Here is a 55489-nt window from a genome sequence, read left to right on the forward strand (position 1 = left end):
GGCGCGAGGGTCTCGGCGGCTTGGCGGAGCGCCAGTTGTCGACCGCCGACGACCGCGACCGTCACGCCGGTTCGCGCGTTGTGCGCCTGCCTGGCGGTGAACCGGAGCGGGCCGCCGGGCTGGGTGTCCGGCCTGTCCAGGGGCGCGAGGGTCTCGGCGGCTTGGCGGAGCGCCAGTTGTCGTCCACCGACGACTGCGACCGGGGTGCGGTGTCGCGCGTTCCCGGCCTGCTTGGCGGGGAACGGGATCGGGTCGCTGTGCCGGGTGTTCGGTCCGGGGCGGTGGCCGACCACCTCGAAAGCATGGCCGAGCGCGACCTGCCGCCCGCGGGTGACTACCACGGCCGTGGGGTGCGACGCGTTCCTGGCCTGCCGGTCGGCGAACGGGGCCGGGTCGCCGTGCCAGGCGTGCGGCCCGCGGTGACCGCCGAGGACCTCGACGGGCCGGCTGAGCGCCATCCGCCGCGCAGTGACGACCGCGGCCGTCGTGGGGCGGCGCGTGTCACCCGGCCGCCTGGCGCCGAATCGGGCCGGGCCGCAGGGCCGGCCATGCGACCCGCCGAGCCCGGCGACCACCTCGAAACCGTGACCGAGCGCGATGTGCCGACCGCCGGTGACTGCCATGGCCGTGGGGTGGCGCGCGTTCCCATCCTGCCTGGCGGCGAACGGGACTGGGCCGCCGTGCCGGGTGCCAGGCCCGCTGAGGCCCGCGAAAGTCTCGACGACTTGGCCGAGCGCCATCTGCCGACCACCGCCGTCCGCGACCGCCGTGGGGTGCCGCGTGCTCCCGACCTGCCTGGCGTCGGACAGGATCGGGCCGCCGCGCCGGGCCTCAGGCCCGCAACCCCCGCCGAACGCCTCGCAACCCCCGCCGAGCGTCACTCCGTGCCGCGCTCCGCCTGCCCCGACCTCGCGCGTCGCCCCGGCACCGAACCCGACCGGATTGCCCTGCGCCGTGCCCTCGAGGCCGTCCTGGCGCTCGCCGAGCGGGTGCTTTCCGGGTCGGACCAGGGATTCACGCCGGCCGGGCCGCCGGTCAGGCCGCCGGACGTGGGGGCGGCGCGTGCCGCGACCACGGATCCCGCGGGCTGGCGGCAGCGGGAGACGGAGCTGGTCGCCACGGCCGCGCGGCTCGCGGGCCGCGGGCAGTGGCACGCGCTCGCCGCCCGGTTGTCCGACGCGTGTGCGGCGCTGGCGGGCACGCCGTGGCTCGGCCGGTCCGCGCGGGCCGTCTCGATCGTCGGGCTCGCGGCGGCTCGGCGGCTCGGTGACGGTCCGGCCGAGGCGGGCAAGCTGTTCACCCTCGCGTCGGTGCACTGGCAAGCCGGGCGCGCCCGGCGGGCCCGCACGTACTTCGCCTTGGCCGGCACGCGGTTCGAGGAGCTCGGCGACCCGCGGGGCCGCGGTGCGGCGCTGGTGGCGCTGGCCGACCTCGACGCCGACGCCGGCCAGGCCGAGCTCGCCGTGGCGGAGCTGCGGGAGGCGCTGGCCCTGCTGCGCGCGTGCGGCGACGTGCGGGGCCAGGCGATCGCGGCCGCACAGTTCGGTGGCCTCTCGGAAGACCTCGGTGACGTACGCCGGGCCGTGGAGAGCTTCGAGGCCGCGCTGCTGCTGGTCAGCGACTGCGCGGGCCGCTGGCACGACCAGGTCGCCAAGCGCTACGCCGACGTCCTGCGCCGCCACGGGCGCACCGACCGCGCGGCCGACCTGCTGGCCGGCGCGCTCGGTGGCGCCGTCCGCACGCGTGAGCGGCACTGGGAGGCCCACGTGCTGCGCAGCCTCGGCGACCTGCACACCGACGCCGGCGAGGTCGCCGAGGGCGAGCGCTGCCTGACCCGGTCGCTGGACCTGTTCGAGCAGATCGGCCACCGGCACGCGGCCGCCTACACCCACCGCAGCCTCGCCGAAGCCCGCCTGAAAGCCGCGGACCCGGCCGGGGCGCGGCGCCACCTGCGCAGCGCGCTGACCGTGTTCCACGAGCTGAACGACCGCCGCGGCACCGGATACGCGCTGCTCAGCCTGGGCAAGGCGGACACCGGGGCCGGGGCGCGCCGCGCGCTCACCGGTGCCGCGGACGTGTTCCGCGACCTCGGGTTCCCGCTGTGGGAGCTGCGCGCCCTGCGGGAGCTGGACGCAGCTTCGAGTGATTCACCCGTCGGCGACCGGGCTCGTGAAGTCTTGACGAAGATCAGGTTCTGACACCCGTCCTCGCTGGGGCCGGCGTGGACGCGTTTGGCGAAGTTATGGACCCGCGCGCTGTGCTGCCCCCGTCATTGGTCCCCACGAGGAGGCAAGTCATGCGCGTTCCTCCGATGCTGCCCCGCGCGGCCGTCGGACTGGCCGCCGCCGCGGCCGTGGCGGCGCTCGGCACCGCCACGGCGTCGGCCGCGCCCGCCGTCACGAAGCTGACGCAGGCCCAGGCGGCTTCGCAGCTGTCGGCGGCGGGTGTCACACACTCGTCGAGCGGCGGGTGCACGACCCGGTCGAACTCCACCTGCACGTCGTACGAACAGATCAACCAGACCACCGTGAGCGGCGTGATCACGCTCAAGCGCGCCAGCGGCTGCGCGATCAACATCACCGGCGGCACCGAAGTCGGCCACGCCTCGGGCACCTACAGCCACTACAACGGCTACAAGGTCGACATCTCGCACAACAGCTGCATCGACAGCTACATCAAGAACAGCTTCTCCTACATCGGCCTGCGCGGCGACGGTTACCCGCAGTGGCGGGCCCCGTCGAGCAACCTCTACTGCGACGAGGGCACCCACTGGGACATCACCTACTACACGAGCGGCGGCTGATCGGACCACTCCTGCGCGAGGCCGGGGACTGCCCACCACTGAGGGCGATGGGCAGTCCCCGGCCCGGCCCATCAGCGCCGATCACAGTTTCTCCGCCCCTCGTCACCCCGGGTGAGCGGTGAGGTCGCCCACCTGCGCCTCGTCCGGGGGTTGACCGTGCCCACCGAGGGCGTACCGTCAATCCAATGCCCCAGCGCAGAGGGGATTCCGGTCTCACCCTCCTGACCACCGTGAGCGACGACGATCTCGTGCTGGTCACCGCCGCGGGCGAGATCGACGCCGCTTCGGTCGGCGACTTCCGCACGGTGCTCGCCGAGGCGTGCGTGGTGGGGGACAAGCTCGTGGTCGACCTTTCGCGCGTCGGCTTCCTCAGCTGCGCCGGCCTGCGCGCGCTCGAGGAGACGAGCCGGACGCGGCCCACCTTGTCCATCGTCGCGACCGGCCGGCTCGTGCTGCGGGTCTTCGACGTCACAGGCGCCGCCCAGGCCTTCGACGTGCGGCCACGGCTCGTCGACGCCTGCGCCGCCGCCCGCGCCTGATCCCGCCGATCGGGTGGAAGATCACCTCGCCCGGGCAAGCCGCACCGATCGTGGGTACTCCACCCGTGAACCCGACCAGGTGAGGTCCGACCAGGGAAAGGTGATCCGGGATGTCCACCACGACAGAACGCACCGGCGCGAACGGGGCCGTCGGCGCCCTCGTCGGCGGCGCCGCGGGGCTGGCCGTGCTGGCCGGTCTGTACTTGATCATCGGGCCGTGGCTGGCGCGCTTCGGCGGCGCGGCCGAGCTCGCGATCAGCAACACGGTGGCCGGTCTGGCCATCATCGTGCTCGCGGCGGTGCGGGCGCGCACCACGCGGCCGCAGGCCCTCACGTGGGTCCTGCCGGTGCTCGGCGTCTGGGCCGGGGTCTCGCCGTTCCTGCTTCGCTACGGCGACGAGACGGCGCCGTCCGCGGGCGGGTTGGTCGGCAACCTCGTCGCCAGTGCCGTGGTGCTGCTGGCCGGCATCGCGCTGTGCCTGCGCCGCCCCGCTACCCGGGCTCGGTGAGCAGCCCGCGCCAGCGCGGCGCGGACTTCGGCCCGTGCACGACCTCCGCGGCGAGCACGGGCCGCACCCAGCGCGCGTCGGGATGGGCCGGCACGTCGGGGAACGGCGCCTGGGGCTGGGCCAGCCGCGCGAGCATCGCGGCCAGCACGCCGAGCTCCGCCCGTGAGAAGCCGACGCCGACGCTGCCCGCGTAACGCAGTCCCTCTCCCTCGGGCACGGCCAGCAGCAGCGAGCCGAACGTGCCCGCCCGGCTGCCCCCGCCGGGACGCCAGCCGGCGATGAGCACCCGCCGCACGTCCGGAGCTGCCACGAACAGCCAGTCCGTGTTGGCGCGCCCGGGCCGGTACGGGCTCACGCGGCGTTTCGCGAGCAGCCCCGGCAGGCCGTGGTCGCGGGCGGCCCGCGCGACCGCGCCGCCGTCGCCGAGGTGGGTCGCGGGGACCTGCCAGTGGTCTCCGGCCAGGCCGAGCCCGTCGAGCAGCGCGCGGCGCTCGTCGTAGGGCAGGTCCAGTCGCGAGCGGCAGTCGAGGTGCAGCACGTCGGACGCGAAGTAGAACGCGGGGTGCCGGTCCACGAGGCGGCGCGCGCCGTCCGGGTCGGCTTCCGCGCGGCGGCGTGACCCCACCGGGTCCGGCCGACCGTCGGCGAACACCACGATGTGCCCGTCCAGCAAGGCTTCCGTGGATCCGAGCTGCGCGCCGAGCCCGCGCAGTTCGGGGTAGCGGGCGGTCACGTCGGCGCCGGTCTCGTCCAGCGCCGTCACCCGCGCGCCGCTCACGCGCAGCAGGGTGCGCCGGCCCGGCCACGCGAACTCGTACGCCCAGTCGGCGTCCTCGGCGGTCGAGGGCATCCGGCCCGGCCGCGCGGGCATCGGCGCGAGGAACCGCGGGGTGTCCTCGTCGCCGGGCTCGGCGTTCTCGAGGCGGCGCAGGCGCCGACCGTCGGTGCCGGAGGTGTCGCGGGTCAGCTCGTAGCGGCCGCACAGGCGCTCGCCGTGCAGCACGAACTCGAAGCGGTGCTCGTCGCGGTGCACGGTCTCGTAGCGGCCGCGATCCCAGATCCCGACCGTTCCCGCGCCGTACTCCCCGGCCGGGATCTCGCCTTCGAAGCTGGCGTAGGCCAGGGGCTGGTCGTCGATCGGGATCGCGAGCCGGGCCTGGCCGGGGAAGCGCGGCACGCCACGCGGCACCGTCCACGACACGAGCACGCCGTCCTGTTCGAGCCGCAGGTCCCAGTGCACCTGGCTCGCGCGGTGTTCGTGGACGACGAAAACACCGCTCGCTGAACCGGCACCGTGCTCGATCGGGCGCTCGGGGGCCGGTTCGGTCGCCTGGCCGAGTGCGCGCCGACGGCGGCGTTCGGCGAGTTCGTCCGCCATCGCAGGCGTGGCCCCCGTCCCCTCAGGATGCGCCCACTCTAGCGCCCGCTCACGCCAGGGCGTGCTCCAACCAGGCCTGCCACGCCTTGGTTTCCTGCTCGACGTCGGCGCCGGCCGCGAAGAGGTGGTGCCCGAGGGCGATCGGCATCCCGAGCGTGGAGCGTTCGTGGAAGCGGTAGAGCGCGTCCTGGGTCCGGATGCCGGCGTAGTGCGGCGTCGAGTAGTCGAGAACGCCTTCGACCGGTCCGATGCCGTCGGCTGTGAACCGCACGGGCTGCCCGGCCTGGGGTGACTCGGGCAGACCCAGTGCCCGAACCAGCTTCGCCCAGGCTTCGGGTTTCGCCGACGACTCGGGGCCACTGGCGATCACGTACCGGGCCCGGCGACCGGGGAAGTGCTCCAGGAGCTGGCCGAGCGTGTGCAGGTACATGTCCCAGCCGCGGCCGAAGCTCTCGTGGTATTCCTCGCCCCAGTCCTGCGCGGTGAACCCGTGGTGGATGAACCGCAGCACCGACGTGCCGCCCTCGGCCGCCTCCACCAGGAACTCGAACGCGTCGAAGCTGCCGTCGGGTGCCGCCGCACCGCGGTAGGCGAAGCGGTGGGGCGGGTCCCACGTGGTGATCTCGGCTTCGCTGGTGAACTCGCCCATGGTGAAGCGGATTCGCTGCGCCCCGGCGTCGACCTCGTGCTTGCCCATGAACCACGAGTCGATGCCCGGCCCCGTCGCCACGGCGTCCCACACGGCCTCCGGCGACGCGGGCAGCTCGACTTGTTTGGCGACCTCGAACTCGTTGCTCATGACCGGTTCCTCCTCACCTGACGGAAAACCCACCGTGTCATTGACAAGAATAGTTGTCAAGGGTGCGGCGATCGCCGCGGCGAGGTGCCAGACTGCGGGGGACCGAGGGAAAGGACCGCTCATGGCGACCGTGGCCGACCAGTTGATCGACGTTCTCGTGCAGTCCGGTGTGCGCCGCATCTACGGCGTGGTGGGCGACAGCCTCAACCCCGTCGTGGACGCCGTGCGCCGCACCGGCGGCTCGGCGCGGGGCGGGATCGACTGGGTGCACGTGCGCAACGAGGAGGCCGGCGCGTTCGCCGCGGCTGCCGAGGCGCAGTTGACCGGCGAGCTCGCCGTGTGCGCGGGCAGCTGCGGCCCCGGCAACCTCCACCTGCTCCAGGGGGTCTACGACGCGCACCGCTCGGGCGCGCCGGTGCTCGCGCTCGCGTCGCACATCCAGTCGACGCAGATCGGCACCGGGTTCTTCCAGGAGACGCACCCGCAGCAGCTGTTCGCCGAGTGCTCGCACTACTGCGAGCTGGTGAGCAGCCCCGAGCAGATGCCGCGGCTGGCGCGGATCGCGGTGCAGAACGCCGTGGGCCGGCGTGGCGCGGCCGTGCTGGTGCTGCCCGGCGACACCATGGCCGAGTCCGCGGCCAACGCGACGGGCGTGTCGGCGCCGCTGGGCACGCCGCCGGCGATCGTGCCCGCCGCGGGTGACGTCGACCGGCTCGTGGACCGGATCAACCGCGCCGACAAGGTGATGATCATGGCCGGCGCGGGCTGCCGCGACGCCCACGAAGACCTGCTGGCCCTGGCCGACACGATCGGCGCGCCCGTCGGGCATTCCATGCGGGGCAAGGAGTTCGTGCAGTACGACAATCCGTTCGACGTCGGTATGAGCGGCCTGCTCGGCTACGGCGCCTGCTACGACGCGATGCACGAGGCCGACCTCGTGCTGCTGCTCGGCACCGACTTCCCGTACGACACGTTCCTGCCGCAGCGCAACACGGTGCAGGTGGACATCGACCCGGCCCGCATCGGCCGCCGCACGGTGCTCGAGTTCGGGGTGCTGGGCGACGTCGGCGCAACGATCCGCGCCGCCCTGCCGCGGCTGCGGAGGCGGGAGGACCGCTCGTTCCTGCACGCCATGCTGCACAAGCACGAACGCGGCCTGCAGCGCGTGGTCGACGCGTACACCAGCGATGTCGCGCAGCGGGTGCCGCTGCACCCCGAGTACGTCGCCGACATCCTCGACGAGGAGGCGGCCGACGACGCGGTGTTCACCGTGGACACCGGCATGGGCAACGTCTGGGCGGCGCGCTACGTCACGCCCAACGGCCGACGCCGGCTGATCGGCTCGTTCGTGCACGGCAGCATGGCCAACGCCCTGCCGCACGCGATCGGCGTGCAGGCGGCCGCGCCGGGGCGCCAGGTCGTGGCGATGTGCGGCGACGGCGGCCTGGCGATGCTGATGGGGGAGCTGCTCACGCTGAAAACCCACGCCCTGCCCGTGAAAGCCGTGGTGTTCAACAACTCCTCGCTCGGCATGGTGAAGCTCGAGATGCTCGTGGACGGCCTGCCCGAGTTCCAGACCGACCACGACTCGGTCGACTTCGCGGCCATCGCCCGCGCGGCCGGGCTGCACTCGCGCCGCGTCGAGAAGCCGGCCGACGTGCGCGACGGCATCCGCGAGATCCTCGACCACAACGGCCCGGCGGTGCTCGACGTCGTGACCGACCCCAACGCCCTGTCGATCCCGCCGAACATCACGGCCGCCCAGGTCCGCGGTTTCGCGCTCGCCGCGAGCCGCACCGTGCTCGGCGGCGGCGTGGGCAAGATGCTGCAGCTCGCGAAGTCCAACCTGCGCAACGTGCCGCGGCCCGGAAGCGTGCCCTGAACCGCGAGTCCTGAAAACGCGTCCGGGGCGGTGCCGCAGGGAAACCCTGCGGCACCGCCCCGGAGCGGGCTCGGTGGATCAGTCCGTCTCGGCCATCGCCTCGGCGAACTGCGCCGCGTACAGCCGGGAGTACGCGCCGCCCGAGTGCAGCAGGGTTTCGTGGTTGCCCTGCTCCACGATGCGGCCCGACTCCATCACGAGGATCACGTCGGCGTCGCGGATCGTGGACAGCCGGTGCGCGATCACGAAGCTCGTGCGGCCCTGGCGCAGCGAGTTCATCGCCCGCTGGATCAGCACCTCCGTGCGGGTGTCCACGGAGGACGTCGCCTCGTCGAGGATGAGGATGTGCGGCCGCGCGAGGAACGCCCGCGCCACCGTGATCAGCTGCTTCTCCCCGGCGCTGACCGAACCGCCCTCGTCGTCGAGCACCGTGGCGTAACCGTCGGGCAGGGTGCGCACGAAGCGGTCGACGTAGGTCGCCGTGGCCGCTTCGACGACCTGCTCGTGGGTCACCTCGTCGGCGCCGTAGGCGATGTTCTCCTCGATGGTGCCGCCGAAGAGCCACGCGTCCTGCAGCACCATGCCGGTCTTGTCGCGCAGTTCCTCGCGGTCCATCTTCGCGATGTCCACGCCGTCGAGCGTGATGCGGCCGCTGTCGATCTCGTAGAACCGCATCAGCAGATTCACGAGCGTGGTCTTGCCGGCGCCGGTCGGCCCGACGATCGCGACCGTCTGACCCGGCTCCACCGTGAGCGAGAGGTGCTCGATCAGCGGCGTGTCCTCGAGGTAGCGGAAGGACACGTCCTGGAACTCGACCTTGCCGTGGACCACGGCCGGGCGCTGCGGGTGCTCCGGTTCGGGCTCCTGCTCCTTCGCGTCCAGCAGCGCGAACACTCGTTCGGCCGACGCGACACCCGACTGCAGCAGGTTCGCCATGCTCGCGATCTGCGTCACCGGCTGGCTGAACTGGCGCGAGTACTGGATGAACGCCTGCACGTCGCCCAGTGTCAGGCTGCCCGAGGCCACGCGCAGCGCGCCGATCACGGCCACCAGCACGTAGTTCAGGTTGCCGATGAACATCATCGCCGGCTGGATCGTGCCGGAGATGAACTGCGCCCGGAAGCTCGCGTTGTACAGCGTGTCGTTCTGTTCGCGGAACATCGCCTCGGCCTCTTCGCGACGGCCGAAGACCTTCACCAGCGAGTGGCCGGTGTACATCTCCTCGATGTGCGCGTTGAGCTTGCCGGTCGTGGCCCACTGCTTGATGAACTGCGGCTGCGCGCGCTTGCCGATCTTCGCCGCGATGAACACCGACGCCGGCACGGTCAGCAGCGCGATGACCGCCAGCAGCGGCGAGATCAGGAACATCATCACCAGCACGCCGACCACCGTGAGCACCGACGTGACGATCTGCGCGAGCGTCTGCTGAAGCGACTGCGCGAGGTTGTCGATGTCGTTGGTGACGCGGCTGAGCACCTCACCGCGCGGCTGGCGGTCGAAGTAGCGCAGCGGCAGCCGGGCGAGCTTGTCCTCCACGTCGCGGCGCAGCGAGAAGACCGCGCTCTGCACCAGGCTCGTCGTGAGCCGGGCCTGGATCAGGCCGAAGAACGACGCGATCACGTACAGCGCCAGCACGATCAGCAGCACCCGGCCCACGGCCGTGAAGTCGATGCCCTGGCCCGGCACGATGTCGGCGCGGGAGAAGATGTCCGCGAGCGTGGTGTTGCCCTGCGCCCGCAGACCCGCGACCACCGCTTCCTTCGTGGTGCCCGCGGGCAGGTTCTTGCCGATCACGCCCGCGAAGATCAGGTCGGTGGCCTGCGCGAGGACCTTCGGCCCGATCACCGTCAGCGCAACGCTGATCGTGCCGAGCACCAGCACGCCGATCAGCGCCGCCCGCTGCGGCCGCAGCAGGCGCAGGAGCCGGGCCAGCGAGCCCTTGAAGTCCATGGCCTTCTCGGGTGGCATGCCGCCGGCCATGAACCGCCCCGGCCCCGCGGCCGGTGCGACGTTCTTGTTGCGAGCCGCCGTCGGCCGCTCGCCGACCTCCGTCGCGACCGATCCGCTGTTCTCGGTTGTCTCGCTCACGCCGCCTCCTGTGTCATGCGGGACACCCGCACGCGATCGGCGTCGTGAGTAAGCGTCCGCCGTTGTGTACTCACGCCGCCTCCTGCTCGGTCAGCTGCGAAAGCACGATCTCGCGGTACGTTTCGTTGCCGTCCATCAGTTCGTGGTGGGTTCCGGTGCCGACGACGGCGCCGTCGTCGAGGACGACGATCCGGTCGGCGCCGCGGATGGTGCTCACGCGCTGCGCGACGATGACCACCGTCGCGTCGCGGGTCTCGTCGGTCAGTGCGCGGCGCAGGGCCGCGTCGGTCGCGTAGTCCAGGGCGCTGAACGAGTCGTCGAACAGGTAGATCTCGGGTTTGTGCACCAGCATCCGCGCGATCGCGAGCCGCTGGCGCTGACCACCCGAGACGTTGGTGCCGCCCTGGGCGATGGGGGCGTCGAGCCCTTCGGGCATGCGCGAGACGAAGTCCTTGCCCTGCGCCACTTCCAGCGCGTGCCAGAGCTCCTCGTCGGTCGCGTCCGGGTTGCCGTAGCGCAGGTTGCTCGCCACCGTGCCCGCGAACAGGTACGGCTTCTGCGGCACCATCCCGACTACCGAGGCCAGCACCGCCGGGTCGAGCTCGCGCACGTCGATGCCGTCGACGCGCACGGTGCCGGCGGTGGCGTCCATGAGCCGGGGGATGAGGTTGAGCAGCGTGGTCTTGCCGCTGCCGGTGCTGCCGATCACTGCGGTGGTCTCACCGGGCCGCGCGATCAGCGAGATGTCGCGCAGCACCGCCTTTTCCGCGCCCGGGTAGCAGAACTCGACGTCGGTCAGCTCCAGCACGCCGTGCACGCGGCCGGGGGAGACGGGGGAGACCGGTGGGCGCACGCTCGACTCGGTGTCGAGGACCTCGGAGATGCGCTCGGCGCTCACCTCGGCGCGCGGCACCATCATGAACATGAAGGTGGCCATCATGACCGACATCAGGATCTGCAGCAGGTAGGCCAGGAACGCGGTCAGGGCGCCGATCTGCATCGAGCCGCTCTCGATGCGCTGCCCGCCGAACCACAGCACGGCGACGCTGGAGACGTTGACCACCAGCATCACCGTGGGGAACATCAGCGCCATCAGCCGGCCGACCCGCAGCGACACGGCGAACAGCTCGTCGTTGGCCTGGCCGAACCGCTCGCGCTCGCGCTTGTCGCGCACGAACGCGCGGATCACGCGGATGCCCATGATCTGCTCGCGCATCACCTGGTTGATCTTGTCGATGCGCACCTGCATGAGCCGGAACGCCGGGCGCATGCGGGCGATGATCAGGCCCACGGCGATCGCCAGCACCGGCACGATCACCAGCAGCAGCGACGAGAGCGGCACGTCCTGGTTCAGCGCCAGGACGATGCCGCCGACGCACATGATCGGCGCCGACACCATCAGCGTGAGCGTCATCAGCACCAGCATCTGGATCTGCTGCACGTCGTTGGTGGTGCGGGTGATGAGCGACGGCGTGCCGAACTGGCCGACCTCGCGGGCGGAGAAGTCCTGCACCCGGTGGAACACCGAGGCACGCACGTCCCGGCCCAGCGACATGGCGGTGCGCGCGCCGAAGTACACTGCGCCGACCGAACCGGCGATCTGCACCAGCGTGACCAGCAGCATCATGCCGCCGATCCGCATGATGTAGCCGGTGTCGCCCTTCACGAGCCCGTTGTCGACGATGTCGGCGTTGAGGGTCGGCAGGTACAGCGCGGCGATCGTCTGCACCAGTTGCAGCACGACGACCAGCCAGATGGCCGTCTTGTAGGGGCGCAGATGACTGCGCAACAGGCGGATCAGCACGGGTCGGTTCTCCCCCAGGGTGGTGTTCTGTGGTGTTGTGTCCGGTTTGGATGGTTCACGGTGTTGTCGTGTTCGGTGGTGCGGTGCTCGGTGCGGTGGTGCTCGGTGCGGTGGTGCTCTCGGCGGACGCGGTCAGGGCGGGCATGCCCGCGGACGCTTCCCTTAGCAGGTCCACGAACGTGGGCACGAGCTCCGCGTCCGGCCCCGACGCCAGCCACGTGTGGAACGAGATGCGGAAAGCGCTCTGTACGATCCCCGCGAGCATCCTCGCGTGCAACGGATTTGCGGTGCTGCCGGCCCGCTCTGCCACGGCTTCGGCCAGGACCCGCTCCACCGTGGCGTGCGCGCGCAGCATCTCCGCGAACAGGCCGGCGTTGCGGAGCATGTCGCGCATGCGCCGCACGTCGTCGCGCCGGGGCGAGCCTTCGCGCGTGGCCTGCTCGACCGCCGCGTTGATCACGGCGTCCCACAGCGGCTCACCGGCGGGCCGGGCGAGCAGTGCCTCCCGGATCCGTTCCTGCTGCGCGACGATGAACGAGCACACCGCCTCCTCCTTGCTGGAGAAGTAGTTGTTGAAGGTGCGCGGTGAGACCCCGACCTCGTTCGCGATGTCCTCCACCCGCAGCTGGTCGAGTCCGCGGTCGAGCGCGAGCCGCAACGCCGCCGAGCCCAGCGCCTGCCGGGCTGCCAGCTTCTTGCGTTCGCGCAGCCCGAGCACGGGCGCCACGGATTCGGGGGGCATGCGCACCAGCGTAGCAAAAGTGCGGGGCACGCAATAATCTGCGTGCCCCGCACTTTTGTGAAACCGGATTCGGCTGTGGCGGCTACCCCTGGTGACCGGCCGGTGCCCGTCGTCGCAGGTCAGGATGGGCCGGTCGGGAGGGGTGCCGAGCTGCGGGACTGTCGTGATCGGACGATCCGGGCTACGGTAGTTACCGAGCGTGAGGTGGAGCACCCGGCGGACGGCGGAGGAGCGCGCATGCGGTCGATGTGGAAGGGCTCGGTGTCGTTCGGGCTGGTCAGCATCCCGATCCAGCTGTACGCGGCCACGGAGAACAAGAACGTGTCACTGCGTCAGGTGCACGAGTCCGACGGTGGCCGCATTCAGTACAAGCGCTTCTGCACGGTCGACGGGCAGGAGGTGCCCTACGCGGAGATCGCCAAGGGTTACGAGCTGCCCGACGGCGAGATGGTCGTGATCACCGACGCCGACCTCGCCGACCTGCCCCTGGCCACCCAGCGCACGATCGACGTGCTGGAGTTCGTGCCGCTCGAGTCGATCGACCCGATCCAGTTCGACAAGACCTACTACCTCGAGCCGCAGAAGAACGCCGTCAAGCCGTACGTGGTGCTGCGCGACGCGCTGAACAAGGCCGGTCACGTGGCCATCGCGAAGGTCGCCGTGCGCCAGCGTGAGAGCCTGGCGCTGCTGCGGGTGGTGTCCGACGTGCTGGTGATGACCACCATGCTCTGGCCCGACGAGGTGCGCACGCCCGATTTCCCGTTCCTGCGCGAGGATCCGCCCCAGGTGCGCCCGCAGGAGGTGACGATGGCGGGCTCGCTGATCGACTCGCTGTCGGAGCCGGTGTTCGAGTCCGAAAAGTACACCGACGGCTACCGTGAGGCGCTCGAATCCGTGATCGAGGCCAAGATCTCGGGCAACGAGACCGCGAAACCCGGTGCCGTGGGGGCGAAGGCCGACGTGGTCGACCTCATGGCGGCGCTGGAGGCGAGTGTGTCCGAAGCCCGCAAGTCGCGCTCGGCCGCGCCCGCCAAGGCCCCGGCGTCGCGTTCGCGCAAGGCCGCGGCCGGCGAGGAGAAGCCGGCCAAGAAGGCCACCCCGCGCGCCCGCCGCCCGAAGAGCGCCTGACCGCGTTTTCCCGCCGCGCCCAGGGAAACCGGTTCCGTCCGGGATCACCGGACCGGGTGCGGCGACACGCCGCTCGTATGCCAGACTCTGGCGCCCACCGGTGGTACCAAGATGGTGTCCGGTCTGATAAGGCGTGTCTGGTTGGGACACGCCGGACTGGACACGCCGGACGAGACACGTCCGAAAGAGCACGAGCGCGGAAGGCGGCCTGAGCATGGAGTGCGCGTTCTGCACCAGCGGGATCGACCACTGTCACGGAACCCTCGTGGTTCACCCCGACGGCGGGTTCGCGGAGTGCACCGACGAGGGCTGCGTGAACCTCGACCGCGTGCGCCACGCCCTGATCATCGACTGCCACACCGTCGACGCCGACTGCTCGTGCACGCTCGTCGTCGAAGTGGAGACGGAGCTCCGGCAGGCTTCCTGAGCCCTCCCGCGGCCCAGTGACCGTGAAGGCCTCGCTCCCCGGCTGCCCGGGGAGCGAGGCCTTCACGGTTTCCGGCCGAGGCTCCCCAGGCCTCGATCCTTACCCGATCGTGTATGCAGCTGTGTACACCGGCTTGGCGATGTGCTAACACTAACGGGGTCCTTCGGCTCTCCCTCCCCCTCGGAGCCGGAGGACCCCTTATTTCCCGCACCCGTTGTTTCCGGACCCGTTGTCTCCCGGACCCGGAGACCGCGGGGGCCTGCCGGGGCTCAGTAGCGGTAGTGCTCGAGCTTGAACGGCCCCGCCACGTCCACGCCGATGTACTCCGCCTGCTCCTTGGTGAGCTTCGTGAGCCGCACGCCGAGGGCGTCGAGGTGCAGCCGCGCCACCTTTTCGTCGAGCAGCTTCGGCAGCCGGTGCACGCCCACCGGGTACTCACCGGGCTTGGTGAACAGCTCGATCTGTGCGATCGCCTGGTTCGCGAACGAGTTCGACATCACGAAGGACGGGTGCCCGGTCGCGTTGCCGAGGTTCATGAGCCGGCCCTCGGACAGCACGATGATCGAGTGCGCCGCGCGCCCGTCGGACGCGGGGAAGGCCCACTCGTGCACCTGCGGCTTGATCTCCAGCTTCCGGATGCCCGCCACCTTGGCGAGGCCGGCCATGTCGATCTCGTTGTCGAAGTGGCCGACGTTGGCGACGATCGCGTTGTGCTTCATCCGCCCCATCTGCGCGGCGGAGATGATGCCGAAGTTGCCGGTCGTGGTGAGGAAGATGTCGGCGCGCTCCACGACGTCGTCGAGCTCGACCACGTCGAGGCCCTCCATGGCCGCCTGCAGCGCGCAGATCGGGTCGATCTCCGTGACCACCACCCGCGCGCCCTGGCCGCGCAGCGCCTCCACGGCCCCCTTGCCGACGTCGCCGTACCCGCACACGACGGCGAGCTTGCCGCCGATCATCACGTCGGTGGCGCGGTTGAGGCCGTCGACCATCGAGTGGCGGATGCCGTACTTGTTGTCGAACTTGGACTTCGTCACCGAGTCGTTCACGTTCATCGCCGGGAACAGCAGCGTGCCCTCGGTCGCGAGCTTGTAGAGCCGCTTGACGCCGTTGGTCGTCTCCTCGGTCACGCCGCGGACCTCGCCGGCGATGTGCGTGAAGCGCTTCGGGTCGGCCGCCAGGCTCTCGGCGAGCGTGCGCAGGATGATCGCGTACTCCTCACCGTCCGCCTCGGTGGCGGCCGGCACGGCGCCCGCGGCCTCGAACTCGACTCCCTTGTGGACGAGCAGGGTCGCGTCCCCGCCGTCGTCGAGGATCATGTTCGGGCCCTGCCCGTCGGCGAACCGGAAGAGCAGGTCGGTGCACCACCAGTACTCGTCGAGGGTCTCGCCCTTCCACGCGAACACGGGCGTGCCTTCGGGCCGCTCGGGTGTCCCGTTCGGACCGACGACGACGGCGGCCGCGGCCTCGTCCTGCGTCGAGAAGATGTTGCACGACACCCAGCGCACGTCGGCGCCGAGCGCCACGAGGGTCTCGATCAGCACGGCGGTCTGCACGGTCATGTGCAGCGAGCCGGCGATGCGGGCGCCCTTGAGCGGCTGCGCGTCGGCGAACTCGCGCCGGATGGCCATCAGACCCGGCATCTCGTGCTCGGCCAGGCGCAGCTGCGTCCGCCCGGCCTCGGCCAGCGCCAGATCGGCCACGGCGAACTCGACGCCGGCGATGTTCTGCAGTTTCGGGCTCATGGAGGTTTCCGTTCCCCTTCGGCGGGTTTTCTGGTTCAGGGCAGGGGGAATCGCGGTACCACCCATTGCGGGGGTACCGGATCACCCGGGGAGATCAGGAGGTGCGGACGCCGTTCGCGCGATCGTTCTCGTCCGCCGAGGCCCGTGCCGACGACGACTCTGCCGACGACGACTGTGCTGACAAGGACTCTGCCGACGACGACTGTGCGGAATACAACTGTGCGGAATACAACTGTGCGGAATACAACAAAGGGCACCTCCTTCGCAGGAGGCGCCCTTGTCCGGAACTCGCGGGCCGAGCGTGGCGGAAACCGGGGTTTCCGTCGCAGCGCCTCTCGGCCCGGAGTGCGCCTGGTGCGGCGCACGGTTCGTTCTACCGCCGACCAATTTGGCAAGGCGGGCCGGAGGCTGTCAAGCGGGCGGCCCGGGCAGGTCGAGCTCGGTGTGACGGGTGGTCAGGGTCTCGGCCAGCACCGCGAGCTTCACGTTGAGGTCCTGGGAGATGCGGCGCAGGAGGTCGAACGCCTCGTCGGCCGAGATGCCGCGCCGCTGCATCAGGATTCCCTTGGCCTGGCCGATCACGTCGCGCGAGTCGATGGCCTTGCGCAGGTGAGCCTTGTCGAGCTCGGCGGCCGTGACGGCGCTCGTGTTCGCGAGCGCCAGCGAACCGTGGGTCGCGAGCAGGAGCGCCAGGTCGCGGTCGGCGGCCGTGAGGGCGCCGGCTTCTCTCGCGTAAACGTTGAGGGCGCCGGCGAGCTGCGGCTCGCGCGCGTCGGGCAGCAGGGCGACGGCGAACATCGAGCCCATCCCGCGCGCGGCCGCGATCGGCCCGAACCGCGGCCACGCGGGCTCGTGGGCGAGGTCCTGGGTCTCGGCGTGCGCGGGGCCGTCCGGGCGGGCCGCGTCGAGGCACGGGCCCTCCCCGGTGTGGTACTGCACCTGGTCGAGTTCGGTGGCGACCGGATCGGTCTCGATGGGGGTGTAGAACAGGCCGTCGGGGGCACGCAGCGTCACGCTCACGACGCTCGCCGCCGGGATCACCCGGACCGCGGTGGCGACCAGGTGCTGCAGGACCCCGCCGATGGTCGTGGCGCGCAGCAGGGCGCGGGTGAGCTCGGCGAACTCGTCACCCAGCCCGGCGGCGAACCGGTCGCCGGCCACGGGGGTGCCGATTTCGGACATGTGGCGCACCTCGATCCTGGGGAGCCGAACTCCTAAACTACCTCGCCGTGCGGTGGGCCAAACGAGCCGCCGGTCACGCGGGCGGAGGCGGGAACTCCGCACGCACGCCGAGCAACCGCACGGGCCGGCCGAGCGTGAACATCCCGAGCACTTCCCGGGCGGCGCGCCCGATCGCTGCGGCGTCCGACGTCGGTTCCGGCAGCGTGATGCTGTGCGTGTGCGTGTGGAACGGCGCGAAACGCACCTTCACCGCCACGCGTGCTGCCGGGCGGCCCTCGGCCACGACATCGCGCACGACCCGCTCGGCGAGACCGTCGATTTCTTCGGCGATCCGCGCGGGGTCGGTGAGGTCCTGCTGGTAGGTCGTCTCGCGGCTGCGGGAGCGCGCGACGTACGGGGTCGCGGTGACCTCCGCGTCGCCGATCCCGCCGGCCAGCACGCGGTACCACGGGCCCAGACGCGGGCCGAAGCGCGCGGCGAGGTCGTCGGCGCGTGCGCCGGCCAGTTGCAGCACGGTCGTGAAGCCTGCTTCGGCGAGCTTTTTGGCCGTCTTGCGCCCGATGCCCCACAGCGCGTCGGGGGGCCGCTCGGCCATCACGGCCCACCAGTTCTCCTGCGTGAGCCGGAAGATCCCGGCGGGTTTGGCGAAGCCCGTGGCGAGCTTGGCGCGCAGCTTGTTGTCACCGATGCCGACCGAGCACGACAGCCCGGTCTCGTCGGCGACGGCGGCGCGGACCTCGGCGGCGAAAGCCTCGGGATCGTCGGAGTCGAGCCCGAGGAACGCCTCGTCCCACCCGAGCACCTCGACCACCACCGGCAGCTCGCGCAGCCGGGCCATGACGCGGTCCGACACCTCCTGGTACACCGGGGCGTCGGTGGGCAGGAACACCGCGTCGGGACAGCGTTTCGCGGCCAGCCGCAGCGGCATGCCGGACTGCACGCCGAACTCGCGGGCCTCGTACGACGCGGTGGCCACCACAGCCCGTTCGGCCGGGTCGCCGTGGCCGCCCACGACCACCGGCCGGCCGCGCAGCTCCGGCCGGCGCGCGACCTCGACCGCGGCGATGAACTGGTCGAGATCGACGTGCAGGACCCAGGCGGACACCGCACCAGTGTGGGGTGCGCACCCGGGTGGGCGCACGTCAGCCGCGTCGGTCCCGGGCCGGTCGGATCAGGAGCGGCCGTGCCCGTGCACGATGTGCAGCGCGACGCCGCCACCGGCGCACAGCAGTGCGCACAGCGTGAGGACGGGGCTCGTGGTGACCAGGCCGGCCACGAGGAACCCCACCGCCGAGAGGTCGAACAGGATCGCGAGGACGCCGACCAGCCGGCGGCTCGACGCCGGCTTGCCCCGGGTGAGCGCCGCCGCCAGCTCCGGATCGCTGAACTCGAACCAGCGCTCGATCTTGTCCAGCTCGCTGCGTTCGTGGTGACTCAGCATTGAGGTCTCCTTAGGCGGCGCGCCTGCCCGTACCGCTCGCCAGATACCCCCGCCCGCGGTGATCCAACCACCTCCCGGAGGAATCACCCGGCCGTACCCGTTCGTATAACGGGCTATACGTCGAATCCCGCCACGGTTCTGACGGTCCGGTGTCCACTGTGGACCCTTGATCGGCCGGACGGGTGACCTCGGCCCTCACGGTGCGGGGTCGCCGGTTCCCTTGGTGGCCAAGGGAACCGGCGCGCCGGCCGGTTCGGGCCCGGCCGCGACGATTTGTCGATTCCGGCCTCGCGGCGGAGTGTCGGGACGTGCCGATCGGGTGGGCGGCGCCACGGGGTTCGTCGGCGTGGATCATCGGCGGGTTCCGGGGCTGATCTCGGTTCGGGCCGCCTCCTGCCACCGGATGTGATGCAGTATCGTCACTGCGAGTTACCTCACAGAGGTCCGACCACGCCGAGGGGAGCGTCGGTGCAGGGTGACCAGCTGATCGCGGAGCGCTATCGTCTGCTCGAGCGGATCGGCACCGGGGGCATGGGCGTGGTGTGGCGCGCGCACGACGAGCACCTCGACCGCGAGGTGGCCGTGAAACAAGCCCGGCTCACCGACGCGGTCAGCGGCCGAACCCTGCGGCGCGAAGCCCGGCTGGCCGCCGGGGTGCAGCACCCGAACGTGGTGACCTTCTTCGACGTCGTCGCGCACGGCGACGAACTGTGGCTCGTGATGGAGTACGTGCCCTCGCGCAGTCTCGCCGAGATCCTCGCCGCCGAGGGACACCTGCCGGTGCGCACGGTCGCGGAGATCGGGGTTCAGGCCGCGGCCGCGCTCGCCGCGGTGCACGCGGGCGGGGTCGTGCACCGCGACGTGAAACCCGGCAACGTGCTCGTCACCGGCGACGGCCGCGCCAAGCTCACCGACTTCGGGATCTCGCGCTCGGTCCGCACCGACGAGACGGTGACCGACTCCCCGCACATCGGCGGCACCCCGGGTTACCTCGCGCCGGAGGTGGCGCAGGGCCACCCGCCGACCGCCGCGTCCGACGTCTTCTCCCTGGGCGCCACCCTGTTCGCCGCGGTCGAGGGCGCGGCGCCGTTCGAGGGCGGCAACGAGTACGCGACCATCCGGCGCGCGGCCGAGGGGCTCGTCCCGCGGCCACGCAACGCGGGTGACCTCGCACCCGTGCTCACCGCGTTGATGCGGCCGGCGCCGGAAGACCGGCCCACGGCGGGCGCGGCGCACGAACTGCTCGCCCGGAGCGTCGACGGTCTTCCGCCCGCACCGGCGTTGCGCGGCCGTGCCCCGCGGCGCCGCAAGCGGATCCTGGTGGCGGGGATGGCCGTCGCGGCCGTGGTGGTCCTCACCGGGGTGGCCTTGCTCGTGCTGCCTGCCCACGACCGGCCGGCGACCTCGGCCGCGGTGTCGCAGACACCCGCCGTGGCCACGAGGCTCGGCATCGGCAAGGACCCGCGGGCAGCCGATCCGTGCGGGCTCGTGGACGCGGCGCCGCTGAAGCCCTTCGGTGACGCCGAGGTGGACCCCGACTACGGCGACTTCGACCGCTGCGACGTGATCGTGCGGCGCGGGGGCGACTTGCAGGCCGACGTGAAGGTGGAGCTGCAGGACCCGCCGCCCGGCGGTGCCGCGCCCGAGGGGCGGCGCTCGCGCTCCGGCCCGTTCGACGTGTTCGGCGACCCCGCGCAGGAGGGCGACTGCGTGCGCCTGATCCAGCTGCAGGACCACTACCTCGTGCGCGTGACCGTGAGCGACGACGAGGGCGACCACCTTGCTGTGTGCTCCGCGGCCGACGTCGCGGTCGCCTCGGCCACGAAGGTGCTCGCCGTGGCGGGCGTGCCCGCCCGGGCCACGCCGGTCCCCGCCGGCTCACTGGCGAAGGTCGACGCGTGCGCGCTGCTCGACTCCGCCACACTCGGCAGCGGCGCCGGCGTCACGGCTCCGGTGCAGGTCGTGCCCGGCTACGGGAACTGGACCTGCGACGGGGACAGCTCGGCGTCCTCCCGCGCGGTGACCGTGATCTTCGACCGCGACCAGCCGCCCGACGGCGACTCCGGTCAGCTCGTGCGGGTTTCGGGCCATGACGCTTATCTCGCGACCGACGACTTCGCCGACGACACGTGCCAGGCTCTGCTGGTGTACCGCCGCTACACCGACGCACAGGGGGAGGCCGCCGTGGAGCAGATCAAGGTCGTCGTGCACGGCGACCCGCCTTCGGAGGGCTTGTGCGCCCCGGCCACGTCGCTCGCCGGCGACGTCGTCTCGAAGCTGCCGCAGGCATGACCGCGATGCGATCCGGCGGGCAGGCCGAGCCGCTCGGCGCCGACCACGGCAGCCTCGCCTACGGCGTGCCGCCCGCGGCGCCGGGCACGATCTTCGCGCTCGCCGTGACCGGCGGCGTGCGGATGCCGCCGCGCGACGGCCGGGAGGTCCTCTTCGGACGCAACCGCGACGACGTGCACGTGTGCGTGGGCGAGGACGACCGGAAAGTCAGCCGCAGGCAGGGTTTCCTCGTGCGCCGGCGCGACGCGTGGTGGATGCACAACACCGGGCGGCTGCCGATCCGCCTGCCCGGTTCGCGGCTGCTGTTCCCCGAAGAGGAACCCGTGCCCCTGGCCGAGGGCTACACGGCGGTGTTCGTGCGCGGTTCGGCGGAGCGCGAGCACCTGCTGGAGCTCTACGTGTCGGGCGCCGACGGGCGACGGCCGGAGTCGCGGCCGCAGGACGTGACCGAGCCCCCGCGGATGTGGCGGCTGAGCCCCGAGGAACGGCTCGTGCTCGTGGCGCTGGCCCAGCGCTACCTGTTGCAGCAGCCCTACCCCCAGCCGATGGCGTGGCGGCAGGTCGCCGAGCAGCTTTCGGAGCTCGTGCCGGAGGGCCGCTGGACGCCCAAGCGCGTGGAGCACCTCGTGGTCGCCGTGCGCACGCGGCTCGCACGCGCCGGTGTCGCGGGCCTCACCCGTGAAGAGGTGGGCGAACCAGTGGGCAACTCCCTCAACGACAACCTCGTGAAGGAGCTCCTGCTGTCCACTTCGCTGGTGCCGCCGGACCTCGCACTGCTCGAACCACCCGGCGAATCCGCCCCGGGAGGGGTCCCGGCACCGCCCGGTTAGCCTCCCGGCGCGCGGTGGGGCAGGCCCCGCGCGGGGAGGGGCGGGGGAAGCCGTGACGGGTGAGGGGATGCGGGCGCTGCCCGCCGGGCATCCGAGCCTGGCGCGGGGCTTCGCGTCGCCGCCCGGCACGCTGGTCGTGCTCGGGCTCGCCGGGGGAGTGCTGGTGCCGCCGACGGCACCCGGCCCGGTGACGTTCGGGCGCAACACCGCGGAGGTGTCCGTGCCGGTCGGGGAGGACGACCGGCGCGTGAGCCGCCGCCACGGTGTGCTGGAGCACCACCGCGACCGCTGGTGGGTGCGGGCGACGGGCAAGGTCCCGTTGCGGCTGCCCGAATCCCGGCTCCTGTTCACCGGTGCGGCGCCGGTACCCCTGCCGGGTGGTTACCTGCCGCTGTTCGTGCACGGCTCACGCGGGCGCGAGCACGTGCTGGAGGTGCACGTCGCCGACGGCCGGCCCGCGCCGCCGGCCCGGCCCCCCGCCGGACTGCTCGACGCGCGCGAACGGCTGGCGCTCGCCGTGGTCGGCCAGAGCTTCCTGCGCTGGGAGGCGCAGCCCCGGCCGGTGCCGCCGGAGCGGGCGGCGGTCCAGCTGGCCGCGCTCGACCCGGGCGGGGCCTGGACCCCACCCGGCGTGCGGGCCGCGCTCGACGGGGTGCGGGCGCGGTTCCGCCCGGCCGGTGATGACGAGCTGCTGCTCGGCCGCCTGCTCGCCGCCGCGGTGCTCGTGCCGCCGGACCTCGCGCTGCTGACCGGCGAACCGGCCCCGCGACCGGCGGTGTCCGACTGGACACAGAGGACAGTCGGGTCGTAGGGCGGCGTGCCGAGTGTCACACGGCGGTCCGGCGCGGCCGATCGGCGCCGAGCAACCGGGCCTCCAGGGTGTCGAGCGCGCTGCCGAAGGCGCCGAACTGCTCCGGCGTGAGCGCGTCGACGAGCAGCTCGCACACCACCGCCGCGTGCCCGGCAGCGGCCTCACGAAGCTGTGACCAGCCGAGATCGGTGAGGTACGCGGTCACCCCACGGTCGTCGGACTCGCACGAGCGGCGGCCGACGAGCCCCGTCTTCTCGAGCTGGCCGACCTGGTAGCTCAGGCCGCTCTTCGACGTGAGAGCGGCGCCGGCCAGCTCGGTCATCCGCAGGGCGCCGCCGGCGGCGGCGAGGCGCGCCAGAACTTCGTACTGTGGGTGCGAGAGCCCCGCGTCGTCGCGCAGCTGCTGTTCGACGCGGCGGTTGAGCTGCGAGCTCACCGCCAGGAAGGCCTGCCAGGTCTGCAGCTGGCGATCCGTGAGCCATCGGGGGTCGGCCATGCACCCATGGTAACGCAGGTTGTTCGAATTTGAACGGTGTTGTAGGGTCGATCAAGTCGTGGTTCGAATTTGAACCATCTGGGTCCACTGGGAGAACGGAGCAGCCGATGGCGAAGGTGGCGCAGGTGCGTACGCGGGTGCGGATCCCGCTGCGGCTGGGCGACGACCTCGCCGTCGACTCGGAGGCCGTGACGTTCCACGGGCTCGCCGACGGGCTGGAGCACCTCGCGTTCGTGCTCGGTGAGCCCGGTCCGGTGCCGCTCGTGCGGATGCACTCCGAGTGCCTGACCGGTGACGTCTTCGGCTCGGCCCGGTGCGACTGCGGCCCGCAGCTGCGCGAGTCGATCGCCCGCATCTCCGAGACCGGGGGATACCTGCTCTACCTGCGCCAGGAAGGCCGGGGCATCGGCCTGTACAACAAGCTCGACGCCTACGCCCTGCAGGACGGCGGCCTCGACACCTACGAGGCGAACGCCGCGCTCGGTCTGCCCGAGGACGCCCGCGACTACACCGCGGCCGCGCAGATGCTCACCGCACTCGGCGTGCGCCGCCTCGACCTGCTGTCGAACAACCCCGACAAGGCCGCGCAGCTGACCGCCCACGGGCTCGAAGTACGAGAGCGCGTGCGCACGGGGGTGTTCGCGACGGAGACCAACGTGCGGTACCTGCGGGCGAAGGTCGAGCACACCGGCCACAACCTCGCGCTGCCCGCCGGCCTCGGCCACGCGGGCATCGCGAGCTGAAGCGTCCACATCGGACCCTGCCGGACCTGCCTCGGATCCATGCCGGGCCGGGCTCAGGGCGCCGACGCGCGCACCACGAGCTCGGTCGGCAGCACGATCGGCCCCGGCCCCGCGGTCTCCCCGGGGTCGCCGGTGAGCCTGGTCAGCAGCTGACGGGCCGCCGTGGCGCCCAGTGCCCGCAGGGGCCGGCGCACGGTCGTGAGCGGCGGCTGCGTGAACGCGGCGAGCGGCAGATCGCCGAACCCCGCCACGAGCACGTCGTCGGGCACGGTCCGGCCGGCCTCGCGCAGTCCGGTGAGGACACCGGCGGCCACCACGTCGTCACCGGCGAACACCGCGTCGAACCCGACTCCCGTCGCGACGAGCCGGCGCACGGCCGAACGGCCGCTGCCGGCGGTGAACGCCGCCTCGGTCACGGCGTGCCCGGGGAGCGGGACGCCGGCTTCGCCGAGCACGGACCGGAACCCCGCCAGCCGGGTCGCGGCGCGACCCCCGGGGCCGGTCACCACGGCGACGCGGCGGCGCCCGCGGGCCAGGAAGTGCCGCGCGACGGCGGCGGCCCCGGCGGCTTCGTCGCCGGTCACGGTCGGGAACGCGGACCCGGGGCCGTCGACCACCAGCACCGGCAGGTCCGAGTCGCGCAGCGCGTCGTTGTCCGTGACGACCGAGGGCGGGTCGAGCAGCAGCAGCCCATCGAAGGCGTGCGCCCGCACTTGGTGCGTGAAGCGCGTGAGCGAGTCGGCACCTTGCGTGAGCGTGCTCAACAGCAGGCCGTGGTCCCGCGCCTCGACGACGTCGGCCACACCCTGCACCACCTCGCCGACCCCCTGCGGTGACAGCGCGGGCACCAGCACCCCGACCAGCCGGGTGCGGCCCTTCGCCAAGCCGACGGCGCCGGCGCTGGGGATGTAACCGGTGGCGGCGATGACCTCCCGCACGCGCACCGCCGTCGCGGCGTCCACGTCGGACTTGTTGTTGAGCACCCGGGACACGGTCGTCTTGCTCACCCGCGCTCGGCGGGCGACCTCGGCGATCGTGACGCGCATCGGTCCTCCAACGGAATCCGAGCACCGGGCTGGCTGCCTCTGTCCTCAACGTACTCGCCTGTCCGACGGTCGCCGGGCGTCCGTTCGGCGGTGTCCGTTCCGCCGGAAGTGACATGTATAACAACCTATACGGCCACTCTGGAACGCCGCGGCGGCCCGTGTTCTGATGGCGGGCGTGATGATCGACGCGGGCGAGCTCGCCCTCCTGGTGCTCGCCGGGGTGGGTGCGGGCCTCGTCGGCGCCACCGCGGGACTGGCCTCGCTCGTGTCGTATCCCGCCCTGCTCGCCGCCGGGATGCCTCCCGTCGTCGCGAACATGACCAACACCGTCGCGATGCTGGGCACCACCGCCGGGGCGGCCGCCGGCGCGCGCCCCGAGCTGAAGGGGCAGTGGCGCCGCTTGCTGCCGTTGTGCCTCATCACCACGGCGGGCGGCGGCTGCGGCGGCCTGGTGCTGCTGCTGACCCCGCCCGGCGCGTTCACGGTCGTGGTGCCGTGGCTGATCGCCGGTGCGTCGCTGCTCCTGCTGGCGGGCCCGCGGTTGCGCCGGCCGGCCGACCCCGGTGAAAATCGCGAGCACCGCGGCATCGGCCCGGTCACCGGGGCGGCCGCGTTCGGCGTCGGCGTGTACGGCGGCTACTTCGGCGCCGCGGCCGGGGTGCTGATGCTCGCGCTGCTCACCACCGTGTGGACGCAGCCGCTGGCCCGCACCAACGCCGCGAAGAACATCGCCACGGGCACGGCGAACCTGATCGCCGCCGGCGTGTTCGCGTTCACGGGCCGAGTTTTGTGGCCCGCGGCGCTCGCGGTGTGCGCCGGCTCGGTGGCCGGTTCCTGGCTCGGTTCGGTTCTGGTGCGGTACTTACCCGCCACACCGCTGCGGATCGTGATCGCGCTCGGCGGGCTGGTCCTCGCCGTGGTGCTCGCCCGCGAGGCCTTCGCCGGCTGATCGCCGCGCAACCGTTGCGGGGCAGGGTGACGTGGCGGCGCTCGAAAGGGCATGATCGGCGGGGTAATCCCGAGCAGGAGGCCAGATGAGCATTGTCGGCACCCGAGTGGTGCGCGTAGAGGACGAGAAGCTGATCACCTCGGGCGGAACGTACGTCGACGACTTGCGGGAGGCCGCGCTGACCGGTGCGGTCCACGCGGTCTTCGTGCGCAGCCCGATCGCCCACGCGCGCATCTCCGGCATCGACACGGAAGAGGCGAAGCAGGCCCCGGGAGTCGTCGGCGTGTTCACAGCGGCAGACCTCGACCTCGCGCCCCAGCAAGCCGGTCCCGTGACCGAACCGTTCCTCGCCACCGACGTCGTGCGCTACGTCGGTGAGCCCGTCGCGCTGGTGCTCACCGAGGAGCGCTACCAGCTGGCCGACGCGGCCGAGCTCGTCGACGTCGACTACGACCCGCTCGACGCCGTCGCGAGCATCGACGCCGCGCTGGCCGGGGAGACCGAGCTGTTCCCCGGTGGCGCCACCGGCAACGTCATGCAGGTGAACGGCGCCGAGGAGTTCGACAACGCGGTGTTCGACGAATGCGACGTCGTCGTCTCGCAGACGATCCTCAACCCGCGCGTGGCCCCGGCCTCGCTCGAGGTGCGTGGCGGATCGGCGGCGTGGGGCGAGGACGGGCGGCTCACGTTGTGGCTGTCCACTCAGAACGCCCAGATCGCCCGGAGCACCGTGGCGGCAGCGCTGGAGCTGGACGAGGAGCGGGTGCGCGTGATCGCCCCGGACGTCGGCGGCGGCTTCGGCGCGAAGATCGGCGCCGACCCCGAGGCGAGCCTGCTCGGCTGGGCCGCGCGCGCCGTCGGGCGGCCGGTGCGCTGGACCGAGTCGCGCAGCGAGAACCTCACGTCGATGACCCACGGCCGGGCACAGCAGAACACCGTGACCATCGGCGGGAAGCGCGACGGCACCGTGCTCGCGTACCGGATCGACGTCGTGCAGGACAGCGGCGCCTACCCGCGCGCGATGTTCCTGCCCACACTGACGGAGATGATGGCGCCGGGCGTCTACCGGTTCCCCGTCGTGCAGACCCGCAGCCGCTGCGTGGTCACCAACACCACGCCCATCGCCGCCTACCGCGGCGCCGGCCGGCCCGAGGCGACGGCCGCGGTCGAACGCGCGATGGACCTGTTCGCCGCCGAGATCGGCCTGGACCCCGCCGAGGTGCGGCGGGTCAACTTCATCCGCCCGGAGGAGTTCCCGTACACCACGCCGACCGGTGGGGACTACGACACGGGCGAGTACGCGGCGGCCCTGGACAAGGTGCTCGAAGCCGCGGGGTACGCCGAACTGCGCGCCGAGCAGGAAACCCGCCGCGCGGCGGGCGACCCGGTGGCGCTCGGGCTGGGCCTCGCGGCCTACGTCGAGATCACCGGTGGCGACGCCAACGGGGAGAGCGGCCGCGTCGTCGTGCACGCCGACGGGACCGTCACCGCCTACACCGGCAGCTCGCCGCACGGGCAGGGGCTGGCGACGTCGCTGGCGATGCTGCTGTCCGACCAGCTGGGCGTGCCGCTGGAGAAGATCACCGTGAAGCACGGCGACACCGACGAGGTGCCGCGCGCTGTCGGCACGTTCGGTTCGCGGTCGCTGCAGCTCGGCGGTTCGGCGATCCGGCAGGCGGCCGACGAGGTGCTCACGCAGGCCCGCGAGCTGGCCGCCGACCTGCTGGAGGCGGCGCCCGAGGACCTGGAGCTCGACACCGAACGCGGGGTCTGGCAGGTGCGCGGCGCGCCGTCGAGCACGCCGCTCGACTGGGCGCGGATCGTGGCGGCGTCCGACGCGGACGCGTTGTCGGCCGACGTGTGGTTCGGCGACGGCAAGCCGACCTTCCCGTTCGGCGCGCACCTCGCCGTGGTCGAGGTCGACACGGAGACCGGCAAGGTCGAGGTGCGGCGGCTCGTCGCGGTCGACGACGCCGGGCCGGTGGTCAACCCGCTGACCTTCCGCGGCCAGCGCCACGGCGGGCTCGGCCAGGGCATCGCGCAGGCGCTGCTGGAAGTCGTGAACTACGACGACGACGGCAACCCGACCACGGCCACGCTCGCGGACTACTCGTTCGTGACCGCGACCGAGCTGCCCGACTTCGAGCTCGTGGACATGGCCACGCCGACGACCCGGAACCTGCTGGGCGTCAAGGGAATCGGCGAGGCGGCGACGATCGGCTCGACCCCGGCGGTGCACAACGCGGTGGTCGACGCGCTCGCCCACCTCGGCGTGCACCACCTGGACATGCCGACCACCCCGATGCGGGTCTGGGCGGCCCTGAACGACGTGAGGAAGGCGAACTGACGTGCGGGTCTCCATCGAGGTCAACGGCCGGACCGCGGCCGGGGAGGTGCCGGACCGGACACTGCTCGTGCACTACCTGCGCGACACCGTCGGCCTCACAGGCACGAACATCGGCTGCGACACCACATCGTGCGGTGCCTGCACGGTGCTGCTCGACGGCGAGTCGGTGAAGTCGTGCACGGTGCTGGCGGCGCAGGCCGACGGCCACGAAGTGACCACAGTGGAGGGTCTGGCCGGCGACGGCGGCGAGCTGCACCCCGTGCAGCGCGCGTTCCGCGAGCAACACGGCCTGCAGTGCGGGTTCTGCACGCCGGGCATGATGATGGCGTCGGTGTCGCTGCTCAAGGAGAACCCGAAGCCGTCGCGGCGCGAGGTGCGCGAGGCGCTCGAAGGGAACCTGTGCCGCTGCACGGGTTACCACAACATCGTGAGCGCCGTGGTCGAGGCCTCCGGGCAGGAGGTGGACCGGTGATCCCCGCCGAGTTCTCCTACCGCCGGGCGTCCACTGTGGACGAGGCGCTGGCGCTGCTGGCCGAGCACGGCGACGACGCGAAGCTGCTCGCGGGCGGGCATTCGCTGCTGCCGCTGATGAAACTGCGGTTCGCGGCACCCGCGGTCGTGGTGGACATCGCGCCGATCGACGAGCTGAAGTTCGTGCGCGTCGAAGGCGGCGAGGTGGTGATCGGCGCGCTGTCGCGCTACCACGACCTGCACACCGATCCGGTGCTGGCCGAGCACTCGCCCCTCGTCGCCCACGCCTCCGGTGCCGTCGGCGACCCGCAGGTGCGCCACCGCGGCACGCTCGGTGGTTCGCTCGTGCACGCGGACTCGGCGGCCGACCTGCCCGCGGTGATCCTCGCGTCCGACGGCGTGCTCGTGGCGCGCGGCCCCGCGGGGGAGCGGCGCATCCCCGCCGCGGAGTTCTTCCTGGGCCCGTTCACCACACCGCTGGAGCCGGACGAGCTGCTCACCGAGATCCGCCTGCCCAGCCAGGCCGGTCTCGGCTGGGGCTTCGAGAAGTTCACGCGCCGAGCCATCGACTGGGCGATCGTGGGTGTCGCGGTGGTCGGCAGGTCCGTGGGGCTGATCAACCTCGGCGGCACGCCGCTGCGGGCGGCGGCCACGGAGAAGGCCCTGGCGGACGGCGCGTCGGCCGCCGAGGCCGCGGCGCTCGCCGCCGAGGACACCTCGCCGCCCGACGAGCCCCACGCGTCGGCGGAGTACCGGCGGCACCTGGCGCGGGTGCTGACCAAGCGCGCACTGCTGTCGGCGGGCATCGCCTGACCCTCGGCCGACGGGGAACGGACGCCGTGATCGCGACGTCCGTTTCCCGCCAGCCGAGCGCCGTCCCGGTGCGCAGACTGGGGTACGTGACCACGACTTTTCCCTTGCACACGGCCATCGAGCCCGGAATCCTGTACTTCGGCACCCCGGTGGTGCTGATCTCCACCACCAATGAGGACGGTTCGGCGAACCTCGCCCCGATGTCCTCGGCGTTCTGGCTCGGCTGGCGCGCCATGCTCGGTCTCAGCGCACGGTCCAAGACGGCCGGGAACGTGCTGCGCACGCGGGAGTGCGTGCTGAACCTGCCCTCGGCCGCGCTCGCCGGCGCCGTCGACCGGCTGGCGCTCACCACGGGTTCCGACCCGGTGCCGCCGCGCAAGGAACAGCGTGGCTACTTCCACGTCGCCGACAAGTTCGGCCGCGCGGGCCTCACCCCGGTCGCGTCCGAGACGGTCGCGCCCCCGCGCGTCGCCGAATGCTCGGTCGCGATGGAGGCCGTGCTCGAGGCCACCCACCCGTTCGCCGACGAAGACGAGGCCCAGCGCGGCGGCGTCCTCGGCCTGGAAGTGCGCGTGCAGCGCGTGTTCGTGCACGACGACATCCGCCTGCCCGGTACCGAGGACCACGTGGACCCCGACGCGTGGCGCCCGCTGATCATGAGCTTCCAGAAGCTCTACGGCCTCGGGCCGCAGGTGCACGAGTCCACGCTGGCGTCGATCCCCGAGCGGCTCTACCGAGGTCCGGACATCGAGCGTGCCCGCGGTGTGACCGCGGTGGCGGGGTCCTGACGATCCGTCCGGAATGGAGGGGCGGCTGCGTGGCCGGCCCGCTCAGTCGGCCGTCCACGCAGCGAGTGCCGGCGCCAGCGCCTTGATCCCCGCCGTCACCGCGGCGCGGCCGTTCGCCGACGACGTGCCGGCCGGCTGCTGCGTCATCAGCACCACGACGTAACGCGAGTCGACGATGCCGGTGGTGTTGAGCACGAGGGCCGAGCGCAGGATCATCCAGCCCTGCTTGATCTCCCACGTCGCGCCGGGCATCCCGTCGGGGATGCCGAAGTACTGCGGGTAACCGTCGTCGGCGGGCTGGCGCGCGGCGGCCATCGCGTCGAGCAGGGGCTGCGCCGTGGCGTCGGGGACGGTGTCGGTGAGGTAGCGGTAGGTGGTGACGACGTCGTCGGGGCTCATCTTCGTCATGCCCCACTGGCCGGGGTCGGTCGGCTCGAGCGTGTGCGAAAGCCCGATGAGGTCGGCCATCCGCCCGATGATCGCCGTTCCGCCGTCGGCTTCCCACAGCTTCGAGGCGATGGCGTCGTCGCTGCCGGCGATCATGTCGGTGAGGCCGCCGGCGGCGCTGCCCTCGGGCACCTGCCAGGTGCCGCCGTCGTACAGCGAGTCGAGCGCGATCAGCAGCTTCACCACGGAAGCCGTGTAGTACGGGGTTTCCGAGTCGGCCAGCGCGAGGGTCTTGCCCGATTTCGTGTCGTACACGGCGAGCCCGACCTGCGTGCCCTTCGACGCGGCGGTGACCGCGTCGATCACGTCGTCGGCCACGCCCACGGGGTCGGGCAGCGGCGTCGCCGGGGTCGTGGAGGTGGGTGTCGTCGGTGCCGTGCTCGGGGGCGGGCTGGTGAGCGGTGGCGGCAGGGGTTGTGCCGCCGACACCGGAGTCACGTGCCGGGTGCTCGCCGTGACCACGACCGCCGTCGTGAGGACCGTCGCGGTGATCCCCGCGGCGACGAGGGTCCATCTCAGCCGGGTTGCCATACCGGGACAACGCCCGGGAACCCCGGTGTTGCAGCGGTTTACACCTGTCTGTTTCCTGTGCGTTGCTGTGTGGTCGCTGTGTTCGGCCGAACGGCCCAGCGGGGCACTACCGCGTGCTACCGTCGATGACGGCTTGCACCGCGCAAGGCAGCGAGGGCCGCTCCTTGGCCGACGGTGGTGCGTGCGGAGAGGAGCGATCATGGCCCGACGCATCCAGTGGGCCGGGCAGGCGTGCCCGATCGCGCGGGCGGTCGACGTGCTCGGCGAACCGTGGACGTTGCTGATCCTGCGCAACGCCACCACCGGCACCACGCGCTTCGACGAGTTCCGCGACGAACTCGGCATCGCCGACAACGTCCTGACCACTCGCCTGGCCAAGCTCACCGAAGCCGGTCTGCTCACCCGCGTGCCCTACCGCGACGGCGGCCGGACCCGACACGAGTACCGGCTGACGAAGGCGGGCGCCGACGCGTTGCCGGTGCTGCTGTCGCTCGCGGCGTGGGGTGACGAGCACACCCGGGCCGACCCGCCGGCCGAGCCGATGCTGATCGTCCACAGCGCCTGCGGCGCGCGCACGCGACCCCGCACGGTGTGCGACGAGTGCGGCGAGCCGCTGCGCCGCGAGGACATGCTCTGGTACCGGCCGTGGCGCTCGCCCGAACCCCTGGAGCTGGCCGAACCGGTGAGCTGAGCCCTCGCGGGAGAGCTGACTTGTGCGGAGCAAGTCAACATTCCGCGGTGCGGGCATGTCTTCACCGCGCCGCGCGCCGGTTTCCGTGTCCGCTTCGCGCGGGGCATTCGTCGCCGGCGCGGCGACGCTCGCCGCGCTCTACGTGGGCAACAACGTGCCGAGCGCGCTGTATGCTCTGCTGCGCACCACTTTCGGCTTCTCGGCGCTGGTCCAGACGCTGCTGTACGCGGTCGCCGTCGCGGTGATCGTGCCGGGGCGCCTGGTGGCCGGGCCGCTGTCGGACACCATCGGGCGCCGGCCGTTGATGCTCTTCGCGCTCGCCGCATTCCTGCTCGGCGACGTCGTCTTCGCGCTCGCCACCGGCACCGGCTGGCTCTTCGTCGCGCGGATCCTGCAGGGGCTCGGCATGGGCGCCGGCGCAGGCGATGCTCAACGACAGCGCGGGCCGCCGGGATGCTCGCGCAGTACGGCCCGCTGCCTCGCCACCTGTCGTTCGTGGTCCACGCGGTGGCCGTCGCCGCGGTGGCGCTGCTCGTGCTGCGCACCCCGCGGCCGGTGCGCACGGGGGACAAGCGGCTGCGCCGGCCGCGGCTCGGCGTGCCGCCGGTGGTGCGGCGGACGTTCGTCATCGCCGGCGCGTCGTCGTTGCTGGCGTGGGCGGTGCTCGGGATGTTCTCCGCCGTGGTGCCCTCGCTCGTGTCGCGGATGCTGGGCTCGGCCGATCTCGCGGTGGCCGCGGCCTCGCTCACGCTCATGATCGCCACGTCAGGGTTCGTGCAGTTCGGCGCCGGCCGGCTCGCGCCCACGGCCGCGCAGGCCGGCGGGCTCCTGGTCCTCGCCGTCGGGCTGGTCCTGCTCGTGGTCGCGAACGAGGCCGGCGTCGCGTGGCTCGTGGTGCCGGCGATGCTCGGCACGGGGGCCGGTCACGGGCTCGTGTTCACCGGCGCGCTGGCCGAGCTCACGACGGTGACGCCGCCGGCCGAGCGCGGCGCCGTGATCGGCAGCTACTGCGTGGTCAGCTACGTCGGGCTCGCGGGCCCGGTGATCTGCGTCGGCCTGCTCTCGCTCGCCCAGGGCCTGTCCGCGGCCACCGTGCTGGTCGCCGCCGTGGTCGGCGTGTGCTGCGTGGTGCTGGCACCGGTGGTGTTCCTCGAGTTCCGCCGGCGCACGACCGCGGAGCAGCTCTAGCCGCGCCGGTAGCCTGAGCGCCACCGAGTGCGGGGACGCGCCGGTGCTGGGGCCCTGGGGGGCGAGGAAAAGCTGTGGGGACGAAGGAGAAGCTGTGGGGACGGAACGGATCGGGCCGCCGGCGGTCGCGGGGGAGCGGGAGATGCTGCGCTCCTTCCTGGACTTCCACCGCGCGACGCTCGCGATGAAGTGCGACGGGCTCACCGACGAGCAGCTGCGCCGGCAGTCGATGCCGCCGTCGACGCTGTCGCTGCTCGGGCTCGTGCGCCACCTGGCCGAGGTCGAGCGGGCCTGGTTCCGCCGGGTGATCAACGCCGAGGACGTGCCGCTCGTGTGGTCGGCCGACGGCGACTACCAGGCCGCCTACGACGCGACCGAGGGCACGCGCGCCGAGGCGTTCGCGGCGTGGGAGGCCGAGGTGGAGCACTCCCGCCGGATCGAGGCGGCGGCCGAGTCGCTCGACGTCGTCGGCCACAGCGCGCGCTGGGGCGAGGAGGTGTCGCTGCGGATGGTGATGCTGCACCTGATCCACGAGTACGCCCGGCACAACGGCCACGCCGACTTCCTGCGCGAAGGGGTCGACGGCGTTGTCGGGGTCTGAGCCGGCCGGCCGGGGAATTTCCGGTGTGAGCGCGCCGACTCCTGACTTGTCGCGGGAAAGCCAGAGGCCTAGCGTCGCGGTGGTGACGAGCACGAAGCGAATCCTGGTGGTGGGCGCCGGCGCGACCGGCGGGTTCTTCGGCGGACGGCTGCACCAGGCCGGCCGCGACGTGACCTTCCTGGTGCGCCCCGGGCGCGCGGCGGCGCTGATGGAACGCGGCCTGCGGATCACCGGGCTCGGCGAGGAGACCGTGCTCACGCCGAAGCTCGTGACCGCCGCCGAGCTCACCGGGCCCTACGACCTCGTGCTGTTCACGGTGAAGGCCGCGGGGCTCGAGCAGGCGATCGAGGACGTCGCGCCGGCGGTCGGGCCGCGCACCCTCGTGCTGCCGGTGCTCAACGGGATGCGCCACATCGACGCCCTGGTGACGCGCTTCGGCAAGGAGCGGGTGCTCGGCGGCGTGGCGATCGTGATGACCACTGTGGACGGTGCGGGCGACATCCGCCGGCTCGTCGACCTCCAGTCGCTGACCTACGGCGCGCGGACCGAACCGGCGCTGGCCGAGCTCGCCGAGGTCCACGAACTGCTTTCCGGGGCGGGCTTCGACACGGCGTTGTCGGCGGACATCTCGACGGCGATGTGGGCGAAATGGGTCTACATCGCGTCGATCGGCGCGGTGACCTCGCTCATGCGCGGCACCGTCGGCGACGTCGCCGGCGAGCCCGGCGGGATCGCCTTCGCCGAGGCCGTGGTCGCCGAGTGCGCGGCCGTCGCCGCCGCGGCCGGGTACCCCGTCGAGCCCGCCTCCCTCGAGCAGACGCGCGCCACGGTGACCGAGGTCGGTTCGCCGCGTGGCCCGTCGCTCTTCCGCGATCTCATGGCCGGGCTGCCCGTGGAAGGCGAGCAGATCTTCGGTGACCTGGTCGACCGGGCGCACTCGCTCGGCGTGTCCGTGCCGCTGCTGGAACTGGTCCGGCTCAACCTCCGCGTGTACCAGTCACGGCTCGGCTGAGTCCCCGTTCGCGCCGCCGCGGGCGAAGATCGAAAAGATTTTCCGACCGGCGTTGAACCGAATCGGTCCCGCGCCCCGTGATGGGTGCGGAAGGGCGCGAAGGACGTGCCCGGGTTGACACGGATGGATGGTCTTTCGGGCACCGGTTCGAGTGGTGATTTGCCGCCACGCCAGGGCTGCTACGCTCCGAACAGTGACATCTGAGCCATTTTCGGCGCAGGTGTCGCCGACCGCGGCTCCGGCCGTGCACGACCCGCCGTGGGGAAGGAAGCTCTCGGGTATGGCGGACAGGTTCGAGTTCGTTCTCGACGTCTTCGAAGCTCTTGTGGTCAGCCAGGCAACCGGCGGTGACATCCGCCAGTACCCGTTGCGGATCGGCACGGTGCCCTCGGATCCGATCCGGTTCGTGCGGGTGGCGACGCAGGTGTACCGGGCGATGGAGGAGAAGCGGCTCTCCACCCACGGTGAGCTCAGCCCCCGCGTGCGGACAGCGTTCGGGTTGCTGACCCGGCCGCGGGTCTCCGTGGCGGTGGCCGGGGTCGACGGCGTCGGCGCCGACATCGCGGTGCTCGCGCTCAGCGACGGCCGGCAGGCGCTCGGGATCACGCAGAACCCGCGCACCGACGAGCTGTTGTTCTCCCTCTTCGCCGACGAGGACCTCGTGGACGTCGTCACCGGTGTGCTGCCCCCGGCGCGCCCCGCGACGACCGGCACCCACGAGGTGAACCGCCGGGCGACGCGGGCCGTGTCCGCGATGACCGCGCGGCGCATCGCCGAGGCGGCCGAGGACGAGGAAGAGACCGACGCGTTCGGGATGATCGAGGTCCGCGGCACCGTGCGGCCCAGCCGCAGCGACCCCCGCGTGACGCCGACGCCCGGCAGCACCGAGGTGCTCGAGCGCGTGATGGCCGCGCCGCGCCTCGGCGGCGGCCACCTCACCGTCACCGGCTGGGGCCGGCACGGGGAGCTGCGCGCGGCCGACCCGCTGAGCTGGCTCGACACCGCGGACGGCCGCTACCTGGTCCACACCACCACCGGCGAGGCCGGTGACCTGAGCGCGAAGTACGTCCCCGCCGGGCGGTCCGAGGTGGCCCGCGCCGTGCAGAACAGCATCGCCGCCGTCTACTGACGCGCGCGCCAAGAGGAGGGAGATCCGGTGGCCGACGACACGACCCCGGCGCAGGTGGGTGCCATGCGCGAGCTGACACCGAGGTTGTCCGGGACCGAGCTGAAGCGGATGGCCGAGACCGGCGGGTTCGCGGTGGACGAGACCACGGGCAACCAGCTGATCGAAGCGCTCGAAGGTGTGATCGACACCCTTCAGACCCGGTGGGACGCTTTGCAGAAGCTCGGTGTGGCCCCGGAGATGTCCGCCACGGCGACCGGTCGCTGGGTGTCGAACCACATGGTCAACACCGCCACCGACGCGCAGGGGCTGCTCACGCAGCTGCAGGCCGCCCGCGACGAGTTCCCGACGTACGTCGAGGCGATCAAGCTGGCGAAGCAGAACTACGACAACACCGAGCAGGGCTCGCGCGACACGCTCAACCGCATTCCCGTCGACGAACTGACCTGAGGAGGATCCCGTGAAGACAACCGACCCGTCCACGACCGCGGCCTCCGACCCGTCGTCACCGGACTACAACCCGCACAGCCCCTACTACGACGCGACGGCGGACTCGTCGTCGAAGTACTACGTCGGCCCGGTCAAACCGGACGACGTGGCTTCCGGTGACCAGATCCGCGCGGAGGCGACCAAGGAGATCGACGACGAGATCGCCAAGGGCTGGCTCGGCCCGGTCGTCGACCCGAAGACGCGCAACGACAAGATCCAGGAGCTCTACGAGCAGCGGCTCGTGGAGGCGAAGACCGGCCTCAACGACGGGATCCAGACGCGGCAGAACGAGGGCGGCGCCCCGTACACCGACTGGTCGCAGGCCACGCACGAGCAGATGATGCAGGCCATCACCCAGCAGGCGAACTCGGGCACCGTGGCCGAGTCGTCGGAGGAGTGGGTGCGCGTCGGCAACGACCTGGCCACGCACCAGCAGAACCTCGCCGACGCGATCACCGCGAGCACGAGCAACTGGCAGGGCGCGGGTGGCGACGCGGTGCGTGAGCACCTCGCGAACGTCGGCAAGTGGCTCGGCACCACCGCCCAGGGCGCGACCCTGGCCGGGCGGCAGCAGGAGATCCACTCGCAGGCGCTCAACGAGACGCAGATCGCGATGAACGCCAACCCGCCGGTGCAGTTCGACGTGCAGCAGGCCAACGCGCAGCTGCAGCAGACGAAGGACCCTGCCGAGTACGCCGCGCAGGCGGCCAAGGCCATGGCGACCTTCACCGAACAGCAGGCCGCGCGCCAGCAGGCGGCGCAGCTGATGACGCAGTTCGACCAGACGATCGGCTCGGCCGTCGTCACGGCGTCGTTCGTCGCGCCGCCGAAGCTGCCGGGCTCGACCGCCGCGAACGGCGGCGGCGCGGGCGGTGCCGGCGGGGGAGCCGGCGGTGCCGGTGGCCCGGGGCTGCCCGTCGGCCCGGACGGGCAGCCGATCGGTCCCGACGGCCGGCCCATCGGCCCGGACGGCCTGCCGATCGGCGGCGCCGGTGGCGGTGCCGCGGGCGGTGGGGCCGCGGGTGGTGGTGCGGCCGGCGGTGGCGGCACGTTCAACCCGCCGCCGTTCGACCCGGGCACGCGCGTGACGACGGGCGGTGCCGGTGGTGGCGCCGGGGGTGGCGCGGCCGGTGGCGGTGGTGGCACGTTCAACCCGCCGCCGTTGGATCCGGGCACGGGTGTCACCGGCGGCAGCGTGGGTGGTGGCGCCGGCGGTGGCGGCGGCTTCAACCCGCCCCCGTTCGACCCGGGCACCGGCATCACCGGTGGCGGCGTCGGCGGTGGTGACGAGACCACGAAGACCTCGGGCACGTTCAACCCGCCGCCGTTGGATCCGGGCACGGGTGTCACCGGCGGCAGCGTGGGTGGTGGCGCCGGTGGTGGCGGCGGCTTCAACCCGCCGCCGCTCAACCCGGGCACTGGTGTCGGCGGTGGCGGCCTGGGCGGTGGCTCGGGCGTCGGCGGCGGCGGGTTCACGCCGCCTCCGCTCAACCCGGGCACGGGTGTCACGGGCGGTTCCCTCGGCGGCGGTTCGGGCATCGGCCGCGCCGGCGGGATCAACGGGGACAGCATCGCCAGCCGTCTCGGCGGTGGTGGCGCCGGCGGGGCCGGCGGCATCAAGGGCGGCGGGATCGGCGGCATCGGCGGTGGCGCCGGCATCAAGGGCGCGGGCCTCGGTGGCGCTGGTGGCGCCTCCGGCGCAGGTGCCGGTTCCGGTGCCGCGCCGACCGAGGAAGAGCTGGCCGCGCGCGGCGGCGCCGGAGCCCAGGCGGGCGCCAGGGGCGCGGCCGGACAGCCCGGCATGGGCGGCATGGGTGCCGCCGGCAAGGGCGGCAAGGGCCCGGAGGACAAGGAACACAAGATCGCCGACTACGTGGAGTCGGACGACCCGAGCTTCTTCGCTCCCGACGAGGTCGTCGCGCCCCCGGTGATCGGTGACTGGAAGAACAAGGACTGGAAGTGAGGCGGGGATGACCAGCGGAGGTTTCGATGTCGAACCCGACGAGCTGACAGCGCACGCGAGCCACCTCGACGGACTCGTGGACCGGCTGAACAACGCCGTGCAGGCGGCGGACTACGCGTTGAGCGACGAGGCCTACGGGCTGCTCTGTGCGTTCCTCCCGCCGATCGTGAACCCGACGGGGCAGCAGGCCAAGGACGCGGTGAGCGCCGCGGCCGAGGGCATGCAGACCACGGCGGACAACGTCCGCACCACGGCGCAGGCCTATGTGGACGGTGACAAGGAAGAGGCGCAGCCCTTCCTGAACCAGCTGGCCAACAGCGACGAAGCCGCGGGCATGGGCGGCAGCGGCGGCTCGACCTACGCGTCGTCGCCGTCCGGCGGCGAACCGCTGTCGCCGCGCTACGGCACGACCATGTCGAGCCAGGCCCAGGACGCGCTGGACCCCGTGGACGCGACGCCGGTGACACCGCGGATCGGCACGACGATTCCGCAGGAGTCCTCCGAGCCGCTGCGGCCGTTCTCCCCGCGCATCGGGACGACGGTGCCCGACGAGCCGGTGGTGGATCCGTCGACGTTCCGCATCGGCACGACACAGCCGCAGTACGAGGGCACGCCGATCGTCGACCCGTCGAAGTTCCGCATCGGCACGACGCAGCAGCCGGAGTAGCCCGGCGCGGCGCCGGCCGGCTCACCGCCCGGCGCCGCACTTTCACTTGCAGGAAACAGATCGAGGAGTACGAACACCATGACCAGTGCGGGAGGGTTGGGTGACCTGATCAGGGACCCCGACGAGGCGATCCGGCGGATAGACGAGTGGGCGGCGGGCTTCGCCCGCAAGGCCGAGCGCTACGCGGCGGCCCAGCAGGAGACCGAACGCCTGCGCCTCACGGCATCGAGCGCCGACGGCACCGTCAAGGTCACCGTCGGGGCCGACGGGGTCGTGTCGGACCTGGTCTTCGGGTCCAAGACGCGCACCATGCCCCCGGAGGAGCTGGCCCGCATGGTGCTGGACACCATGCGGCGCGCGCAGTCGGGCATCACCCAGCGCGTCGCCGAGGTCATGACCGAGAACCTCGGCGACGAGGACCAGGAGACCCGCGGCATGCTGCTCGGCAACCTCAGCAGCCGGTTCCCGGACCTGGACGCCCCCGCGGACAACGCCGACGAGCCGGACGAGCCCGAACCCCCGGCGACGCCACCTCCGCCCGCCCGTCCGGCCTCGCCGTCCGGTGGCGCGGCGACGCCGCCGCCGGCCGCTCCGCCCGCACCACAGCCGCCCCGCCGGCCGGGCGGCATCGACCCGGACGAGCAGGACAACAACCCCTGGTGAGTTCCGGCACCGGCTTCGACGGCCCGGGTGAGCTTCAGGCTCACCCGGGCCGTCTGCTGTGGACGGTCGGACACAGTGTCCGGTTCGTGACGCAACGCGCGGTTGGGACCTTGTAGCGAAGTACCGCCGGGGGGATGGAGGAAGCGGCGGCGCGTGATCACCCCGGACGCGCCGAGGGTCGGAGTCGAAAGAGAAAACCCGTGTCCTGCGCCCCGGTCCCGTCGGTTCGCAGCGCAAGAACGGGCTCGGCGTGGCCGGGTTCGTCCTCGGCCTGGTCGGGCTGCTGTTCGCGGTCATCCCGGTCGTCGGCGTGATCGCCTGGCCGCTCACGATCCTCGGTGTGATCTTCGGCGCCGTCGGCCTCGTGCGCGCCGACAACGGCCGGGCCGACAACAAGGGGATGGCCATCGCGGCCATCGTCCTGTCGGCGATCGGTCTCGTGATCTGTCTCGTGTGGACGGTCGCGTTCGGCGCGGCCGTGAAGGACGCGGCCGACGACGTCCGGACGGCGGCCGCTGCTCACAGCGGCGGCAACACGGCTCCGAAGGTCGCGGCCGGTCGGCACGCGATCGTGATCGAGGTGACCGCCGGTTCGAAGTCCAATCTGGACTGGCGCGCCGGGTTCGGCACCCACTCGCAGGACGTGGTGCCGGCCGGGGAGAAGTGGGGCCGGGCACTGGACATGAAGGACCGGACCTTCGTGACCGTCTCCCTCCGCGCGGTCGACTTCGAGCTGGGCAACGAGGACAACACCTGCAAGATCACCGTCGACGGCAAGGTCGTCTCGGAGAAGGCGAACTCCGTCGGCGCTGTGCGCCTACCAGCCGTGACCGCGGAACCGGCCCGGGCGAACACACCCGGGCCGGTCCTTGGTGTGGCGTGTGCGCTTACCACTTGTCCCAGTGGGTGACCTCGTCCGGAGCCGGCCGTGAAGCCGGGCGGAAGTCGGTGCCCTTCGTGAAAGCGAGCGGAGTCAGCACGGCCTGCGCGACCGTCTCGTACGGAATCCCGAGCAGGTCCGCGACTTCCTGCTCGCGCACGGTGTGCATCGACGTCCACGCCGTGCCCAGACCGCGGGCACGGGCGGCCAGCATGAAGCTCCACGTGGCCGGCAGGACGTTGGAGATGCCCGCCGTCGCCGAGACGCGGTCGGTGCCCTCGTTGCAGACCAGCACGAGCACGGGTGCTTCGCCCATGTGGTCACCGAGGTAGTCGGCCGAGCGGGCCACGCGCGACTGCACGCGGTCGCGCTCGGTCTCACCGGCGTTGTTGCCCGGGTAGCCGGGGGATGCCTTGTACTGGGCGAAGACCGAGCCGTAGATCTCGCCGATGGCGCGGCGCTTGGCCTCGTCGCGCACGATCACGAACCGGGCGGTGACCACGTTGGAGCCGGCCGGGGCCTGCAGGGCCAGGGCGACGCATTCGCGGATGAGGTCGTCGGGCACGTCGCGGGTGAAATCGAGGCGTTTGCGCACCGCGCGCGTGGTGGACAGCAGCTGGTCCGGGGAAAGTTCGAGCATGCCGCGATCATAAGTCCGCGAGGCACCCCCGGGCGTGGTGCGAGAGAGTGCCCACAGAACGCGATCAGTGCGCGCGCAGGCCCTCGATCAGCAGGTCGGCGAACCGGTCCGCCAGCTCTTCCGTGCTGAGCGACCCATCGGGTGAATACCAGACATACGCCCAATTCAGGATGCTCGTGAGCGCGATGCCGGCGATGCGCGGGTCGGCCTCGCGGAACTCGCCGGACTCGATCCCCTTGGTGATGATGCCGCGCAGCCCGGTCTCCCAGCGGTCGCGGCTCGCGATCACGGCCTGCTGGCGCGGTTCGCTGAGCTGGCGCCACTCGTGGAAGAAAACGGTGGCGAACTCCTTGTTCTCGCCGATGAGCTTGAGGTCGCGCGCGGCGACCTGGCGCAGCTGCTCGGTGGCCGTGCCGCCGGCGGCGAGGATCTCCTCCATGTCGCGCTCGGAGCGCTCCATGATGCTGTGCACGATCGCCTCGAGCAGGTCCTCCTTGCTCTGGATGTGCACGTAGAGACTTCCGGCGTGCACGCCGACCTCGCGGCCGATGTCGCGCATCGACGTGCCGTGGTAACCCTTGCGGGCGAACAGGCTCGCGGCGATCTCGACGATCGGGGTGACGTAGTCGGTGGCTCGTTCGGTCACCCGCCCATTAGACACTACGGCGAGTGACGAGTCGATGGGCAGCGGGCTTGCAACAACTGTTTGTTGACCGATCGCCCGTGGAGGGTTAGCGTCCGGGGCGAGATTGGGAGGCAGCCCGACGATGCGCTACTACGAGATCGACCAGAGGACCACCGCGCACATCCTCGCCGACAAGGCCGCCCGCGTCGGCGACCGGCCGTTCCTGCACTGGGCCGGGCACACGTTCACCTACCGCGACCTCGACGAGCTGACCAACCGCTACGCCAACGGGTTCGCCGCCCTCGGCATCTCCCGCGGCGACCACGTGGCGATGATGATGCCCAACGGGCCCGAGTTCCTGTGGACGCTCTGGGGCCTGGGCAAGCTCGGTGCCGTGGCGGTGCCGCTCAACACCGCCGCCAAGGGCGAGCTCCTGCGCTACTTCCTCGACCAGTCCGACTCCACGGCCGTGTGCGTGACCGGCGACCTGCTCACGCGCGTGGCCGCCGTGCTGCCCGAACTGCCCGCCGTGCGCACGGTGCTGGGCCTCGACACGGACCCGGCGCAGCTGGCCGCGCTCGACGGCGTGGCCACCCACGACCTCGCGGACCTGGGCCAGGCCTCACCCGAGCCGCCGCGGCTCGACGAACCCGTGCGCTGGAACGACCCGCACCTGATCCTCTACACCTCCGGCACGACCGGCCCGTCGAAGGGCGCGATCTGCCCGCAGGCACAGGGTCACGCGGTGGGCCACCAGATGGCCTCGCTCAACGCCTACCGCCCCGACGACGTGCTCTACACCTGCCTGCCGGTCTTCCACGGCAACGCCATCTGGTACACCGTGTACGCCGCGCTGTGGGCGGAAGCGTCGGTGGCGTTGTACCCGCACTTCTCGGCCAGCCGGTTCTGGTCGCAGATCCGCGAGTCGAAGGCCACGGTGTTCAACGCACTGGGCGCGATGGCGAACATCATCTGGCAGCAGCCGCGCTCGGAGCGCGACCGCGACCACTCGGTGCGGATCTGCATGATGGTGCCGAACTCGCGCGAGCTGGCCGAAGGGTTCCTCGAACGCTACGGCGCGCAGGTCACCTCCGTGTACGCGATGACGGAGAACTGCGCGGTCACCGTGTTCAGCCCGGACGATCCGATCGAGAAGGTGCCGTCGGCGGGCCGGGTGCGGCCCGACATGAGCGTGCAGATCGTGGACGACGAGGGCCGGCCCGTGGCCCAGGGCGAGGTGGGCGAGATCCGCCTGCGCCCCAACGAACCCGGCATGACGATGCTCGAGTACTACAAGATGCCCGAGGCCACCGTCGGCGCCACGCGCGACCTGTGGTTCCACACCGGCGACCGCGGCTGGCTCGACGAAGACGGGTACTTGTTCTTCTCCGACCGCAAGAAGGAAGCCATCCGCCGCCGCGGCGAGAACATCTCCGCCTACGAGGTGGAGACCATCGTGTGCCGGCACCCCGCGATCCTCGAGGCCGCGGCCGTGCCCGTGGCCTCGGAGCTGGGTGAGGACGACCTGATGGTGTACGTCGTGCTCGAAGAGGGCGCGAGTGCGACCTACGAGGAGATCATCGCGTTCTGCGACGAGCACATGCCCTACTTCATGGTGCCGCGCTACCTCGAATTCATCGAGCGGCTGCCGAAGACACCGAGCGAGAAGATCGAGAAGTACAAGCTGAAGACCGCCGCCGCGGACCGCGTCGGCGAGCTGTGGGACCGGGAGGCGGCGGGCATTGTCATCAGGAAGTGAGCCGTCATCAGGAAGTGAGCCGTCATCAGGAAGTGCGGCCGTCGGGTTCACCGTGGACGGCGGGGTCGGCCGGATCACGATCGACCAGGAGGCCACGCGCAACGCGTTGAGCCCCGAGGTGATCGCCGGCCTGGACGCGGCGATCACGGCCGCGCAGGACTGCTCCGTGGTCGTGGTCCGCGGGCACGGTGGGACGCTGTCGGCCGGCGCTGAGCTGAAGTTCCTGAGGTCGGTGCTGGACGACCCGGCCGCGGTGCGCGAGTACATCACCTCGATCGGCGTGACCCTCGATCGGCTGGAGGCCGCCCCGTTCGTGTCCGTCTGCGTGATCGACGGCTACGCGGTGGCCGGCGGCTGCGAGATCATGCTCGCCTGCGACCTCACCGTGGTCAGCGAAACCGCCCGGATCGGCGACCGGCACCTGGAGTACGGGCTGCTGCCCGGCGCCGGCGGCTCGGTGCGCCTCACCCACGCCGTGGCCCCGGCGCTGGCGCGAAGGCTGCTCTACACCGGTGAAATCGTCGACGGTGCGACCGCCGCGGGGTTCGGGCTCGTGAGCTCGGCCGTGCCCGCGGCCGAGCTCGACGACGCCGTCGAAGCGCTCGTCGCCCGGCTGTCGCGTCACGCGCCCGACGCGTTGCGCGCCATGAAACGCCTGCACCGCAAGGCACTCGCCGACGAACCCGCCGCCGCGATCAACGCCGAGCGCGAGACGTTGCTCGCGCACCTGGCCGGTCCCACCGCGCGGGAGGGGCTGGCCGCGTTCGCCGAGCGCAGAGCGCCGCGGTTCGCGCAGAATCGACCCGGCACGGAAGGAAAACGATGAGCACAGACGCCGAACGCCCGGTCTCGGGCCGCTGGTTCGAGCAGCTGGAAGTCGGGACGGTCGTGCAGCACGCCACGCGGCGCACGGTGACCGAGACCGACAACGTGCTGTTCACCACCATGACGATGAACCCGGCGCCGATGCACCTCGACGCCGACTACGCCTCGCGCAGCGAGTTCGGCAAGCCGCTGGTCAACAGCATGTTCACGATCGCGCTGGTGGTCGGGCTCTCGGTGTACGAGCTCACGCTGGGCACGATCGTGGCGCAGCTCGGGATGTCCGATGTGGAGTTCCCGAAGCCGGTGTTCGCCGGGGACACGATCCGCGTCGAGAGCGAGGTCGTCGAGGCCCGGGCGTCGAAGTCGCGCCCGCGCGCGGGCATCGTCGTGTTCGAGCACCGCGCCTACAACCAGCGCGGCGAACTGGTGTGCCGGGCCAAGCGCACCGGCCTGATGCACCGCCGACCGGTTGGGGAGACCGCGTGATCACCGAGTACTTCGACAAGATCAAGGTCGGCGACACCCACGTGAGCCGGGCCCGCACGATCACCGAGACCGACATCGTGCAGTTCGCGATGTTCACCGGCGACTGGCACCCCGCCCACACCGACGCCGAGTACTTCGGCGCCGACCCGGTGTTCGGCGGTCGCGTGGCGCACGGCGCGCTGTCGCTGTCGGTCGCGCTGGGCCTGGTCACGTTCTGGCCCGAGGCCATGAAGGCGTTCTACGGCATCGACAAGCTGAGGTTCGTCACGCCGGTGCGCGTGGGCGACACGATCCACGTCGAGACCGAGGTCACCGAGCTGACGCCGAAGGACGACGGCAGGGGAGTCGTCACTTCGGCGTTCCGGATCCTCAACCAGCGAGGGGACACGGTGCTCGCGGCGTCGCTGAAGACCCTGGTGGTCACGGAGGAGGCGGCGCGATGAGCGAGGTGACGGCCGAGCTGGAGAAGGCCGAACAGATCGCGCTCGCGGGCGGCGACGCCGGCCGGTGGCCGAACAAGCTGCCGGTGCGGGAACGGATCGCGCTGCTGCTCGATCCGGGCAGCTGGGTGGAGGACGGCTTGTTCGCCGACGCGTCGGGCGACGGCCTGCCCGCCGACGGCGTGCTCACCGGAGTCGGCACGGTCGAAGGCCGGCCGGTCGCCGTGATCGCGCACGACTTCTCGGTGAAGGCCGGGTCGTGGGGCGAGCTGACGTGCGAGAAGCAGGTGCGCATCCTGGAACGCGCCGACCGTGACCTGCTGCCGGTGTTCTACCTCGTGGACTCCGCGGGCGGCCGCCTCACCGACCAGCTCGGGTTCTTCTCCGGGCGGCGCGGGGCTTCGCGGATCTTCCAGCTGCAGGTGAAGCTTTCGGGCCGGGTGCCGCAGATCTGCTGCCTGCACGGACCGTCGGCGGCGGGCGGCGCGTACATGCCCGCATTCACCGACTGGGTGGGCATGGTCGCGGGCAACGCGTCGATGTACCTGGCCTCACCGCGTGTGGCGGAGAAGGTGACCGGCGAGCGCACCACGCTGGAGGAGATGGGCGGCGCGACCATGCACGCCACCGTTTCCGGCTGCGGTGACGAGGTGTTCGACGAGGACTGGCAGGTGATCGCGGCCGCGCGGCTGCTGCTGTCGTACCTGCCCGACGACTGGCGCTCGGCGCCCGCGCGTACCGAGGCCGTCGCGCCCGAAATCCCGGACTGGCCCGAAGGCTTGATCCCCGAGGACCCGAACACCGCTTACGACGTGCGTGACGTGATCCTGCGTCTGGTGGACGCGGGCAGCTTCTTCGAGATCAAGTCGGCGTGGGCCGAGGAGATGGTGACCGGGTTCGCGCGCCTCGACGGGCAGGTCGTGGGCTTGATCGCCAACCAGCCGTCCGTGCGCAGCGGTGCGATCTTCGTGGACTCGGCCGACAAGGCCGCGCGCTTCATCTCGATGTGCGACGCGTTCAACATCCCGCTGGTGTTCCTTCAGGACGTGCCGGGGTTCATGGTCGGCGTCGCGGTGGAGCGGCAGGGGATCATCCGCCACGGCGCGAAGATGGTCGCGGCCATGGCGAGCGCCGAGGTGCCGAAGTTCAGCGTGGTGCTGCGCAAGGCGTATGCGGCCGGCTTCTACGCGATGTGCGCGCCGGGGTTCGAACCGCGCGCCACGATCGCGCTGCCGACCGCCACGATCGGCACGATGTCGCCCGAGGCGTCGGCCAACGCGGTGTACGCCAACAAGATCGCGGCGATCGAGGACCCGGCCGAGCGCGAGGCCTTCGTGCAGGCGCGGGTCGCCGAGCAGGCCGCCGACTTCACGCTGCTGCGGCTGGCGGGTGAGCTGCACGTGGACACCGTGGTCCAGCCCGCGGCGCTGCGGGCCGAGCTGCTGGGCCGGCTGCGGGCGGCCGGGAGCTGGGAACGCTCGGGCCACCGCCGCCACCACCTGATCAGCCCGGTGTGAGCATGACGACCGGACTGGTTCCCCGCAGCCTGCTGTTCATGCCGGGCTCGAAGGCGTCGATGATCGCCAAGATCCCCACGATCGCGCCGGATGCTGCCGTGGTCGACCTGGAGGACGCCGTGCCCGCGGCGCAGAAGGCCGAGGCCCGCGCGACAACGGTGGCCGCGCTGGCTGATTTCGAGGCCGGGCCACGCACCACGCTGCTGGTGCGCGTCAACCCGAGCACCTCGCCGTGGTTCGCCGACGACCTCTCCGCGGTGGCGTCGCTGCCCGGCGTCGGCGTGGTGCTGCCGAAGTACGAGCGGCGCGACGAGATCGACGCCGTGCGCGCCCGGGTCGGCGCCGACGTGCCGATCGTGGTCGGGCTGGAGACCGTGCGCGGGGTGGCAATCTGTCGCGACCTGCTGGGTGCGGCGATCGAGTCCGTCTACTTCGGAGCGGAGGATTACATCGCCGACATCGGCGGTGTGCGCACCACCCGCGGCGACGAGGTGCTCTTCGCCCGCAGCGAGGTGCGGCTCGCCGCACACCTCGGCGGGGTGTCCGCTGTGGACCAGGCCGTGGTCGCGATCCGCGACGACGATCGCTTCCGCGTGGACGCCGAAGCCGGCCGCGCCATCGGCTACACCGGCAAGATCTGCGTGCACCCGCGCCAGGTCGAGCTGGCGCACGAGGTCTTCACCCCGGCCCCGGCCGAGGTGGCCCACGCCCGTGCGGTGCTGGCCGCCGCCGACTCCGGTGTCGCGGTGGTCGACGGCGAGATGGTGGACGACGTCCACGTGCGCATGGCCCGCACGGTGCTGGCCCGAGTGCCGGGGGAGGTGTGATGCGCGTCGGGCTGATGTTCCCGCCCGCCGCTGATCCGGGCGAGATCCCGGCGGCGGCGCGCCGGGCCGAGGAAGCCGGGTTCGACTTCTTCTGCTGCGGTGAGCACGTGTTCTTCCACGGGCCGATGACCAACGCCTTCGTGGGTCTCGCCGCGGCAGCGGGCGCGACCGAGCGGCTGGGCCTGATGAGTGCGCTCACGATCCTGCCGGTGTACCCGGCGGCGTTGGCGGCCAAGCTCGCGGCGACGCTCGCGACGGTGTCGCGCGGCCGGTTCGAGCTCGGGGTCGGCGTGGGCGGTGAGCACCCGCCCGAGTTCGAGGCCGTCGGCGTGCCCCTGGCCGAGCGCGGCCGCCGGACCGACGAGGCCCTGGAGGTGCTCGACCGGCTCCTCGCCGGGGGACCGGTGACGTTCCACGGCGAGTTCACGACCATCAAGGACCAGCAACTGCAGCCGGTGCCCGGAAAGCGACCTCCCGTGTGGGTCGGCGGAAGGCGGCGTGCGGCGATGCGGCGGGCCGCGCGCCACGCTGACGGCTGGCTGCCCTACCTCGTCACGCCCGATCGGCTGCGCGACAGCCTGACGCAGGTGCGCGAGCTGGCCACCGGCTACGGACGGCAGCCCGAGGACATCCGCGGCGGCGTGTACCTGTGGGGAAACGTGGACACCGACGGCGACCGCGCGCGGCGCGAGGTGGTGTCGGCCGTGAGCGGGACCTACCGCCAGGACTTCGAGGGCCACGCCGATCGCTACCTGTTGTTCGGTACGCCGGCGCGTGTGCGCGAGCGGCTGGCGGAGTACGCCGAGGCGGGTGCCGAGAGCGTGATCTTCGCCCCCGCGTGCGCGGATCACGACCGCGCGATCGACCTGTTCGCCACCGAGGTCCTGCCCGGGATCCGGGAGAGGGGGATGTCCCGTGTCTGAGTTCACCAAGGTCCTGGTCGCGAACCGCGGCGAGATCGCGGTGCGGGTGATCCGCGCCGCGACCGACGCCGGGCTGGCGTCGGTCGCCGTCTACGCGGACTCCGACGCTCGCGCGCCGCACACGCGGCTGGCCGACGAGGCGTACGCGCTGCACGGCGGCACGGCGACGGAGTCCTATTTGGACATCGACAAGATCCTCGACGTCGCCAAGGTGAGCGGCGCCGACGCCGTTCACCCCGGCTACGGGTTCCTCTCGGAGAACGCCGATTTCGCCCAGGCCGTGCTCGACGCCGGTCTGGTGTGGATCGGCCCGGGGCCGCAGGCGATCCGGGATCTGGGCGACAAGGTCACCGCGCGCAAGATCGCCCGGTCCGTGGGCGCGCCGCTGGTGCCGGGCACCGAGGAACCGGTGGCGTCGGCCGACGAGGTGGTGGCGTTCGCCGACGAGCACGGCCTGCCGGTGGCGATCAAGGCGGCCTTCGGCGGCGGTGGGCGCGGCCTGAAGGTGGCGCGCACGCGGGAGGAGATCCCCGAGCTGTTCGAGTCGGCCACCCGCGAGGCGGTCGCGGCGTTCGGCCGCGGCGAGTGCTTCGTGGAGCGCTACCTCGACCACCCGCGCCACGTCGAGGCGCAGGTGCTCGCCGACGCGCACGGCACGGTCGTGCTGGCCGGCACGCGCGACTGTTCCCTGCAACGCCGGCACCAGAAACTCGTGGAAGAAGCCCCGGCGCCGTTCCTCACCGACGAGCAGCGTGAGCTCATCCGCTCCTCGGCCAAGCGGATCTGCGCCGCGGCGGGTTATCTCGGCGCGGGCACCGTCGAGTACCTCGTGGGCACCGACGGCACGATCTCGTTCCTGGAGGTCAACACCCGCCTGCAGGTCGAGCACCCGGTGACCGAGGAGACGACCGGTCTCGACCTCGTGCTGGAACAGTTCCGCATCGCCCGCGGCGAGCGGCTCGACCCGGCGGATCCCGAGCCGCGCGGGCACGCGTTCGAGTTCCGCATCAACGGTGAGGACCCGGGCCGCGGCTTCCTGCCGATGCCCGGCACCGTGCGCCGCTTCGACGTGCCGGAAGGCCCGGGCATCCGCGTCGACTCCGGCGTGGAGGCGGGCACCGTCGTGGGGGGACAGTTCGACTCGATGCTCGCGAAGCTCATCGTGTCCGGGCCCGACCGCGCGACGGCGCTGGCCCGCAGCCGCCGGGCGCTGGCCGAGCTGACCGTCGAGGGTCTCGCCACGGTGGTGCCGTTCCACCGTGCTGTGGTGCGGGATCCGGCGTTCACGGCGGAGAACGGCTTCACCGTCCACACGCGCTGGATCGAAGAGGGTTTTGTCAACGACCTGCCCGAGTTCTCGGCCGAGCCCGCCGACGACGGCAAGGTGACGATCTCCGTCGGCGGCCGCGCCCTGCGCGTGGCGCTGCCCGGTCTGTCCGAAGTGGGCAGCGGCCGGGCCGAGGAGATCCGTGCGGCGTCGGCGGCCGTCGCGCTCGGCCCGCGCGCGGCGGCGGTGTCGGGCGACGCGGTGACCACCCCGATGCAGGGCACGGTCGTGAAGCTCGCCGTGGCCGAAGGCGACCGGGTCGAGATCGGTGACCTCATCGCCGTGGTCGAGGCGATGAAGATGGAGAACCCGGTGAAAGCGCACAAAGCCGGTGTGGTCACGGGCCTCGCGGTGGAGGTCGGTGACAGCCGGGCCCAGGGCGACGTGCTGTGCGAGATCTCCGGGTAGGGTCCACGGCGGACTTTCCGTGGTTTTCGTCAGTACGACAGGGGAGCGGGCTCGTGGATCTCGGAATCGCCGGCCGCACGGCCGTGGTGTGCGCGTCGACCCAGGGGCTCGGGCGGGCCTGCGCGACCGAGCTCGCCCGGGCTGGCTGCACCGTCGTGGTCAACGGCCGCTCGCCGGAGTCGACGAGCGCCGCGGCCGCGGAGATCGCGGAGGAAACGGGCGGCACCGTGATGCCCGTGGCCGGTGATCTCGGTGACCACGCCGTGCAGGACGCGCTGCTCACGGCGGCCGGACCCGTCGACATCCTGGTGAACAACAACGGCGGCCCGCCGTTCCGCGACTTCCGCGAGGTCGACGAGGAAGCGCTGTACGCCGGGGTGCACGCCAACATGGCCACTCCGATCCGGCTGGTGCAGCAGGTCGTCGACGGCATGGTGGAGCGCCGGTTCGGCCGGATCGTGAACATCACGTCCGGGTCGGTCAAGATGCCGCTCGCCGGGCTCGACCTGTCCAGCGGCGCGCGGGCGGGCCTCACCGGGTTCCTCGCCGGCGTGGCGCGTTCGGTCGCCCACGCGAACGTGACGATCAACTTCCTGCTGCCCGGGTCGTTCGACACCCGGCGCCTGCGCTCGGGCCAGGAGACGGCGGCCGCGAACGCCGGCGTGTCGCCGGAGACCATCGCGGACCGCCAGCGCGCGGCCATCCCCGCGGGCCGCTTCGGCGAGCCCGCCGAGTTCGGCGCGGCGTGCGCCTACCTGTGCTCGGCGCAGGCCGGGTTCGTCACGGGCCAGAGCCTGCTCATCGACGGCGGCGTGTTTCCGGGCGTGCTCTGACGCCCGGAAACGCTTGTGTCGCCGGGGTCAGCCGACCCAGACCGTCTTGAGGTTGCAGAACTCCCGGATGCCGTGCGAAGACAGCTCGCGGCCGTAACCCGAGCGCTTCACCCCGCCGAACGGCAGCTCGGGGTAGGACACCGTCATCCCGTTGATGAACACCTGCCCGGCTTCGAGGTCGTCGATGAACCGCTCGATCTCGTCGGCGTCCTGTGTCCAGGCGTTGGAGCCGAGGCCGAACGACGTCGCGTTGGCCACCTCCAGCGCCTCGTCGAGGTCCGCCACGCGGTAGAGCGACGCCACCGGACCGAACACCTCCTCGGTGTACATCCGCATCTTCGGCGTGATGTCGCCGATCACGGTCGGCGGGTAGAACCACCCGGCACCCTCGGGCCGCTCGCCGCCGCACAGCACCTTCGCCCCGGCGGAAACGGCGTCGTCCACCAGCTCCTCGACGTCGGTGCGGCCCTGCTCCGTGGCCAGCGGCCCGACGTCGGTGGCGTCGTCGGTCGGGTCGCCGACGGTCAGGTCCCGCATCCGCGCCACGAACTTCTCGGCGAACTCGTCGTAGACGTCGGTGTGCACGATGAACCGCTTCGCGGCGATGCACGACTGGCCGTTGTTCTGCACGCGGGCCGTGACCGCCGTCTTCACCGCCGCGTCGACATCGGCCGAGGGCATCACCACGAACGGGTCGCTGCCGCCCAGTTCCAGCACGGTGTGCTTGACCTCGTCGCCGCAGATCGCGGCCACGGATCGTCCGGCGGGCTCGCTGCCGGTGAGGGTCGCCGCGACCACTCGCGGGTCGCGCAGCACGGGTTCGACCTGCTTCGACGAGATGAGCAACGTCTGGAAGCAGCCTTCCGGGAAACCGCCGCGGCGCAGGACGTCCTCCAAGTACAGCGCGCACTGCGGCACGTTGGACGCGTGCTTGAGCAGGCCCACGTTGCCGGCCATGAGCGCGGGCGCGGCGAACCGGATCGCCTGCCACAGGGGGAAGTTCCACGGCATCACGGCCAGCACCACGCCCAGCGGCTGGTACCGGCCCAGCGCGCGCGACGCGTTGACCGCCGACGGGTCGGGCACCGGCTCGTCGGCGAGGAACTCCTCGGCGTGATCGGCGTAGTACCGCATGCCCTTGGCGGACTTCACCGCTTCGGCTTTGGCCGCGGTGAGCGTCTTGCCCATCTCAGTGGTCATCATCCGCGCGACCTCGTCGGCCTCCTTCTCCAGGAGATCGGCCGCGGCGCGCAACCAGCCGGCCCGCTCGGCGAAACTCGTGCGGCGGTAGGAGCGCCACCGCTCGTGCGCGACGCCGATCCGGTCGGCCACCTCCGCCTCGGTCAGCTCGGTGAACGTCCTGACCGTCTCGCCGGTCGCGGGGTTGATCGTGGCGATCGCCATGGGCGCAGCCGTCCCTTCTGCTCTTTTGCGGTGCGGCCGGGCGCGGGCCGTCTCCTTTCCGCAGCCTAGGTCTTCCCTGCGTGCCCGGTCGGCAAACAGCCGGCCGGCTCAGCGCGCAGCCCCCAGGCTCGTGAGTCCCTGGGGGCTCCGGCTCAACCCACCCGAGGCGGGAGTGGTACCCGGCCGCCGCGCCCGGTCGGGGTCAGGACGCGGCGGCTGGGAGATCAGTCGTCCGCCAGCTCATTCGTCGGGCGGGTGGTCTTCGTCGTCGCCGGTTTCGGGGTTGCCGTCGTAGACGATCGAGCCGTCGTCGCGCAGCCATTTGCCCAGTTCCCCCACCTCCAGCGGCTCGGCGAGGTGGAGCTGGACGGTGTAGCCGTAGAAGCGGGCGTAGAGCAGCACGTTGGTGAAGGCCGCGTCGGGTGAGCCTGGGTGGTTTTCCAGGCGCCACAAGGTGAGCGGAGTGATGCCGAGGGTCTCGGCGACCTCGTCGCGGGTCAGCCCTTGTTTTTGGCGCAGCGCGTGCAGTTCTTGCAGGAGCCGCCACAACTCGGACATGGCGTCGGCGTCACCGGCGTTGTCACCGTGGGGCATCCGCTCGCGCCACGGCGGGCGCCGCCGGCCGGGGTCGTCCTCGACGAGGACCACGTGCAGGCGGTAGCCGAGGAGGCGGGCGTAGGCGTCGAGGGTCGGCAGGGTCTGGCTGGTGCGCGCTCGCCTGCGCAGGCCGTGGATGTTCCCGGCGAGCATGCCGAGGATCTTGCCCGCCTCCCGCAGCGTGAGGCCCTCGGCGACGCGGATCTCTTCGAGCCGCGCCGCGACGACATCGAGTTGCTCCAACGCCGACCGCTCGACCAGCGCGGCCTTCCGGTCGCCGGTCGCCTCATCGGACGTTATTGTCATCGCTCGACCTCCCGGTCACGTCAGGTGTGCGCCGGGATTCACTCTGGATCAGCAGAGGCGAGAGTGCAATATTTACACTCTCGCCTCACTCGAAAGGAGCATGATCTTGCCCAACCCGCCTTCCCTTCGTCGTCGGCGCTTGGTGTCGGCGCTTCGCCGGCTGCGCACCGAAGCGGGACTGACCATTGTGGACGCCGCCGAGGCGGCGGGTTTCTCGGAAGCCAAGCTCAGCCGCATCGAAACGTTGCGGCACATGGTCAACGGCGACGACACCTACCGGCTGGCCCAGGTCTACGGCGCCGACGCGCAGACAACGGATGCGCTCGTGCAGCTCGCGCGAAGCTCCAAGCAGCGCGGCTGGTGGGCGGCGTACTCCGATGATGCGCTGGATCGACTCACCGACTACATCGAAATGCAGGCTGATGCGGTGCGCATCCGCGAGTTCGAGGAAGGCATCGTGCCGGGCGCGCTCCAGACTCGCGGATACACCGAGGCTGTCTTGCGCTTCGGCCTGCCGGATGCCAGCGAGGACACGATTCAGCAGCGGCTAAAGGTCCGGACCGAACTCCAGCAGAGCGCGCGGTCCCGAGATCTGCGGATGTGGGTGATCCTCGATGAAATGGCGCTGCGCCGCCCGGTCGGCGGGCGCGGTGTGATGGCAGACCAGGTGGCCTCGCTGATCTCGGCGGCGAACTCGCCAGGTATCCGCTTGCAGGTGCTCCCAACAGACGTGAGTGGCCATCCGGCAATGGGCACGCCCTTCACGTTGCTCGACCTTGCCGATCGGGCAACGTATGTCTACCTCGACACTCTCACCGGTGGCTCTTACCTGGAGGAGGACCGTGATGTGGACCGGTATGAGTCCACGTGGGAGGTACTCCAGGCGACGGCTTTAGGCTTCGACGAGTCGACTAGCCTGATGGAGACCATCCGATCCGAGCACCAAGGCGGGTAGAACGTGGACGAGACCCGGTTGTGGCGTAAGTCGTCGTATTCGAGCAGCGGAGGCCAGTGCGTCGAGGTCGCCGTGGGCATCGAGTCGGTCGGCATCCGGGACACCAAGGACCGCCAAGGCGGCGAGCTCGACCTTCGCGCCGTCGCGTGGCCGGTCTTCCTGGAGCAGCTCGGGCGCTGACCGCGCAAGAGGGCCCCCAGCGATTCGTGAGCGCTGGGGGCCTTCTGCTGTCCGGATTCTCGCGTCAGTTCACGGGCTGCAATATGAAGTCGTACCGGGCTTCGACCCACGGCACCGCCGACTCGCCGCCGTCGGGGGTCGGGCCGGGGTTGCGGGGTTCGAAGGTCACCACGAGTTCCTGTTTGGTCCCGAACACCACGTCGCTGTCAAGGTAGGGCGCGCCTTCCTGGAACAGGTGCGTGATGAGGGGCTCGTGGCCCGCGGCGTTGACCAGGAAGTGCACGTGGGCCGGACGGAAGTGGCTGATGTCGGTGCGCGAGATGAGGTCGCCGACGGGGCCGTCCATGGGGATGGCGTAGCCCTTGGGTGCGATGGTGTGCACGCAGTACGTGCCGTCGGCGCGGGTGGTGTACTTCGCGCGCAGCCGGGCTTCGTCGACGTCGGGCAGCTGGGACTCGTAGGCGCCGTCGGCGTCGGCCTGCCAGACGTCGAGGACCGCGCCGGGCAACGGGGTGCCGTCGAGGGAGCGGACGGTGCCGGTGACGTAGAGGGGAGTGCCCGCGACGCCGTCGGACATGTCGCCGCCGAAGCCGAGCTCGGGGGAGCCGTCGATGTGGAACGGGCCGAGCACGGTGGCCGGTGTGGCTTCCGCGGCGAAGGTGTGGTTCATCTGCACCACGAGCATGCTCAAGCCCAGCACGTCGGAGGCGAGGATGAACTCCTCGCGCTTCTCGTCGCTGATCTGCCCCGTCGCGGTGAGCCAGCGCATCGCGGCCATCCACTCGGGCTCCGTCAGGCGCACTTCGCGCGCGAAGGCGTGCAGGTGCCGCACGAGCGCGGACATCAGTTCCTGCGTGCGGGGATCGTGCGCGGTGGCCCACCGCTGCGCGGCCAGCTCGGTGATGTTGTCCTCGGTGACGAGCTCCATGAGCGTCCTTCTTCTCGGCCGGGTGGGGACTTACGGCGTGTACGGGTCCGGTGCGACGGGCCGGTTGTTCAGGTCTACCGCGAGGAAGATGTCGTTGCCGACAGGCCGGCGCAGTTCCTCGGCGAGCTGCCCGATGAGTCCGGCCGTGCGGGCCAGCAGGGCAAACCCCCGCAGCAGCTCCAGCGGCAGCCCGAGGTC

The 55489-nt window shown here is 71.8% G+C and carries 55 protein-coding genes, 2 pseudogenes and 1 riboswitch (1 of these 58 cut by a window edge); of the genes and pseudogenes, 38 read left to right on the forward strand and 19 right to left on the reverse strand.

The features are described from left to right. The coding region (locus tag ACWEOE_RS15300) for a hypothetical protein (protein ID WP_452008851.1) at positions 1 to 623 on the reverse strand (623 nt) is incomplete at its 3' end. Between the two features lie 261 nt (positions 624 to 884). Here ACWEOE_RS15300 and ACWEOE_RS15305 point away from each other — a divergent pair. The 4 genes from ACWEOE_RS15305 (at position 885) to ACWEOE_RS15320 (ending at position 3851) form a co-directional block, all read left to right on the forward strand. Next, the gene (locus tag ACWEOE_RS15305; protein ID WP_452008853.1) at positions 885 to 2198 is read left to right on the forward strand and encodes a tetratricopeptide repeat protein; all 1314 of its coding nucleotides are present in this window, start codon (positions 885 to 887) and stop codon (positions 2196 to 2198) included. Between the two features lie 98 nt (positions 2199 to 2296). Further along, positions 2297 to 2803, forward strand: coding sequence for a hypothetical protein (locus ACWEOE_RS15310; RefSeq protein ID WP_452008856.1), 507 nt, complete (start codon positions 2297 to 2299; stop codon positions 2801 to 2803). Between the two features lie 185 nt (positions 2804 to 2988). After that, the gene (locus tag ACWEOE_RS15315; protein ID WP_452008859.1) at positions 2989 to 3342 is read left to right on the forward strand and encodes an STAS domain-containing protein; all 354 of its coding nucleotides are present in this window, start codon (positions 2989 to 2991) and stop codon (positions 3340 to 3342) included. Between the two features lie 110 nt (positions 3343 to 3452). Beyond that, positions 3453 to 3851 (forward strand): SPW repeat protein, encoded by a 399-nt coding sequence (locus tag ACWEOE_RS15320; protein ID WP_452008860.1) that lies wholly within the window; start codon positions 3453 to 3455, stop codon positions 3849 to 3851. On the opposite strand, the gene ACWEOE_RS15325 is transcribed toward ACWEOE_RS15320, so the two are convergent. After that, positions 3835 to 5229, reverse strand: a complete 1395-nt coding sequence (locus ACWEOE_RS15325; RefSeq protein ID WP_452008863.1) for a DNA polymerase ligase N-terminal domain-containing protein — start codon at positions 5227 to 5229, stop codon at positions 3835 to 3837. The two genes, ACWEOE_RS15320 and ACWEOE_RS15325, sit on opposite strands and share 17 nt — an antisense overlap. A gap of 49 nt (positions 5230 to 5278) precedes the next feature. After that, positions 5279 to 6028, reverse strand: coding sequence for an SRPBCC family protein (locus ACWEOE_RS15330; RefSeq protein WP_452008865.1), 750 nt, complete (start codon positions 6026 to 6028; stop codon positions 5279 to 5281). A gap of 121 nt (positions 6029 to 6149) precedes the next feature. Between ACWEOE_RS15330 and ACWEOE_RS15335 the strand changes: the two genes are divergently transcribed. After that, the gene (locus ACWEOE_RS15335; RefSeq protein WP_452008868.1) at positions 6150 to 7910 is read left to right on the forward strand and encodes a pyruvate dehydrogenase; all 1761 of its coding nucleotides are present in this window, start codon (positions 6150 to 6152) and stop codon (positions 7908 to 7910) included. 78 nt (positions 7911 to 7988) lie between these two features. On the opposite strand, the gene ACWEOE_RS15340 is transcribed toward ACWEOE_RS15335, so the two are convergent. From ACWEOE_RS15340 to ACWEOE_RS15350, 3 genes are all read right to left on the reverse strand, one after another. Beyond that, positions 7989 to 9890 carry an ABC transporter ATP-binding protein gene (locus ACWEOE_RS15340; RefSeq protein WP_452009440.1) on the reverse strand — a complete coding sequence of 634 codons (1902 nt, stop codon included), beginning with the start codon at positions 9888 to 9890 and terminating at the stop codon, positions 7989 to 7991. 178 nt (positions 9891 to 10068) lie between these two features. Further along, complete coding sequence (locus ACWEOE_RS15345) at positions 10069 to 11802, reverse strand: ABC transporter ATP-binding protein (RefSeq protein WP_452008870.1); 1734 nt, start codon at positions 11800 to 11802, stop codon at positions 10069 to 10071. A gap of 55 nt (positions 11803 to 11857) precedes the next feature. Beyond that, complete coding sequence (locus ACWEOE_RS15350; protein WP_452008873.1) at positions 11858 to 12544, reverse strand: TetR/AcrR family transcriptional regulator; 687 nt, start codon at positions 12542 to 12544, stop codon at positions 11858 to 11860. Positions 12545 to 12781: 237 nt separating this feature from the next. On the opposite strand from ACWEOE_RS15350, the gene ku reads away from it, so the two are divergent. Both ku and ACWEOE_RS15360 read left to right on the forward strand, forming a co-directional pair. After that, positions 12782 to 13672, forward strand: a complete 891-nt coding sequence (gene ku / locus ACWEOE_RS15355) for a non-homologous end joining protein Ku (protein ID WP_452008875.1) — start codon at positions 12782 to 12784, stop codon at positions 13670 to 13672. A gap of 214 nt (positions 13673 to 13886) precedes the next feature. Then, complete coding sequence (locus ACWEOE_RS15360; protein WP_452008877.1) at positions 13887 to 14099, forward strand: hypothetical protein; 213 nt, start codon at positions 13887 to 13889, stop codon at positions 14097 to 14099. 269 nt (positions 14100 to 14368) lie between these two features. Here the strand turns inward: ACWEOE_RS15360 and ahcY are convergent, their stop codons facing one another. The 4 genes from ahcY to ACWEOE_RS15380 form a co-directional block, all read right to left on the reverse strand. Continuing rightward, positions 14369 to 15844, reverse strand: a complete 1476-nt coding sequence (gene ahcY, locus ACWEOE_RS15365) for an adenosylhomocysteinase (protein WP_452008880.1) — start codon at positions 15842 to 15844, stop codon at positions 14369 to 14371. 262 nt (positions 15845 to 16106) lie between these two features. Then, positions 16107 to 16187: riboswitch (S-adenosyl-L-homocysteine riboswitch) on the reverse strand. Between the two features lie 68 nt (positions 16188 to 16255). Then, on the reverse strand, positions 16256 to 17026 hold the full coding sequence (locus ACWEOE_RS15370) for a GAF and ANTAR domain-containing protein (RefSeq protein WP_452008883.1): 771 nt from the start codon (positions 17024 to 17026) through the stop codon (positions 16256 to 16258). 73 nt (positions 17027 to 17099) lie between these two features. Beyond that, positions 17100 to 18131, reverse strand: a complete 1032-nt coding sequence (locus ACWEOE_RS15375; RefSeq protein WP_452008885.1) for a DNA polymerase IV — start codon at positions 18129 to 18131, stop codon at positions 17100 to 17102. Between the two features lie 66 nt (positions 18132 to 18197). Beyond that, entirely contained in the window at positions 18198 to 18467 is a 270-nt protein-coding gene (locus ACWEOE_RS15380) for a DUF3040 domain-containing protein (protein ID WP_452008887.1), read from the reverse strand. Positions 18468 to 18935: 468 nt separating this feature from the next. On the opposite strand from ACWEOE_RS15380, the gene ACWEOE_RS15385 reads away from it, so the two are divergent. Genes ACWEOE_RS15385 through ACWEOE_RS15395 form a run of 3 tightly spaced genes read left to right on the forward strand, consistent with a single transcriptional unit; the run spans position 18936 to position 22400 of the window. Then, positions 18936 to 20759: a serine/threonine-protein kinase gene (locus tag ACWEOE_RS15385; protein WP_452008890.1), complete on the forward strand. Its 1824-nt coding sequence runs from the start codon at positions 18936 to 18938 to the stop codon at positions 20757 to 20759. Beyond that, entirely contained in the window at positions 20756 to 21589 is an 834-nt protein-coding gene (locus tag ACWEOE_RS15390) for an FHA domain-containing protein (protein ID WP_452008893.1), read from the forward strand. Before ACWEOE_RS15385 ends, ACWEOE_RS15390 begins: the two co-directional genes overlap by 4 nt. A gap of 52 nt (positions 21590 to 21641) precedes the next feature. Next, positions 21642 to 22400: an FHA domain-containing protein gene (locus ACWEOE_RS15395; RefSeq protein ID WP_452008895.1), complete on the forward strand. Its 759-nt coding sequence runs from the start codon at positions 21642 to 21644 to the stop codon at positions 22398 to 22400. A gap of 16 nt (positions 22401 to 22416) precedes the next feature. Here ACWEOE_RS15395 and ACWEOE_RS15400 read toward each other — a convergent pair whose 3' ends face one another. After that, complete coding sequence (locus ACWEOE_RS15400) at positions 22417 to 22896, reverse strand: MarR family winged helix-turn-helix transcriptional regulator (protein WP_452008898.1); 480 nt, start codon at positions 22894 to 22896, stop codon at positions 22417 to 22419. A 107-nt stretch (positions 22897 to 23003) separates the two neighbouring features. On the opposite strand from ACWEOE_RS15400, the gene ACWEOE_RS15405 reads away from it, so the two are divergent. Beyond that, positions 23004 to 23639 carry a GTP cyclohydrolase II gene (locus ACWEOE_RS15405; RefSeq protein WP_452008900.1) on the forward strand — a complete coding sequence of 212 codons (636 nt, stop codon included), beginning with the start codon at positions 23004 to 23006 and terminating at the stop codon, positions 23637 to 23639. Positions 23640 to 23692: 53 nt separating this feature from the next. Here ACWEOE_RS15405 and ACWEOE_RS15410 read toward each other — a convergent pair whose 3' ends face one another. Then, the gene (locus ACWEOE_RS15410) at positions 23693 to 24685 is read right to left on the reverse strand and encodes a LacI family DNA-binding transcriptional regulator (RefSeq protein ID WP_452008903.1); all 993 of its coding nucleotides are present in this window, start codon (positions 24683 to 24685) and stop codon (positions 23693 to 23695) included. Between the two features lie 166 nt (positions 24686 to 24851). On the opposite strand from ACWEOE_RS15410, the gene ACWEOE_RS15415 reads away from it, so the two are divergent. From ACWEOE_RS15415 to ACWEOE_RS15435, 5 genes are all read left to right on the forward strand, one after another. Further along, positions 24852 to 25634 carry a sulfite exporter TauE/SafE family protein gene (locus tag ACWEOE_RS15415; protein WP_452008906.1) on the forward strand — a complete coding sequence of 261 codons (783 nt, stop codon included), beginning with the start codon at positions 24852 to 24854 and terminating at the stop codon, positions 25632 to 25634. Between the two features lie 85 nt (positions 25635 to 25719). Continuing rightward, complete coding sequence (locus ACWEOE_RS15420; protein ID WP_452008908.1) at positions 25720 to 27981, forward strand: xanthine dehydrogenase family protein molybdopterin-binding subunit; 2262 nt, start codon at positions 25720 to 25722, stop codon at positions 27979 to 27981. 1 nt (position 27982) lies between these two features. Continuing rightward, positions 27983 to 28453 carry a (2Fe-2S)-binding protein gene (locus tag ACWEOE_RS15425; RefSeq protein ID WP_452008910.1) on the forward strand — a complete coding sequence of 157 codons (471 nt, stop codon included), beginning with the start codon at positions 27983 to 27985 and terminating at the stop codon, positions 28451 to 28453. Next, the gene (locus ACWEOE_RS15430) at positions 28450 to 29265 is read left to right on the forward strand and encodes an FAD binding domain-containing protein (protein WP_452008912.1); all 816 of its coding nucleotides are present in this window, start codon (positions 28450 to 28452) and stop codon (positions 29263 to 29265) included. Before ACWEOE_RS15425 ends, ACWEOE_RS15430 begins: the two co-directional genes overlap by 4 nt. Positions 29266 to 29351: 86 nt before the next feature. Further along, positions 29352 to 30053 carry a flavin reductase family protein gene (locus ACWEOE_RS15435; protein ID WP_452009443.1) on the forward strand — a complete coding sequence of 234 codons (702 nt, stop codon included), beginning with the start codon at positions 29352 to 29354 and terminating at the stop codon, positions 30051 to 30053. A gap of 42 nt (positions 30054 to 30095) precedes the next feature. Here the strand turns inward: ACWEOE_RS15435 and ACWEOE_RS15440 are convergent, their stop codons facing one another. After that, complete coding sequence (locus ACWEOE_RS15440) at positions 30096 to 31031, reverse strand: hypothetical protein (RefSeq protein WP_452008915.1); 936 nt, start codon at positions 31029 to 31031, stop codon at positions 30096 to 30098. Between the two features lie 199 nt (positions 31032 to 31230). On the opposite strand from ACWEOE_RS15440, the gene ACWEOE_RS15445 reads away from it, so the two are divergent. The 11 genes and pseudogenes from ACWEOE_RS15445 (at position 31231) to ACWEOE_RS15495 (ending at position 40341) form a co-directional block, all read left to right on the forward strand. Beyond that, positions 31231 to 31722, forward strand: a complete 492-nt coding sequence (locus ACWEOE_RS15445) for a winged helix-turn-helix transcriptional regulator (RefSeq protein WP_452008918.1) — start codon at positions 31231 to 31233, stop codon at positions 31720 to 31722. A gap of 55 nt (positions 31723 to 31777) precedes the next feature. Then, positions 31778 to 32080 (forward strand): annotated as a pseudogene (locus ACWEOE_RS15450) (MFS transporter); the annotation flags it as partial. A 95-nt stretch (positions 32081 to 32175) separates the two neighbouring features. Beyond that, positions 32176 to 32910: an MFS transporter gene (locus tag ACWEOE_RS15455; protein WP_452008921.1), complete on the forward strand. Its 735-nt coding sequence runs from the start codon at positions 32176 to 32178 to the stop codon at positions 32908 to 32910. Between the two features lie 94 nt (positions 32911 to 33004). Continuing rightward, positions 33005 to 33511 (forward strand): DinB family protein, encoded by a 507-nt coding sequence (locus tag ACWEOE_RS15460; protein ID WP_452008922.1) that lies wholly within the window; start codon positions 33005 to 33007, stop codon positions 33509 to 33511. 82 nt (positions 33512 to 33593) lie between these two features. Continuing rightward, on the forward strand, positions 33594 to 34523 hold the full coding sequence (locus tag ACWEOE_RS15465; protein ID WP_452008924.1) for a 2-dehydropantoate 2-reductase: 930 nt from the start codon (positions 33594 to 33596) through the stop codon (positions 34521 to 34523). Positions 34524 to 34803: 280 nt separating this feature from the next. Beyond that, a complete protein-coding gene (locus ACWEOE_RS15470) occupies positions 34804 to 35652 on the forward strand; it encodes an ESX secretion-associated protein EspG (RefSeq protein WP_452008926.1) in 849 nt (282 codons plus the stop codon). 63 nt (positions 35653 to 35715) lie between these two features. Continuing rightward, a complete protein-coding gene (locus ACWEOE_RS15475) occupies positions 35716 to 36099 on the forward strand; it encodes a hypothetical protein (RefSeq protein WP_452009445.1) in 384 nt (127 codons plus the stop codon). Positions 36100 to 36109: 10 nt separating this feature from the next. Further along, the gene (locus ACWEOE_RS15480) at positions 36110 to 38101 is read left to right on the forward strand and encodes a hypothetical protein (protein ID WP_452008928.1); all 1992 of its coding nucleotides are present in this window, start codon (positions 36110 to 36112) and stop codon (positions 38099 to 38101) included. Between the two features lie 7 nt (positions 38102 to 38108). Beyond that, positions 38109 to 38399 (forward strand): annotated as a pseudogene (locus ACWEOE_RS15485) (type VII secretion target); the annotation flags it as partial. 447 nt (positions 38400 to 38846) lie between these two features. Beyond that, complete coding sequence (locus ACWEOE_RS15490) at positions 38847 to 39431, forward strand: YbaB/EbfC family nucleoid-associated protein (protein ID WP_452008931.1); 585 nt, start codon at positions 38847 to 38849, stop codon at positions 39429 to 39431. Between the two features lie 250 nt (positions 39432 to 39681). Next, complete coding sequence (locus ACWEOE_RS15495) at positions 39682 to 40341, forward strand: DUF4190 domain-containing protein (RefSeq protein WP_452008933.1); 660 nt, start codon at positions 39682 to 39684, stop codon at positions 40339 to 40341. On the opposite strand, the gene ACWEOE_RS15500 is transcribed toward ACWEOE_RS15495, so the two are convergent. Together ACWEOE_RS15500 and ACWEOE_RS15505 are read right to left on the reverse strand one after the other, a co-directional pair. Next, complete coding sequence (locus ACWEOE_RS15500; RefSeq protein ID WP_452008935.1) at positions 40319 to 40951, reverse strand: nitroreductase family protein; 633 nt, start codon at positions 40949 to 40951, stop codon at positions 40319 to 40321. The two genes, ACWEOE_RS15495 and ACWEOE_RS15500, sit on opposite strands and share 23 nt — an antisense overlap. A 64-nt stretch (positions 40952 to 41015) precedes the next feature. Then, a complete protein-coding gene (locus ACWEOE_RS15505; protein ID WP_452008937.1) occupies positions 41016 to 41597 on the reverse strand; it encodes a TetR family transcriptional regulator in 582 nt (193 codons plus the stop codon). A 121-nt stretch (positions 41598 to 41718) separates the two neighbouring features. On the opposite strand from ACWEOE_RS15505, the gene ACWEOE_RS15510 reads away from it, so the two are divergent. The 9 genes from ACWEOE_RS15510 to ACWEOE_RS15550 are packed head-to-tail and all read left to right on the forward strand — an operon-like array spanning position 41719 to position 50921. Then, positions 41719 to 43335, forward strand: a complete 1617-nt coding sequence (locus ACWEOE_RS15510) for an AMP-binding protein (protein WP_452008940.1) — start codon at positions 41719 to 41721, stop codon at positions 43333 to 43335. A gap of 52 nt (positions 43336 to 43387) precedes the next feature. After that, a complete protein-coding gene (locus ACWEOE_RS15515) occupies positions 43388 to 44161 on the forward strand; it encodes an enoyl-CoA hydratase/isomerase family protein (RefSeq protein WP_452008942.1) in 774 nt (257 codons plus the stop codon). Further along, positions 44158 to 44646, forward strand: coding sequence for a MaoC family dehydratase (locus ACWEOE_RS15520; RefSeq protein ID WP_452008945.1), 489 nt, complete (start codon positions 44158 to 44160; stop codon positions 44644 to 44646). Before ACWEOE_RS15515 ends, ACWEOE_RS15520 begins: the two co-directional genes overlap by 4 nt. Then, positions 44643 to 45089, forward strand: coding sequence for a MaoC/PaaZ C-terminal domain-containing protein (locus ACWEOE_RS15525; protein WP_452008947.1), 447 nt, complete (start codon positions 44643 to 44645; stop codon positions 45087 to 45089). Before ACWEOE_RS15520 ends, ACWEOE_RS15525 begins: the two co-directional genes overlap by 4 nt. Then, the gene (locus ACWEOE_RS15530) at positions 45086 to 46603 is read left to right on the forward strand and encodes an acyl-CoA carboxylase subunit beta (RefSeq protein WP_452008950.1); all 1518 of its coding nucleotides are present in this window, start codon (positions 45086 to 45088) and stop codon (positions 46601 to 46603) included. The genes ACWEOE_RS15525 and ACWEOE_RS15530 overlap by 4 nt, the downstream gene beginning before the upstream one ends. A gap of 2 nt (positions 46604 to 46605) precedes the next feature. Further along, the gene (locus tag ACWEOE_RS15535) at positions 46606 to 47430 is read left to right on the forward strand and encodes an HpcH/HpaI aldolase/citrate lyase family protein (protein WP_452008952.1); all 825 of its coding nucleotides are present in this window, start codon (positions 46606 to 46608) and stop codon (positions 47428 to 47430) included. Next, positions 47430 to 48353 (forward strand): LLM class flavin-dependent oxidoreductase, encoded by a 924-nt coding sequence (locus ACWEOE_RS15540; protein WP_452008955.1) that lies wholly within the window; start codon positions 47430 to 47432, stop codon positions 48351 to 48353. The genes ACWEOE_RS15535 and ACWEOE_RS15540 overlap by 1 nt, the downstream gene beginning before the upstream one ends. Beyond that, on the forward strand, positions 48346 to 50088 hold the full coding sequence (locus tag ACWEOE_RS15545; RefSeq protein WP_452008958.1) for an acetyl/propionyl/methylcrotonyl-CoA carboxylase subunit alpha: 1743 nt from the start codon (positions 48346 to 48348) through the stop codon (positions 50086 to 50088). The genes ACWEOE_RS15540 and ACWEOE_RS15545 overlap by 8 nt, the downstream gene beginning before the upstream one ends. A 53-nt stretch (positions 50089 to 50141) precedes the next feature. Beyond that, entirely contained in the window at positions 50142 to 50921 is a 780-nt protein-coding gene (locus ACWEOE_RS15550) for an SDR family NAD(P)-dependent oxidoreductase (protein ID WP_452008960.1), read from the forward strand. Between the two features lie 27 nt (positions 50922 to 50948). Here the strand turns inward: ACWEOE_RS15550 and ACWEOE_RS15555 are convergent, their stop codons facing one another. Both ACWEOE_RS15555 and ACWEOE_RS15560 read right to left on the reverse strand, forming a co-directional pair. Further along, positions 50949 to 52325, reverse strand: coding sequence for an NADP-dependent succinic semialdehyde dehydrogenase (locus ACWEOE_RS15555; protein WP_452008961.1), 1377 nt, complete (start codon positions 52323 to 52325; stop codon positions 50949 to 50951). A gap of 240 nt (positions 52326 to 52565) precedes the next feature. Next, positions 52566 to 53228, reverse strand: a complete 663-nt coding sequence (locus tag ACWEOE_RS15560; protein WP_452008963.1) for a helix-turn-helix domain-containing protein — start codon at positions 53226 to 53228, stop codon at positions 52566 to 52568. A gap of 100 nt (positions 53229 to 53328) precedes the next feature. Here ACWEOE_RS15560 and ACWEOE_RS15565 point away from each other — a divergent pair, with 100 nt between their 5' ends. Continuing rightward, entirely contained in the window at positions 53329 to 54183 is an 855-nt protein-coding gene (locus tag ACWEOE_RS15565) for a helix-turn-helix domain-containing protein (RefSeq protein WP_452008966.1), read from the forward strand. A gap of 3 nt (positions 54184 to 54186) precedes the next feature. Continuing rightward, positions 54187 to 54363, forward strand: coding sequence for a DUF397 domain-containing protein (locus tag ACWEOE_RS15570; RefSeq protein WP_452008969.1), 177 nt, complete (start codon positions 54187 to 54189; stop codon positions 54361 to 54363). A 64-nt stretch (positions 54364 to 54427) separates the two neighbouring features. On the opposite strand, the gene ACWEOE_RS15575 is transcribed toward ACWEOE_RS15570, so the two are convergent. Then, positions 54428 to 55291: a dioxygenase family protein gene (locus ACWEOE_RS15575; RefSeq protein ID WP_452008971.1), complete on the reverse strand. Its 864-nt coding sequence runs from the start codon at positions 55289 to 55291 to the stop codon at positions 54428 to 54430. A 30-nt stretch (positions 55292 to 55321) separates the two neighbouring features. Further along, on the reverse strand, positions 55322 to 55489 hold the end of the coding sequence (locus ACWEOE_RS15580) for a citryl-CoA lyase (RefSeq protein WP_452008974.1). It continues 633 nt past the right edge of the window; the window shows 168 of its 801 coding nt (coding positions 634–801); the start codon falls outside the window, past its right edge; its stop codon occupies positions 55322 to 55324.

The organism is Amycolatopsis sp. NPDC004368, assembly GCF_053602515.1.

Coding starts and splice junctions, on each gene's coding strand:
- ACWEOE_RS15420 (WP_452008908.1), top strand. CDS start 25,720: ATGAGCATTGTCGGCACCCGAGTGGTGCGCGTAGAGGACGAGAAGCTG.
- ACWEOE_RS15500 (WP_452008935.1), bottom strand. CDS start 40,951: ATGCTCGAACTTTCCCCGGACCAGCTGCTGTCCACCACGCGCGCGGTG.
- ku (WP_452008875.1), top strand. CDS start 12,782: ATGCGGTCGATGTGGAAGGGCTCGGTGTCGTTCGGGCTGGTCAGCATC.
- ACWEOE_RS15415 (WP_452008906.1), top strand. CDS start 24,852: ATGGCGGGCGTGATGATCGACGCGGGCGAGCTCGCCCTCCTGGTGCTC.
- ACWEOE_RS15520 (WP_452008945.1), top strand. CDS start 44,158: ATGAGCACAGACGCCGAACGCCCGGTCTCGGGCCGCTGGTTCGAGCAG.
- ACWEOE_RS15490 (WP_452008931.1), top strand. CDS start 38,847: ATGACCAGTGCGGGAGGGTTGGGTGACCTGATCAGGGACCCCGACGAG.
- ACWEOE_RS15360 (WP_452008877.1), top strand. CDS start 13,887: ATGGAGTGCGCGTTCTGCACCAGCGGGATCGACCACTGTCACGGAACC.
- ACWEOE_RS15560 (WP_452008963.1), bottom strand. CDS start 53,228: ATGACAATAACGTCCGATGAGGCGACCGGCGACCGGAAGGCCGCGCTG.
- ACWEOE_RS15555 (WP_452008961.1), bottom strand. CDS start 52,325: ATGGCGATCGCCACGATCAACCCCGCGACCGGCGAGACGGTCAGGACG.
- ACWEOE_RS15445 (WP_452008918.1), top strand. CDS start 31,231: ATGGCCCGACGCATCCAGTGGGCCGGGCAGGCGTGCCCGATCGCGCGG.
- ACWEOE_RS15310 (WP_452008856.1), top strand. CDS start 2,297: ATGCGCGTTCCTCCGATGCTGCCCCGCGCGGCCGTCGGACTGGCCGCC.
- ACWEOE_RS15410 (WP_452008903.1), bottom strand. CDS start 24,685: ATGCGCGTCACGATCGCCGAGGTCGCCCGCCGAGCGCGGGTGAGCAAG.
- ACWEOE_RS15575 (WP_452008971.1), bottom strand. CDS start 55,291: ATGGAGCTCGTCACCGAGGACAACATCACCGAGCTGGCCGCGCAGCGG.
- ACWEOE_RS15390 (WP_452008893.1), top strand. CDS start 20,756: ATGACCGCGATGCGATCCGGCGGGCAGGCCGAGCCGCTCGGCGCCGAC.
- ACWEOE_RS15330 (WP_452008865.1), bottom strand. CDS start 6,028: ATGAGCAACGAGTTCGAGGTCGCCAAACAAGTCGAGCTGCCCGCGTCG.
- ACWEOE_RS15350 (WP_452008873.1), bottom strand. CDS start 12,544: ATGCCCCCCGAATCCGTGGCGCCCGTGCTCGGGCTGCGCGAACGCAAG.
- ACWEOE_RS15540 (WP_452008955.1), top strand. CDS start 47,430: ATGCGCGTCGGGCTGATGTTCCCGCCCGCCGCTGATCCGGGCGAGATC.
- ACWEOE_RS15530 (WP_452008950.1), top strand. CDS start 45,086: ATGAGCGAGGTGACGGCCGAGCTGGAGAAGGCCGAACAGATCGCGCTC.
- ACWEOE_RS15400 (WP_452008898.1), bottom strand. CDS start 22,896: ATGGCCGACCCCCGATGGCTCACGGATCGCCAGCTGCAGACCTGGCAG.
- ACWEOE_RS15455 (WP_452008921.1), top strand. CDS start 32,176: ATGCTCGCGCAGTACGGCCCGCTGCCTCGCCACCTGTCGTTCGTGGTC.
- ACWEOE_RS15470 (WP_452008926.1), top strand. CDS start 34,804: ATGGCGGACAGGTTCGAGTTCGTTCTCGACGTCTTCGAAGCTCTTGTG.
- ACWEOE_RS15510 (WP_452008940.1), top strand. CDS start 41,719: ATGCGCTACTACGAGATCGACCAGAGGACCACCGCGCACATCCTCGCC.
- ACWEOE_RS15325 (WP_452008863.1), bottom strand. CDS start 5,229: ATGGCGGACGAACTCGCCGAACGCCGCCGTCGGCGCGCACTCGGCCAG.
- ACWEOE_RS15315 (WP_452008859.1), top strand. CDS start 2,989: ATGCCCCAGCGCAGAGGGGATTCCGGTCTCACCCTCCTGACCACCGTG.
- ACWEOE_RS15535 (WP_452008952.1), top strand. CDS start 46,606: ATGACGACCGGACTGGTTCCCCGCAGCCTGCTGTTCATGCCGGGCTCG.
- ACWEOE_RS15335 (WP_452008868.1), top strand. CDS start 6,150: ATGGCGACCGTGGCCGACCAGTTGATCGACGTTCTCGTGCAGTCCGGT.
- ACWEOE_RS15320 (WP_452008860.1), top strand. CDS start 3,453: ATGTCCACCACGACAGAACGCACCGGCGCGAACGGGGCCGTCGGCGCC.
- ahcY (WP_452008880.1), bottom strand. CDS start 15,844: ATGAGCCCGAAACTGCAGAACATCGCCGGCGTCGAGTTCGCCGTGGCC.
- ACWEOE_RS15340 (WP_452009440.1), bottom strand. CDS start 9,890: ATGGCCGGCGGCATGCCACCCGAGAAGGCCATGGACTTCAAGGGCTCG.
- ACWEOE_RS15405 (WP_452008900.1), top strand. CDS start 23,004: ATGGCGAAGGTGGCGCAGGTGCGTACGCGGGTGCGGATCCCGCTGCGG.
- ACWEOE_RS15475 (WP_452009445.1), top strand. CDS start 35,716: ATGCGCGAGCTGACACCGAGGTTGTCCGGGACCGAGCTGAAGCGGATG.
- ACWEOE_RS15370 (WP_452008883.1), bottom strand. CDS start 17,026: ATGTCCGAAATCGGCACCCCCGTGGCCGGCGACCGGTTCGCCGCCGGG.
- ACWEOE_RS15565 (WP_452008966.1), top strand. CDS start 53,329: ATGATCTTGCCCAACCCGCCTTCCCTTCGTCGTCGGCGCTTGGTGTCG.
- ACWEOE_RS15380 (WP_452008887.1), bottom strand. CDS start 18,467: ATGCTGAGTCACCACGAACGCAGCGAGCTGGACAAGATCGAGCGCTGG.
- ACWEOE_RS15440 (WP_452008915.1), bottom strand. CDS start 31,031: ATGGCAACCCGGCTGAGATGGACCCTCGTCGCCGCGGGGATCACCGCG.